Consider the following 57,671-nt stretch of genomic DNA (forward strand, 5'->3'; position numbering starts at 1 on the left):
CCGCCGGGCGCCCCCCCAACGCCCCCCGGGGGGGGGGCGGGCGCGCCCCCCCCGCCCCCCCCACGGTCCCGGCCTGGCAATCCCGCCGCGCCTCCGACAGTGTGCTGGTGGGGGAGGGGAGAGCAGCCGGGCTTCGCCCGTTCTGATGGATTGGAGAAGTGCCGGTGTTCGTGTTCAATCTTGGCGACTGAGCGACTGAGCGACTGAGCGACTGAGCGACTGAGCGACTGAGCGACTGAGCGACTGAGCGACTAAGCGACTGAGCAGTTGATCGACTAAGGGATTGATCGATTGAGCGAAGGTTCGACTGCGCGATGGAGGTTGCGCTCCTGAAGGTGTCTCGATCGCGAGAGCCGGTATTCAGTGCGAAACGTCAGCCAAGCAAAAAATCCGCTTTCACCCACCGCACTTCGCAATCTGTCAATGCGGAGAGGCGCAGCCCATTTCAGGACCGTGGTGCGCCATGGATGGCGCACTACGAGCTACATGGGTGAGGGCGGATGGCTTGCGAGGCACTGCCTCGCATCCGACCGAACGCACAGCCGCCAGCGGCTGGGCCGGGCCGCGGAGCGGGACTTGCGGCGGGCCCAGAAATGGGGTGCGCCTCTCCGCAAACGCAGAGAGAGTGGAAACGCTGCTTTTCGCGTTGTCTGTAAGGCGTCAGAGCGTCAGAGCTTTAGAGCGTCGTTGCGTCAGTGCGTCAGCACGTCAGAGCTTCGGCAGCCGGACAACCCGCGTTCCGCTGGCCCGGTCATGCCAGGTCAACCGCTGCCGATCCAGCAGCGCCCACCAGAACCCCAGGCCGGCCGCCAACACCGACAGCGACCCCACCGCATAGCGCCGCCACAACTGCCCGCGCGTCGGCACCGTGCCGTCCAGCGACACCACCCGCAACCGCCACGGGCGCATCCCCAGCGTCTGCCCGCCGCGGCGCCAACTCATCGTCGCGTACAGGCCCGTCACGACCCAGCAGCAGGCCCACAACGCCCACTGCCACGCACTGAACGGCGCGATGTTCTCGCGCTCCGCATGACCGCTCAACGTGTAGACCGCCACGAACACCGCACCGAGCAGCATCCACAGCGCCAGCGCCGGGAAGACGTCATACAACAGCGACAACCACCGCCACAGCAGCAACGATGCAGGGCGATCAGCAGGGGGGGGCGACAGCGCGGTATCGGTCATGACCCGGAGCATACCCGGCCCGCCGCCCGCGTTCGATGGCCCACGCACGGTCTGCTCCGTATGCTGTCCGCATGTCCGATGCCACCACCCCCGCCCTGCGTCGCCAGCTCATCCAGCACCTGCCCGAGCTGCGCGAGGATGACAACGTCCGCATCCAGCGTTTCCTCGACACCGCCTGGGCCGAGCACGGCCTCGCGCGTGCCAGCCTGGACAGTTACCGGCGCGATCTCGAAGGGCTCGCGCGCTGGCGTGATGGCGCCGCCGGCGGGCTGGCTGGCCTCGATCGCGCCGGGCTGTTCGACTACCTCGCCTGGCGCTCCCGCCATGGCTGGTCGCCGCGCAGCAATGCCCGCCTGCTGTCCGCGCTGCGGGCCTTCTTCGCCGATGCGGTTCGCCGCGGCGAGCGCGGCGATGACCCCAGCGCGTTGCTGGATCCGCCCAAGCTGCCGCGGCTGCTGCCCAAGGCGCTGGCCGAAAGCCAGATCGATGCGCTGTTGGCCAGCCCCGATATCGAGACGCCGCTCGGGCTGCGCGACCGCGCCATGCTGGAACTGATGTATGCCGCCGGCCTGCGCGTCAGCGAACTGGTCAACCTGCCGGCCAATGCCGTGAACCTGCGCCAAGGTGTGCTGCGCGTGACCGGCAAGGGCAGCAAGGAACGGCTGGTTCCGCTGGGGGAAGAATCCCAGCACTGGCTTGAGCGCTACCTGGCTGAATCGCGCCCGCAGCTCACGGGCAAGCGCAACGTGCCGACGCCGCAGGATGGCGCCGTGCCGATGTTCCTGACGCCCTCGCTGCACCCGCTCAGCCGCCAGCAGTTCTGGGGGCTGGTGAAGACGTACGCGGTGCTGGCCGGGATCGACCCCGCCCGGATCAGTCCTCACGGCCTGCGCCACAGCTTTGCCACGCACCTGCTCAACCGGGGCGCGGATCTGCGCGCCCTGCAGATGCTGCTCGGCCACAGTTCGCTGTCCACCACCCAGATCTACACGCTGGTGGCGCGCGAGCACCTGCAGAAGCTGCACGCCAAGCACCACCCGCGCGGCTGAGAGGGTGCCAACCCCGGCCGCGCATCACCGTTCCACTGCGGTCCAGCTGTGTGAGCAGGCAGCTGTGCGAGAATCCAGCCTGACTCCTTACACCGGAATGCTCGATGCTCCGTGTTGCCATTGCGGCGCTCTTCGGCGCGCTCAGCCTGTCTGCCTGCGCGCAGCAACCGTCCGCTCCGGCGGCCAAGACCACTGCCGCCACCCCGGCCGCTGCCGGTGATGCTGACCAGCGCGTGCGTACCGCGCTGCAGCAGCTGGACCCCACCTTCAAGCCTGATTTCATCGGGGCCGCGCCGTTTGCCGGTTTCCGCGAGGTGCTGGTCGGTGGCCAGGTGCTGTATGTCTCCGATGACGGCCGCTACCTGATGCAGTCCCAGCCGTACGACATCCAGAACAAGGCGCCGGTCAGCAGCCAGGGCCTGCTCAGCTACCGCCGCAAGCTGCTCGATGGCGTGCCGCACACCGAGCGCATCGTGTTCGCCGCGCCGAATGCCAAGTACACCGTCAGCGTCTTCACCGACATCGAGTGCGGCTACTGCCGCAAGCTGCACCAGGACATCGCCGAGCTCAACCGCAACGGCATCACCGTGGAATATCTGGCGTTCCCGCGCATGGGTCTGGGCAGTCAGGACTACACCGACATGATCTCGGTCTGGTGCGCGGCCGATCGCAAGCAGGCCCTGACCGCCGCCAAGACCGGCAAGGCCGTCACCCCGAAGAACTGCACCAACCCGGTGGCCATGCAGTACAAGCTCGGCCAGCAGATGGGCGTCAACGGCACCCCGGCCATCTTCGCCGCCGACGGCACCCAGCTCGGTGGCTACCTGCCGCCGGCGCAGCTCAAGGCTGCGCTGGAGCGCGTCTCGGCAGGCGGCAGCCGCTGAAAACAGAACGCCCCGGCCAGGCCGGGGCGTTTTTCTGTCAGCGGAGGAGCGGCCTGCTCGATCAGCGAGGCAGCGTCCCGCGCGACGGTGTCACTTCAAGCCGTCACTGATCGCCTTGGTCAGGGTGCCCTGCGCATCATCGCCGCTGAACTCCCAGAAGAATGCGCCGCCCAGGCCCTGTGCTTTCACATAGCCCATCTTCTCGGTGACCATGGCCGGCGTATCCAGACTCCAGAACGTGGTGCCGTTGGAGATCCACGTGGCCTTGGCGATGTTGTCGGTGTACACCGGCCAGTTGAGGTTCTTGAGCACCTTCCAATCTTCGATACCGGCTTCGTAGGTGCCCGGTGCCGCGCCGCTGGCGCTCTTGTAGAGCCCGTTGTTGCCGCTGGCCACGCCAGTCCAGCCACGCCCGTAGTAGCCGATGCCCAGGTTCAACTTGCTGGCCGGCACCCCGCGGCTGAGGAAGGCTTCCATCGCATCGTTGCTGTTGTAGAGCTTCTGGTCGCCGGTGGAGGGATCAGCCGGTGAATCGAACAGGGCCGAGTGATGGTTGGTCTGCGGATCCCACGCGCCGTGGAAGTCGTAGGTCATCACGTTGATGAAATCCAGGTACGGGTGGTAGCTGGCCGGATCGGTCACGCGCACCTTGTCCACGCCGGCACCGACGGCCACCGTCAGCAGCAGGCCGGGCCGCACTGCATCCAGCTGGCGGCGGAATTCGGCCAGCAGCGCGGTGAAGTTGGCGTTGTCGGCCGGCGTCCCGCAGCTCAGCCCGCAGGCCACCGGATACTCCCAGTCGATGTCGATGCCGTCGAACACGCCCAGCGCCGCACCCGCACCGCCCGCACCGTCGGCCACCGGCAGGTTGCCTTTGATGTAGGCATCGATGCACGAGGCCACGAACGCCTGCCGGTTGGCCGGCTGCGCCGCGCTGGAGAAGCCGCGCGACCAGGTCCAGCCGCCCAGCGAGATCAGCACTTTCACGTTCGGGTGTTTGGCTTTGAGCTGCTTGAGCTGGTTCCAGTTGCCCCGCAGTGGCTGGTCCCAGGTGTCGCCCGTGCCGCTGACGCTATCGCCGGCAGCGAAGGACTTGCCGTAATCGGCGTAGGCATCGCCGCCCACGCCGGTGTTCGAATCGGAGGCCTGGGTCACGCCCACTTCGCAGCGGTTGTTGCGCACGTTGCCGAAGGCGTAATTGATGTGGGTCAGCTTCGCCGCCGAGCCGCTGGTGTCGATGTTCTTGACCTGGTAATTGCGGCCGTAGATGCCCCACTGGGTGAAGTAGCCGATCACCCGCTTGGTGCTACCCCCGCCGCCACCGGCGGCCGTGGTCACGCTGATCGAGCCGCTCTGCGCCGAGGCATTGCCGGCGTTGTCGCGTGCCCGCACCGTGTAGGTATAGGCCGTGCTCGCGGTAAGGCCGCCATCGGTGTACTGGGTGGCGCTGGGCGAACCGACCAGGCTGCCGTTGCGGTACACGTCGTAGCCGGCCACACCGCTGCCGCCGCTGTTGTCGGTGGCCGCGTTCCAGGCCAGGTTCACCGTCGTGGCGGTCCTGGACGGGGAAGCCAGTCCGCCCGGGACGCTGGGGGGCGATGTGTCGTTGCTGGCCGCGGTGACGGTCACATTGACGGTGGCCGAGGAGGTCACCGCGTTGTTGTTGTCGGTCGCCACCGCCTTGAAGGTGTGGCTGCCGGCCGAGGCATTGCTCCAGACCACGCTGTAGGGCGCGCTGGTGTCGATGCCCAGCGAGGTACCGCCGCGGAAGAACTCCACCTTGCTGATGCTGCCGTCGGTATCGCTGGCATTGGCGCTGACCGTGATGCTGCTGCCGGCGGTGAAGCTGGCCCCGGCGGCGGGCGAGGTCAGCGCGACGCTGGGCGGCTGGTTGCTGCCACTGCCATCGCAGGCACCGAGGTTGGTGTAGTAGGGCGCACCGGCCGGGTGGTCGGGGGGGGCGTTCCAGATGTCCTGGTTGGCGCGGTACAGCACGCCGCCTTTCTGCAGGGTCTGGCCGGCCAGATAGATGGCCGCGCCATTCCACTCGGGCGCCCCGGTACAGTTCGCGGCCTGCACCAGTGTGGGCGTGCCGGCGGCAGCGGCCAAGGCCAGCGCCAGCAACCAGCGCCGTCGGCGCGGAAGCAGGGCGGGGGAGGAAAACGATGTCACTGCACGGCGCGCAATCGGGTCTGGCATGGTCGGTCTCCGATCAGGTGGTGTGCGCATGCCGCCGGGATGGCGGCATGCGTGCAGCAGGTCCGGGCGCCGGTGAGAGAGGCCGGCAACGACGTGGGGGACGGACGGCACCTGGCGCTGGGCCAGGTGGTGATAACGTTGTCATGTAATCGACATGCAATCCGTGAACCAGTCGATGGTTCGCGTGTGAACGGTGTCGTCCGCGGCCCCAGGCCGGCCGATCCCCCGGGCCGGGCCGGGGCGGCCGACTTGGGTACAATAGTGGGCCCCGTTCCCAACCACGGTTCCCCGGACATGATGGTCCTCGAGGGCGCATCCGCCCTTTCGCCGTTCCGCCGCGAACGTCTTGAATCCCGCCTGCAGTCCCTGGCCGCCGATCTGCGCATCACCGGTGCCTGGCATGTCTACTTCATCCAGACCGAGGGCGATGCGGCCCCGGACCCGGCGATCCTGAGCCGGATCCTGGAAGCCCAGCCGGCGCTGGCCGGGCGTGAGGACGGGGCGGTATCGCGCTTCGTGGTGCCGCGGTTGGGCACGCTGTCGCCGTGGTCGAGCAAGGCCACCGAGCTGGTCCGCGGTGCCGGGCAGCCGATCCGCCGGGTCGAACGTGGCCTGCGCATCGATCTGGCCGGCTGGCCGGCCGATGCGGCCGCACAGGAAGCGGTGATCCGCGCGCTGCACGACCCGATGACCCAGTCCGTGCTGGCCGAGACAGCCCAGGCGCAGGCGCTGTTCAGCGCCCCGGCGCGTGGTGAGCTGGAACGGATCGCCCTGGAAGATCTGGAGGCAGCCAACAGCCGCCTCGGCCTGGCCATGGCCCAGGACGAGATCGACTACCTGCGCCAGCGCTTCGGCGAACTGGGCCGCAAGCCGTCGGACGTGGAACTGATGATGTTCGCGCAGGCCAACTCCGAGCACTGCCGCCACAAGATCTTCAATGCCAGCTGGACCATCGACGGTGCCGACCAGTCGCACTCGCTGTTCCGGATGATCAAGAACACCCACCAGCAGACCCCGCAGCACACGTTGAGCGCCTACAGCGACAACGCTGCGGTGGTGGCCGGCTTCCCGGCCGCGCGCTATCGCCCGGATCCGGCCACCGGCCAGTACCGCAGCGAGGCCGTGGTCGATTCGGCGTTCTGCATCAAGGTGGAAACACACAACCACCCGACCGCGATCGCCCCGTTCCCAGGTGCGGCCACCGGTGCGGGCGGTGAGATCCGCGATGAAGGCGCGACCGGCCGCGGCGGCAAGCCCAAGGCCGGCCTGACCGGTTTCTCGGTCTCGCACCTGCGCATCCCGACCCTGCCGCAGCCGTGGGAGGCACCGCGCGCGCTGAACCCGCGCATGGCCCCGGCGCTGGACATCATGCTGGACGGTCCGCTCGGCGGCGCTGCGTTCAACAACGAGTTCGGCCGCCCGAACCTGCTCGGCTACTTCCGCAGCTTCGAACTGCCCGAAGGCGAGGGCCTGACCCGCGCCTACGACAAGCCGATCATGCTGGCCGGTGGCCTCGGCGCGATCGACCAGAACCAGGTCGAGAAGCTGCGCCTGCAGCCCGGCGATGCGGTGATCGTGCTGGGTGGCCCGGCGATGCTGATCGGTCTCGGCGGCGGTGCCGCCAGTTCGGTGGCCTCCGGTGAGAGCGCCGAAGACCTCGATTTCGCCAGCGTGCAGCGCGACAACCCGGAAATGGAGCGTCGCTGCCAGGAAGTGATCGACCGCTGCGTCGCGCTCGGTCTGGACAACCCGATCCGCTGGTTCCATGACGTGGGCGCCGGTGGCCTGTCCAACGCGATTCCCGAGCTGCTGCATGACTCCGGCGTGGGCGGTGTGATCGATCTGGGCAAGGTGCCCGCCGATGACCCGTCACTGTCGCCGATGCAGTTGTGGTGCAACGAATCGCAGGAACGCTACGTGCTCGGTGTGCCGCAGGCACGCCTGGCCGAGTTCGCCGCGCTGTGCGCGCGCGAACGTTGCCCGTTCGCCGCCGTTGGTGTCGCCACCGCTGAAGAGCGGCTCGTCGTGGCGTACGGCGCCACCGTGGGCAATACCCCGGCGGATGCCCCGATCGATCTGCCGATGGACGTGCTGTTCGGCAAGGCGCCGAAGATGCATCGCGACACCGTGCACCCGGCGGCACCGCGCTGGCCGGCGCTGAAGACCGCCGGGCTGGACCTGCATGAAGCCGGTCTGCGCGTGCTGGCCCATCCCTCGGTGGCCTCGAAGAACTTCCTGGTCACCATCGGCGACCGCAGCGTCGGTGGCCTGACCGCGCGCGAACAGATGATCGGCCCGTGGCAGCTGCCGCTGGCCAACGTTGCCATCACCCTGGCCGGTTTCGACAGCGTGGCCGGTGAAGCCATGGCGATCGGCGAGCGCACCCCGTTGGCCCTGCTGGACGCGGCCGCGTCGGCGCGCATGGCGGTCGGTGAAGCGATCACGAACCTGTGTGCGGCGCCGGTGGATGCACTGGAAACGGTGAAGCTGTCGGCCAACTGGATGGCCGCGGCTGGCCATCACGGTGAAGACGCGCTGCTGTATGACGCGGTGCGTGCGGTCGGCATGGAGCTGTGCCCGCAGCTGGACCTGAGCATTCCGGTCGGCAAGGACTCACTCTCCATGCAGGCGCAGTGGCAGGCCGACGGCCAGGCGCACAAGTCGGTGTCGCCGGTGTCGCTGGTGATCTCGGCGTTCGCGCCGGTTGCCGATGCGACCGGCCAGCTGACCCCGCTGCTGGACCGTGACGCCGACAGCGAACTGTGGCTGATCGGCCTGGGGGCGGGCAAACAGCGCCTGGGCGGCTCGATCCTGGCCCAGGTGCACGCCGACCATTCCGCACTGCCGGCCTTCGCCGGTGCCGTGCCGGATCTGGACGATGCACAGCGCCTGCGTGCCTTCTTCGAACTGATCCGCGATGCGCGCCAGGCCGGCCTGCTGCTGGCCTACCACGACCGCAGCGATGGCGGTGCGTTTGCCGCGCTGTGCGAAATGGCTTTCGCCTCGCGCCTGGGCCTGGATATCACCCTGGACGCCTGGGGCGATGATCCGTTCCGCAGCCTGTTCAATGAAGAGCTGGGTGCGGTGGTGCAGATCGCCAAGGAAGACCGTGCCGCGTTTGCAGATCTGGTCGAGCGTCATGCACTGACCGAATGCGCGCAGCGCATCGCGCGTCCGACCACCGCCCCGGTGGTGCGTGTCTCGCTGCAGGGCGAAAGCCTGGTCGAGTGGCGCTGGGAAGCGCTGTTCGATGCCTGGTGGTCGGTCACCCACGCCATGCAGAAGCTGCGCGACAACCCGGACAACGCCGACCAGGAGCGTGCGATCGCGCGCAACTTCAACGCGCCGGGCCTGAAGCCCAAGCTGACCTTCGATATCAGCGAAGACGTGGCGATGCCCTTCATCAACACCGGCGCGCGTCCGCGTGTGGCGGTGCTGCGCGAGCAGGGCGTCAACGGCCAGATCGAAATGGCGAACGTCTTCGAACGTGCTGGCTTCAGTTCGTTCGACGTGCACATGAGCGACCTGATCGAAGGCCGTGTCGCACTGTCCGATTTCACCGGTCTGGTGGCCTGTGGCGGCTTCAGCTACGGCGACGTGCTCGGTGCCGGCCGCGGCTGGGCCACCTCGGTGCTGGAGCGCAGCGCGCTGCGGGATGCCTTCGCCGCATTCTTCGCCCGCGAGGACAGCTTCGCCTTGGGCGTGTGCAACGGCTGCCAGATGATGAGCCAGCTGAAGGACATCATCCCCGGTGCCGAGCACTGGCCGCAGTTCCGCCGCAACCGCAGCGAGCAGTTCGAAGCGCGCACCGCGTTGCTGGAAGTGGTGGAATCGCCGTCGATCCTGCTGCGTGGCATGGCCGGCTCGCGCCTGCCGGTGGCGGTGGCGCATGGCGAAGGCCAGGCGGTGTTCGCCAATGCAATCGATCAGGCCGCGGCGCGCGTGTCGCTGCGTTACATCGATGGCGATGGCAACGTGGCCACCCAGTACCCGCTGAATCCGAACGGCTCGCCCGACGGCATCACCGGCCTGACCACCACCGATGGCCGCACCACGATCATGATGCCGCACCCGGAACGTACCGCGCGTGCGATCAACCACAGCTGGCATCCGGATGACTGGAACGGTGATTCACCGTGGCTGCGGATGTTCCGCAACGCAAGAGTATGGTGCGGCTGATACTGCGCACCGCATCAAAATCGATGCAGTGAAAATCGCGTGAAGAAACCGCCGGCCTGTCCGGCGGTTTTCTTTTGTGTGGGGCACAAACTGATCGGGAGCAATGAGTTACACGGCGTTACAGCGTGAAAATCCGTTATATCGTTTGCTCACATGCAGCTAACAAAAATGCGCAATAACGCGGCGTTTTTGTGACGCGTGACACGGTCATATGAAAATCAACGTCAAAGTCTTGACGTTATTGAAACTGTACGTTAACACTGCATCCTCATTTCGACAGCGTTCAGTTCCACAGTAACCGCATGGATGGCGAGCACGCTGTAGGTATCTGCCAGCCATTGCGCACAACGCAGTAAATCAAGCGAAAAACGCCCCCAGGGGACGTTGGACCACGCGGTCCGGCGTTGGCGTCGCTTTGCCTAAAACCAGCCTAATCAGGAGCCGCATCGATGAATCGGATTTATCGCAAGGTCTGGAACAAAGCACTGGGGCAGATGGTCGTCGCCTCGGAATTGGCCAGCAGCCAGTCCTCGGGTGTCGTCATCGATCAACGCCGAACCTCTGGCGGACGCAACACCGCACTGCTCTCGGCCGCCATCGCGTTGACGCTCGGATTGGGCACGGCAGGCGCCACGCTGACAGCGCACGCGCAGTCGGTGGAAGTGGGTGGGAATGCGAACTGCCTGGTGCTCAACAGCGGCATCGTCGACAGCTGCGTGGTCGATGGCAACGCCACGGCATCGGGCACGAATGCGGTCGCGATCGGCAGCAACAGCACCGCCTCCGGGGCGAACAGCGTGGCGCTCGGCGCCGGCTCGAAGACCAACCGTGCCAACACGGTTTCGGTGGGTGACGCAGGCAAGGAACGGCAGGTCACCAACGTGGCCGCAGGGACCACGGCAACGGACGCGGTGAACAAGGCGCAGCTGGACAAGGTTGCGGTCGCTGCCGAAGGCGCGACCCGCTATTTCAAGGCCGATGGTGACGGCAACGACAGCGACGCGGCGAAGATCGATGGCGAGGGTGCACTGGCCGCTGGGGCCAGTGCCAACGCCGATGGCGACGGCGCAACGGCACTGGGCCGCGGCAGCCAGGCCATCGGCAATGCGACCACCGCAGTGGGCGGCGAGGCCTTGGCCGTCGGCCTCGGGGCGAGCTCGTTCGGGCAGGGCAGCATGGCTTTCGGTGATGCCAGCATCGCGCTCGGCCAGAGCGCCGCAGCGTTTGGTCTGGGTGATGTCGCCCTGGGTGCATCGGCGGTGGCCGCCAGCGAGAACGGCGCAGCAACGGCGATCGGTGGCCTGGCCGAAGCCAGCGCCGACGGTGCGACCGCGATCGGTGGCGGCGCACTGGCCATCGGGCCGGGCAGCACCTCGCTCGGCCGCGGTGCGGCCAGCGCAGGCGAAGCCTCGGTGGCGGTGGGGGCGTTCAGCGTCGCGGTCGCGGATTTCAGCGCGACGCTCGGCGCGAATTCGGCGGCGGTTGCGGTGGGTAGCGTGGCACTCGGTGCCGGCTCGTACGCCGATCGGGTCGACACGGTGTCGGTCGGCAATGCGGACAATGGCCTGCGTCGCCAGATCACCAACCTTGCCGATGGCACCGAAGACAGCGATGCGGTGAACAAGGCACAGCTCGATGAGGTCGGTGCGGTCGCCGCCAACACGAACAAGTACTTCCAGGCCACCGGCAGCAGCGACAGCGATGCCGGTGCGCTTGCGGCAGGCGACAACGCGACCGCGATCGGTGAAGCATCCAACGCGCTGGCCGACGGCGCGACCGCGCTCGGCAGCGGCGCCACGGTCACTGCGCAGAACGCGACGGCCGTCGGCTACAACGCCAGCGCCACCGGTCAGAACAGTGCAGCCTTCGGCACCAACGCGCAGGCCAATGGCCCGGGCAGCGTGGCCGTGGGTGGGGCGGCGGTGGATGCCGACGGCAACCCGCTGATCACCAATGGCGGGGTGCCGGTCGATACCGGCGCAACCAGCGCTGGCGTGGGCGGCACCGCAGTCGGCGCGAGTGCGGAAGCCGCAGGCTTCGCATCGTCCTCGTATGGTGTGGGCGCTTACGCCGCCGGTGCACAGGCCTCGGCGTTCGGCGCGGTGGCCAATGCCACCGGCGACTATTCCACGGCGGTCGGTACGCAGAGCGTGGCGACCGGCAACAGCAGTACCGCCATCGGGGGGCCGGCGGATCTGCTGCCGGGCCTGGGCTTCTTCGTGCAGACCCAGGCCAGTGGCGAAGCCGCCACCGCGGTGGGGGCCGGTGCGATCGCCAGCGGCGATTACGCCGTGGCCAACGGTACGTTGAGCGAAGCCTCGGGCACCGAAGCGACGGCCGTGGGCTACTTTGCCTACGCTCCGGGCGAGGGCGCCACCGCACTCGGCGCAGAGACCTGGGCCAGCGGTGAACTGAGCACGGCGGTGGGCTTCTACAGCACTGCGCGCGGCGCGAACAGCGTCGCCCTCGGCGCCAACTCCACCGCCACCCGGGACAACACGGTCTCGGTAGGTGACGTCGGCAACGAACGTCAGATCACCAGCGTCGCGGCCGGTACCGAAGCCACGGATGCGGTCAACAAGGCGCAGCTTGATGCGGTTGCGACCTCGGCCTCGGCAACCTCGGCGCAGTTCAAGGCGAACGGTGCGGCCAGCGGTGCGGTCGGTGCATTCGCCGATGGCGAGGATGCGCTGGCGGCCGGTGAAGCCAGCAATGCGCTGGGGGCCGGGGCAACGGCGGTCGGCGGTGGTGCGACCGCGGTCGGCGATGACACCGTCGCGCTGGGCCGCAACAGCAGCGCTACCGGCAACGGCAGCGTGGCCATTGGTGGCCTGGGCCAGGCGTATGACGAGTACAACCAGCCGCTGGTGGATGACCAGGGCAATGCGATCCTGATCGGTGCCACCGCGGCGCCGGACAGCGTGGCGGTCGGTGCCGGTGCACAGGCTACCGGCACCACCAGCAATGCGTTCGGTAGCGGCGCACAGGCCACTGGCAGCAACAGCCTGGCCAGTGGCTACAAGGCACGCGCCACCGGCGATTACAGTGTGGCGCAGGGCGACAACGCCTTCGCCAGCGGTGAAGAAACCACGGCAACCGGCGCGTACGCGTGGGCCACTGCCGATGGCGCCACCGCCTTCGGTTCCAGTGCGTGGGCCACCGAAGCCAACGCCACGGCAGTGGGTCAGTCGGCGTGGGCAAGCGGTACCGGGTCCACCTCGATCGGCTACAACAGCTGGGCACGCGGCAGCAGTTCCACCGCGCTTGGCCGCGGTGCCTTCGGCTACGGCGACAACAGCGTCGCCGTCGGCTTCCAGGCCTTGGGCAACAGCATCAACAGCATCGCCATCGGCACCAACGTGGTCGCCGGCGGGGAAAGCGCGATCGGTATCGGTGTGGGCAGCAATGCCAGCGCATCCAATACCGTGGCGCTCGGCGCGGGTTCGGTCGCCGACCGTGCCTACACCGTCTCGGTCGGCAACGATGGCCGGCAGCGCCAGATCACCCAGGTTGCCGCCGGTACCGAGGGCAGCGATGCCGTCAATCTGGATCAGCTGACCGCCGCGACGGACCGGTTCCAGGCCAGCGGTGACGGTGTTGCCGTCGCAGGTGGCGAGGAGAGTGTGGCCGCCGGTGCAAACGCGGCGACCGATGGCGACTACGCCACCGCGGTCGGTTCGAGCAGCTTTGCAGCCGGCACCGGTGCATCGGCGATCGGCAGCGGCGCCTTCGCCTTGGCCGACAACGCCAGTGCCGTCGGCTTCAACGCCGTCGCCAGCGCTGCCAATGCAAGCGCAACGGGCGCCAACGCACAGGCGACCGCCGAGTACGCGACGGCGACTGGTGCAGAGAGTCTGGCTTCCGGCGAGCAGAGCACCGCGACGGGTGCGGCCAGCGTCGCCTCCGGCGCCGGCAGCCTGGCCGGTGGTGCACTGTCCGACGCGGCCGGTGAGGAGTCGGTGGCCCTGGGCTACTTCAGCAGCGCCAGCGGTGAGGGTGCGACGGCCGTCGGCGCGGAAAGCGTGGTCAGCGGCACGCTCTCCGCGGGGTACGGGTTCGCTTCCGAAGCGACTGCCAATTACACCACCGCGATCGGCGGTTACGCGGTGGCCTCCGCCTTCAACGCGACAGCGTTGGGCAGCTTCGCGCAGGCGACCGGCTCCAACAGCGTCGCACTCGGTGGCGATGCCGAAGCCTCCGGCGCGTACAGCACCGCGACCGGCCAGGGCAGCCTGGCCAGCGGCACCAACAGCGTGGCCGTCGGTGGCGCGCTGTTCGGCCTGCTGCCCACCGAAGCCTCGGGCAACTACTCCACGGCCGTCGGTGGTGGGGCGTGGTCGTCGGGCGTGAACAGCACCGCACTCGGCAACGCAGCGACTTCCAGTGGCGCCAACAGCGTGGCGCTGGGTGCCGACTCGATCGCCGACCGCGACGACAGCGTCTCGGTGGGCAGTGCCGATGCGCAGCGCCAGATCACCAACGTCGCTGCCGGTACGGACGGCACCGATGCGGTGAACGTGAACCAGTTGAATGCAGTAGCCGATGCGGCGGCGACGACCAGCAAGTATTTCCAGGCCAGTGGCAGCGCCGACAGCGATGCCGGTGCCTATGTGGAAGGTGACAACGCGCTGGCCGCCGGTGAGGCCGCCAACGCCATCGGCAACGGTGCCACCGCGCTTGGCGGTGGCAGCACCGTGATCGCCAACGAATCCACGGCACTGGGCTTCAATGCCACGGTCACCGCAGACAACGCCGTGGCGATCGGCAGCAATGCCAACAGCAGCGCCGCTGGCGCGGTGGCGATCGGCGATCTGAGTGCGGCGTCCGGTGCGGCGTCGGTCGCCATCGGCGGCGGCTCGCTGTCGCAGGGCTTTGGTGCCGTCGCGGTCGGTGCTGGCGCCGAGGCCAGCGGTCTGGCCGCCACGGCGGTGGGGTATGGCGCCTGGGCGCTGGGGCGCGAGTCCACCGCGATCGGCAACTTCGCCACGGCGGACGGCTGGCAGGCCAGTGCGTTCGGTGCCAACGCCAACGCGGGCTTCTTCGGTACCGCACTGGGCAGCAATACGCAGGCCGCCGATGTTGCCACCGCCGTGGGTCAGGGTACGCGTGCGGATATCGCTGGCGCCGCCTTTGGCGTGCAGGCCAACGCCGGGTTGTACGGCGTGGCCGTGGGCAACAACGCCGCCACCGCCGAGGATGGCGTGGCCGTGGGCTTCAATGCGCTGGCCGGTGCGGATGCCGGCAGCGCGACCCAGGGCATCCAGACCACTGCCATTGGCAGTGAAGCCTGGGCGACCGAAGATGGTGCCACCGTGGTGGGCTACAACAGCTACGCGCAGGCGGTGAATTCCACCGTGGTCGGCAGCAACTCCTGGACCACCAAGGACGCCGACAACAGCGTCGCGCTCGGCGCCGGTTCGCTGGCCGATCGTGCCAATGCGGTGTCGGTGGGCGCCGCACAGGCCTGGACCGATGCGGCGGGCGTGGTGCATCAGGCCATCGACCGGCAGATCACCAACGTCGGTGCCGGTACTGACGACACCGATGCGGTCAACGTCGCGCAGCTGAAGGAGGTGGCGGCCACCGCCGAGGCCACCAGCAAGTACTTCCAGGCCAGCGGCAGCGCAGACAGTGATGCCGGTGCGTATGTAGAAGGCGACAACGCGCTGGCTGCCGGTGAGGCCGCCAACGCCATCGGCGATGGCGCCAGCGCGCTCGGCAGTGGCGCCACCGCCATCGCCGACAATGCCACCGCGGTCGGCTTCAACGCATTGGCAAGCGCCGAAGGTGCCGCAGCACTGGGTAGCGACGCGCAGGCCACCGGCGAAGACAGCGTCGCCATCGGTAACGGCGCCAGCGCCAGCGATATCGGCGCCACTGCCACGGGTGCAGGCGCGCAGGCCGCGGGCGCCTACGCCACGGCCACCGGCAGCCAGGCCACCGCAGAGGGCCAGCAGGCGACCGCCAATGGCTTCCGCGCCAGCGCGTCCGAAGCCGGTGCCTCGGCCTTCGGCAGCTACAGCGAAGCAACCGGCCAGCTCTCGTCGGCGCTGGGCTATGGTGCGGTGGCCTCCAATGCCTACGCCGTAGCGGTCGGTGCGGCCTCGACTGCGTCCGGTTCGGGTGCGGTGGCGGTCGGCGAGTACTCCGAAGCCACCGGCGATGAGAGCGTGGCGATCGGTGGCACGACCTTCTTCGGTCTGCTGCCGTCGCGCGCCTCGGGTACGGGGGCATCGGCCTTCGGTGCAGGCGCCTGGGCGACCGATGACTACGCCACCGCGATCGGCTGGACCTCGTGGGCCGATGCAGGCAGTGCCACCGCGTTGGGCGCCAGCGCCAGCGCAGAAGGCGTGAACAGCGTGGCACTGGGTGCCGGGTCCGTCGCCGACCGTGACAATTCCGTCTCCGTCGGCACGGCCACCGCACAACGCCAGATCACCAACGTCGCCGCGGGTACGGAAGGCACCGACGCGGTCAATGTCGATCAGCTCAATGCAGTCGCCGATGTCGCCGAAACCACCAGCCGCTTCTTCCAGGCGTCGGGCAGCGGTAACGGCGACGACGTCGGCAGCTATGTCGACGGTGCGTATGCCACCGCCGCGGGTGAGGCCGCCAACGCGTTCGGCACCGGGGCCTCGGCCTATGGCAGCGGTTCGCTTGCCTCCGGTCGCAATGCCTCGGCATCGGGCTTCAACGCTTCGGCCACGGCGGATTCGGCCACCGCGATCGGCGGGGCGCTGTACTACGAGGATGAGAACGGCAACGTGCTGCTCGACCAGGCCACCAGCGCCAGTGGTGTGGGTGCGACGGCACTGGGCGCCGGCGCACAGGCCGAGGGCAGCTTCAGCACCGCCACCGGCGCCGGCGCGACTGCCGCAGGATTGCAGTCCTCGGCCTTCGGCTACAGCGCCGAGGCTGGCAGTGACTACAGCACCGCCGTCGGTACCTTCAGCGCGGCCAGTGGCGTCCGCACCACGGCGCTGGGCTACGGGGCCGAGGCCAGTGGTGATTACGCCTCCGCACTGGGCTGGGGCAGTGCCGCGTCGGGCAGCTACGCCAATGCGATCGGCTACGCATCGCAGGCCAGTGGCGACAACAGCGTCGCGGCCGGTTCCAACGCCTGGGCCACCGCCGCACGCACCACCGCGGTAGGGCAGTTGGCGTGGGCAACCTCGCAGGGCGCGACGGCCATCGGCCAGGACAGCTACGCCTACAGCGGCCTGAACGCCACGGCGGTCGGTACCAGTTCGTCGGCCAGTGGCGCAGGCAGCGTTGCGCTCGGCGCCGGTGCCCGCACCAGCGAGGCCAATGTGGTCTCGGTCGGCGGCGGCAACGGCACCACCGCCCCGGCCACGCGCCGCATCACCAATGTCGGTGACGCGGTCAATGGCAGTGACGCGGTGACCAAGTCGCAGCTCGATTCGGTCGCTGCCACTGCCGATGCGGTCGGCAAGCACTTCCAGGCCAGCGGCAGCGGTGTCGCCACGGCCAGCGGCAGTGACGCACTTGCCGCCGGCTCCGGTGCCACCGCCAGTGCGACACGCAGCAGTGCGCTGGGGACCGCGGCCGTCGCCTCGGCGACCGGGGCCACGGCGGTCGGTGCCGATGCCTCGGCACGCGGTGCCAACAGCACCGTGCTGGGCCGCCAGGCATCGACCAATGCGACCAACGGTGTGGCGATCGGCAACGGTGCGTTCGCCAGCAACGGGGCCAACAGCATCGCGATCGGTTCGGCGGCAGGTGTCTCCGGTGCCAACGCGGTGGCGCTGGGTGCCGGTTCGCGCGCGGTGGAAGCCAATGTGGTGTCGGTCGGTGGCGGCAACGGCACGGACGGCCCGGCCACGCGCCGCATCGTCAATGTCGGTGCCGGTCGCATCGCCGCGGGCAGCACGGATGCCGTAACCGGCGGCCAGCTCAACACCACCAACCAGCGGGTCGGCGCGGTGGAAACCCAGGTGGGCGACATCGACACTCGCATCGGCTCGGTCGAGAACGTCACCGCCAATGCGCTGACCTATGACGACAGCAGCCGCGACACGCTGACCCTGTCGGGTCTGCAGGGCACCACGCTGGACAACGTCGGCAGCGGCTCGATCGCGTCCGGCAGCCGCCAGGCCATCAACGGTGGGCAGTTGTTCCAATCGCTCACCGATGTCGCCACCTTCCTCGGTGGCGGTGCCAGCGTCGGCATGCAGGGCGTGTTTGTCGCGCCGAACTATGTAATCCAGGGCGCGACGTACAGCAATGTCGGCGATGCACTTGGCGCGCTGGACCGCAAGGTCAGCGATCTCGATCAGCGGGTTGCTGGCGGCAGCAGCAGTGCGCGTGCACGCACGGCGTCGCTGTCGACCGCCAGGGTGGCAGCGGACACCAGCGCAGAGCCGGACACCGGCGCTGCGCCGGAGGCCAGCGTCGTCACTGCCGCCAGCGACACCGCCGTCGCCAGCGTGCAAGGGGCGCCGACCGCTGCGAATGTCGGCAGCAGTCAGCCGATCAACGTGCCGACTGCCGCACCTGCCGCCGTCAATGCGGTGGTGATGGGGGACGGTGCGGTAGCCAGCGGCGCATCGGCCACAGCGATCGGCCAGGGCGCCACCGCGTCAGCCGCCAACTCGGTCGCGCTGGGCCAGGGCTCGGTCGCCGACCGCGCCGACACGGTCTCGGTCGGCAGTGCCGGCAACGAGCGGCAGGTCGCCAACGTCGCCGCCGGTACGCAGGCCACCGATGCGGTCAACAAGGGCCAGCTGGATGGCGGCATCGCGACCGCCAACAGCTACACCGACCAGCGCTTCACCTCGATGGCCGACAGCTTCGACATCTACAAGGGCGAGATCGATCAGCGCCTGCGTCACCAGGACCGTCGCATTGATCGCCAGGGCGCGATGAGCGCGGCCATGCTCAACATGGCCACCAGTGCCGCCGGTGTGCGTACCCAGAACCGCGTCGGTGTCGGCGTCGGCTTCCAGGGCGGCGAATCGGCGCTCTCGCTGGGCTACCAGCGCGCCCTCAGCGAGCGCGCCACGGTGACCCTGGGCGGTGCCTTCAGCAGTGATGACAGCTCGGTCGGCGTGGGCGCCGGCTTTGGCTGGTAAGCCGTTCCAACGCGGGGCCGTGCGCGGCCCCGCTGCAACGCAATGCAAGGCCTGAGGGGGCGGGTCACGGGAACCCTGGCCAGGGCCGGCCAGGGAGCTCGCATGGAGTGTTGGCCTGAACAGTCGTTTGATCCATGACCTTGAAGAGGACGTCAACGTGACCAGTAAGCAGAACCTTCGCATCAATGTGCTGGCAGCCGCCGTGCTGTCGTTGTCCGCAGGCGCCAGCGCCTATGCAGCGGGCCTGCCGGCCAAGGAGCCGGTGCGCCAGCCGGCTGCCGCCCAAGGCGCAGAGCGCATCATCGTCAAGTACCGCGCCGGCACCGCTGCGGCCACGGATCGTTCGGCCAAGCTGACGGCCGTGCAGTCGGCGGTCGCCCGCGCCAGTGTCGGTGGCTCCGCCGCCGGCCGTGCCAGTGCCGTGAACCCGCAGATCGTGCGCAAGCTCGGTGTCGGGGCCGATCTGATCCGCCTGCAGGGCCGCTTGAGCCCGGCCGAACTGCAGAAGGTGCTGGCCGAGATCAAGGCCGATCCCTCGGTGCAGTACGCCGAAGTGGACGTGAAGCTGCAGCGCACCGATGTGCGCCCGCGCGACGCGACCCCGCAGCTCGTGCCGAACGATCCGTACTACGCGCAGTACCAGTGGCATCTGAACAGCGCCACCGGCGGCATCAATGCGCCGGCGGCGTGGGACATCGCCCAGGGCGAAGGCGTGGTGGTGGCGGTGCTCGATACCGGCATCCTGCCGCAGCATCCGGACTTCTCCGGCAATCTGCTGGCCGGTTACGACTTCATCAGCGATGCGGAAACCTCGCGCCGTCCGACCGACGAGCGCGTGCCGGGTGCGCTGGATTACGGTGATTGGGTCGAGAACGACAACGAGTGCTATGCCGGCTCGCTGGCCGATGACAGCTCCTGGCACGGCACCCACGTCGCAGGCACGATCGCCGAGTCGACCAACAACGGTGTGGGCATGGCTGGCGTTGCGTACAAGGCGCGCGTGCTGCCGGTCCGCGTCCTGGGCAAGTGCGGTGGCTACCTGTCCGACATCGCCGATGCGATCACCTGGGCCTCCGGTGGCACGGTGGCCGGCATCCCGGCCAACGCCAATCCGGCCGAAGTCATCAACATGAGCCTGGGCGGCGGCGGCGCGTGTGATGCGCTGTACCAGGATGCGATCAATGGTGCCGTGTCGCGCGGCACCACCGTGGTGGTCGCCGCCGGCAACTCGGCTTCCAACGCGTCCAATTTCCGGCCGGCCAGCTGCGCCAACGTGGTGGCGGTCGGCGCCACCCGCATCACCGGTGGGATCGCCTACTACTCCAACTTCGGCACCGTGGTGGACCTGTCCGGCCCGGGCGGCGGTGGCAGCGTGGACGGCAATCCGGGCGGCTACGTGTGGCAGTCCGGTTACAACGGCCTGACCACGCCGACCTCCGGCGCCTACAGCTACATGGGCATGGCCGGCACCTCGATGGCCTCCCCGCATGTCGCGGCGGTGGCAGCGCTGGTGCAGGGCGCGGTCGCGGCGGCCGGCAAGGATCCACTCACCCCGGCAGCGCTGGAAGCCCTGCTCAAGCAGACCGCACGGGCCTTCCCGGTCACCATCCCGACCGCCACCCCGATCGGCACCGGCATCGTCGATGCCAAGGCCGCCCTGGACAAGGCGCTGGAAGAAGAGTGCACCGAGAACTGCGGCCCGGTGGCCACGCCGCTGACCAACAAAGTGGCCGTGGGCGGCCTGAGCGGCGCCGGTGGCAGCGAAGTGCTGTACAGCTTCGAGGCGCAGGCCGGCAAGGTGTTGAGCCTGCTCACCTACGGTGGCAGCGGCAATGTGTCGGTGTATGTGAGCCAGGGCAAGGAGCCGACCGCGACGGCGTTCGATGCCAAGTCCACGCGTCCGGGCAATAGTGAAACGGTGCGCTTCACTGCACCGGTGGCCGGCACGTATTACATCAAGGTGGTCGGTGAGTCCGCGTTCAGCGGTGTGAGCATCCTCGCCAACCAGTAAGACCGGTAAAACCCCAACGGGAGTCCGTCATGTGACGGGCTCCCGTTTTTACATCTGGACCGCGTGCAATCCCGCGTACGATCGCAGTGAACTGCTAAAGTCGCAGCGGTTGCCAGGAGAATGTTCTTGAACGCGGTTGCCCAGGATCCCACTGCAGAAGCCACCGCAGAATCCCGCATCGTCGGGGTATTGCTGGAGAAAGGTCGGCTCAAGGACAGCGACCTGGCCCGCGCGCGTCCGCTGCACCGTGAGTCCGGCGGCAGCCTGCTCGGTCTGCTGGTGCGGCTGGGGCTGGTCTCCGAACGCGACCATGCACAGACCTGTGCCGAGGTGCTCGGCCTGCCTTTGCTCGATGCCAAGGCTGTGCCGGAGGCACCGCCCGAAACGCTGCTCGATGGCTTGCCGCTGACGCTGCGTTTCCTCAAACAATTCCATGTCTGTCCGCTGGTACTCCAGGACGGCGTGCTCGATCTGTGGCTGTCCGATCCGCAGGACCCGTATGCGGCCGATGCGGTGCAGTTGGCGGTGGGCCTGCCGGTGCGGCTGCACGTGGGCCTGCGCTCGGAGATCGACGATCTGATCGAGCGCTGGTTCGGCCAGGGCCGCAGCGCGATGGGCGCGATCATCGAGACCGCCGACGGGGAGGGCGCTGCGGTCGACGACATCGAACACCTGCGCGATCTGGCCTCCGAAGCGCCGGTGATCCGGCTGGTCAACCTCGTCATCCAGCGGGCGGTGGAACTGCGCGCCTCGGATATCCATATCGAACCGTTCGAGAATCGCCTGAAAGTGCGTTACCGCGTGGATGGCGTGCTGATCGAAGGAGAAAGCCCGCCGGTCAATCTTACCGCCGCGGTGATCAGCCGCATCAAGATCATGGCGCGGCTCAACATCGCCGAACGCCGCCTGCCGCAGGACGGCCGCATCATGCTGCGCGTGCAGGGCAAGGAGCTCGATCTGCGTGTCAGCAGCGTGCCCACCGCGCATGGCGAAAGCGTGGTGATGCGCCTGCTCGACCGCGACACGGTGGTGTTCGATTTCCATCGGCTGGGTTTCACCGAGGCGTTCCTGCCGCAGTTCCGCAAGGTGCTCGAGCAGCCGCATGGCATCCTGCTGGTGACCGGCCCCACGGGCTCGGGCAAGACCACCACGCTGTACACCGCGCTGAGCCAGCTCAATACCGCCGACGTCAAGATCATCACTGTCGAAGACCCGGTCGAGTACCAGATCGAAGGCATCAACCAGATCCAGGCCAAACCGCAGATCGGGCTGGATTTCGCCAATGCGCTGCGCAGCATCGTGCGCCAGGATCCGGACATCATCATGATCGGCGAAATGCGCGATCTGGAAACGGCCCGCATCGCGATCCAGTCCGCGCTCACCGGCCACCTGGTGCTCTCCACGCTGCACACCAACAACGCCGCCGGTGGCATCACCCGCCTGCTGGACATGGGCGTGGAAGATTATCTGCTGACCTCCACCATCAACGGCATCCTCGCCCAGCGTCTGGTGCGCCGGCTGGAGCCGCAGCATGCGCAGCGCTACCGTGCCTCGCCGGAAGAGATCGACAAGTTCGGCTTGCGCCGGCTGCAGCCGGAGGGGGAGATTTTCCTGTACCGCGCACAGCCCTCGGCGATAGCGCCCACCGGGTATCTCGGCCGCACCACCATCGTCGAGTTCCTGGTGATGAACGATGCGCTGCGCAGCGCGGTGATGCGTCGCGCCGGGATGGGCGAGATCGAACAGATCGCGCGCGCGGCCGGCATGCGCACCATGTATGAGGATGGCCTGTCCAAAGCCCTGCAGGGCCACACCACGCTGGAAGAAGTACTGCGCGTGACGGAGGAATCCTGATGCGCGCATGCGGCCGGCACCCGGTGAGCGGCTGAGCATGGCCCAGTACCGCTACAAGGCGCTCAACGCGCATGGCGAACTGTTCGATGGCCAGATGGAAGCGGCCAGCGAAGCCGAGGTTGCCGCGCGCCTGCAGGACCAGGGCCACATGCCGATGGAGGCGCGCCTGGCCAGCGAGGGTGTCGCGGGGGCGTCGTCCTGGGCGGCGCTGCTGCGCCGCAAACCGTTCGACGGCGGCGGGCTGGTGCAGTTCACCCAGCAACTGGCGACGCTGCTCGGTGCCGGGCAGCCATTGGACCGTGCGCTCAGCATCCTGCTGGAACTGCCCGAAGACGAGCGCACGCGCCGGGTGGTCACCGACATCCGCGACATCGTGCGCGGCGGTGCGCCGCTCTCCACCGCGCTGGAACGCCAGCACGGGCTGTTCTCGCGGCTGTACATCAACATGGTGCGCGCCGGTGAGGCCGGTGGCAGCCTGCATGACACCCTGCAGCGGCTGGCGGATTACCTCGAGCGCAGTGCTGAACTGAAAGGCCGCGTCATCAATGCGCTGATCTACCCGGCGATCCTGCTGGCGGTGGTCGGCGGTGCGCTGCTGTTCCTGCTGGGCTACGTGGTGCCCCAGTTCGCGCTGATGTACGAAAGCCTGGATGTCGCGTTGCCGTGGTTCACCCAGTGGGTGCTCACTGCCGGCCTGGTCGTGCGCGAAGGCTGGATCATCATGATCGTGGTGCCTGCGGTGATCGCGCTGGTGGTGGAGCGGCGGCTGCGGCAACCGGCCACGCGCCTGGCCGTGGACGGCTGGCTGCTGCAGCGCAACGGCATCGGCCCGCTGCTGGCCAAGCTGGAAACCGCGCGCCTGGCCCGTACCCTGGGCACGTTGCTGCGCAACGGCGTGCCGCTGCTGTCCGGCCTGGGCATCGCGCGCAACGTGCTGAGCAACCGCGCGCTGGCCGCCGATGTCGATGCCGCCAGTGACGAGGTCAAGAACGGCAACGGCCTGTCGGCGTCGCTGTCGCGTGGCAAGCGTTTCCCGCGCCTGGCGCTGCAGATGATCCAGGTCGGCGAGGAATCCGGCGCGCTGGATACGATGCTGCTCAAGACCGCCGATACGTTCGAACAGGAAAGCGCGCGCGCGATCGACCGGCTGCTGTCGGCGCTGGTGCCGGTGATCACCCTGGTGCTGGCCTCGGTGGTCGGCCTGGTGATCGTGGCCGTGCTGGTGCCGTTGTACGACCTGACCAATGCCATCGGCTGACCGGCCGCTGGTGAATACCCCAACGATTCGATGCAAGGAGCCTGCCATATGCAACGCCGTCGCCTGACCCGCTTTTCTTCCGCGCGCCACCAGTCCGGCATGAGCCTGTTGGAAATCATCATCGTGATCGTGTTGATCGGGGCGGTGCTGACCCTGGTCGGCAGCCGCGTGCTCGGCGGTGCCGATCGTGGCAAGGCCAACATCGCCAAGGCGCAGGTGCAGACCATGGCCGGCAAGATCGACAACTACCAGCTCGATACCGGCAAGCTGCCGGCCAAACTGGATGATCTGGTCACCCAGCCCGGCGGCAGCGCGGGTTGGCTCGGCCCGTACGCCAAGCCGGCCGACCTCAATGACCCGTGGGGTCATGCACTGGAGTACCGCGTGCCGGGCGAGGGCCAGCCGTACGACCTGATCAGCCTGGGCAAGGACGGCAAGGTGGGTGGCAGCAGTTACGACGCGGACATCCGGTACGAGTAATCGGCATTGGGAGCGCCGTGGCCCGTGTCGATCAGACCGCCGCATCGCGTGCCCGCGGGCAGCCGTGCACGCGGTCTGTCGCTGCTGGAGATGCTGCTGGTGGTCGCCCTGATCGCGATCATCGGCGTGGTCACCGCCACCGCGATGAACGGTGGCATCGATGGCCTGCGGCTGCGCAATGCCGGCAAGGAGATCGCCACCCAGCTGCGCTACACCCGCACGCAGGCCATCGCTACCGGCCAGACGCAGCGCTTCGTGATCGACCCACGTGCGCGGACGTGGCAGGCGGCCAATGGTCGTCACGGCCAGATTCCCGCCGCGCTGGACGTCCGCTTCCGCGGGGCGAGCCAGCTCAGCACCGCGCCGGGGCAGGGCAGCATCGCCTTCTTCGCCGACGGCGCGGCCAGTGGCGGCAGCATCGACCTCAGCACGCGCGGCGCGGTGTGGGAGATCCACGTCGGCTGGATCACCGGCGAAGTCCGTGCCGGCCCGCGCCGGGAGGGCGGATGAAGCGTCAGCGCGGCTATTCACTGCTGGAGGTGATCATCGCCTTTGCGCTGCTGGCGTTGGCGTTGACCCTGCTGCTGGGCAGCCTGTCCGGTGCGGCCCGTCAGGTCGGTCAGGCCGACGTGCGCAGCAGGGCCACGCTGTATGCGCAGTCGCTGCTGGCCAGCACGGGCGTGGAGACGCCGCTTCAGGAAGGCAGCACGCAGGGCGAGTGGGAGCAGGGCAGGTACCGCTGGCGATTGCAGGTGGAACCGTACGCGGAGCCGCGCACGACCACCGCGCCGGTGACCACCGATGTCGGCGGCCCGACCCTGGCGCAGATCACCCTGCAGGTGCGCTGGGGCGAAGGCAACGGCGAGCAGTTGCAATGGCGCAGCCTGCGCTTGTTGCCGCCGGTAACGGGCGCACCGCGATGACGCTGCGCGCGCGCCGCGCCCGCGGCTTCACCCTTATCGAAATCCTGCTGGCGACCGCGCTGCTGGTCGGCGGCCTGGCGCTGGCCTTCGCCACCGTGCGCTCGGCCATGGCAATCAGCCAGCGCGGCGAGCGCATGGCCGCCCAGAACGAGCGCATGCGCGCGGTCGAAGGCTTTCTGCGGCGTCGCCTGTCCACCGCGCTGGTCATCGCGACCTCGCCCCCGGATCCCACCCGTGACCCGGTGTACTTCATTGGCGAGCCGCAGCGGATGCTGTTCGTCTCCGATCTGCCCGGCTACCTCGGCCGGGGCGGGCCGTATGCGTATGAGCTGCAGGTCCGTCGTGCGGGTGGGCAGGACCATCTGGAGATCGGGCTGACCCTGCTGCAGAACGGCGAGGCGATCGAAGAAGACCCGCCGCGCCCGCCGGAGATGCTGGCCGATCAATTGCGCGAGGTGCGCTTCCGCTATCGCGGCACCGATCCACGCACCGGCCAGCTCACGCCGTGGCTGGACCGCTGGGACGATACCCGGCGGCTGCCGCTGCTGGTGTCGATCGAGATCGCACCGCTGCAGGGGCCGGCGTGGCCACCGATGATCGCAGCGCTCCCGCCGCCGCGCGGGGATCGCCGATGAGGCCGGCGCGCGGTGCCGCGCTGGTGCTGGTGCTGTGGTTGATCGCGCTGCTCACGGCGGTGATCGGCGCATTCGCGCTGAGCGCGCGCGTGGAGCACATGCAGCAGCGCGTGATCGGCGACGACGCCATCGGCCAGGAGTACGCGCGCGCGGGGCTCGAATATGCCCTGCATCGTCTGCAGCCCCGCGCCAGTCAGCCGGCGTGGGTGGCTGACGGTCGCCGCTACCGCTGGACCTTCGACGACCGCCGGATCGACCTGGCGATCCTCGATGAGAACGGCAAGGTGAACCTGAATCTGGCCGATGCCAGCTTCCTCGCTGCTTTCCTGCGTGCGATGGGAGAGGCGCCGGGGAGGGCCCAGCAGCTGGCCGGCGCCATCGTCGACTGGCGCGATGCCGACAGCCTCAAACAGCCCGGTGGCGGCGCGGAGACGCCGGACTACGTCGCGGCCGGCCTGCCCTATGGCGCACGCAACGCGCGCTTCGAGACCGTGGGCGAGCTGCAGCGCGTGCTGGGGATGGATGCGGACCTGTATGCGCGGATCGAGCCGATGCTGACCCTGTACAGCCGCCAGGCGCGGCCCGACCCGCGTTTTGCAGCCGGCCCGGTATTGACCGCGCTGGGGCTGGATGCCGAACGCCTGCTGGCCGAGCGGGAACGTGCGGCGACGGGCGATCAGGCCGGATTGCCTGCCGCACCGCTTGCAGGTGGCAGCGGCACCTATAGTATCGAGAGTCGCGCCACGGACGAACGCGGCCGGATATCGGTACTGCGCGCCGTGGTGAGGACGGGGTCGGCAGGCACGCCGGGAACGGCATACACAGTACTTCGCTGGGAACAGGGAATGGCAGCAAGATGACGGCATGGCGTGACAGTCTGGTGCGGGCCCGCGGGCGCTTGTCGCCTGGCGTGGGCAGCAGCCTGCGCTGGTGGCGGCAGTCCTTGCTGGCCTGGCTGCCGGTGCGGTGGCAATGGGCGATGGGCTGGTCGCGCTCGCGGCTGCTGTTGCAGCGCGATGGTGAGGTGTTGCGCCTGCAACGCCAGACGGGCGAGCAGATCGAGGCGATCGCCGAGCTGCCTTGGCCGGTATCGCCGGCCACCCTGGATACCGTGCTGGATGCGCGCCTGCGCAGCTTGCCGCGGCATTGGTTGCTGCCTGCCGGCAGCGTGTTGCGGCGCCCGCTGCGGCTGCCCGCCGCGGCCGCGGAGCGGCTGCGCGATGTGGTCGGTTTTGAAATTGATCGGCAGACCCCCTTCGATGCCAGCCAGGTCAGCTACGACGTGCGCGAGCTGGGGGCGCTGCCGGATGGCCAGTTGCAGGTGGAGCTGGTGGTGATCCCGCGCGTGCAGCTGGAGCAGTGGGCGCAGCAGGCCGGGCCGTGGGCGCAGGCCGTGGCCGGCATCGATGCGGTGGATGCCACTGGCCAGCCGCTGGATGTCAATCTGCTGCCGGTCGCGCAGCGGCAGCCGTATCGCGACCCGATGGCGCGCTGGAACGGGCTCCTGGCCGTGGGCGCGATCGTGCTGCTTGCGCTGGCCGGCCATCAGCTGATCGACAATCGCCAGGCCGCGGCGGACCAGTTGCGTGAGCAGGTCGATGCCGCCGCGCGTGATGCGCGTCGGGTTGCCGCCGAACGGCAGCAACTGCAGCGTCTGGTCGAAGGCGCCGCGTTCCTGGAGGGCAAGCGTGCCGAGCATGCGAGCACGGTGGAGATCTGGAATGAGCTTACCCGCCTGCTGCCCGATGGCACGTATCTGGAAAAGATGTCGATCGAAGGCAGCACGCTGCAGTTGATCGGGCTCAGCCGCGAAGCCTCGCAACTGGTGCCGCTGCTGCAGGACTCGCCGCTATGGCGCAAGGTCAACCTGACCGGCGTGCTGCAGGCCGATGGGGCGACCAGCGGCCGCGACCGTTTCACGCTGACTGCCGAGCTGCAGCCGCTGCCTGGTGCGACACCGCCTGCCAAGGAGGTTGCCGATGGCAGCACACCCGACGCGCCGTGATCGCTGGCTGGCACTGGGGCTGCTGTTGGCGGTGATCGCCGTGGCCTACCTGCTGCTGGTGCATCCGTGGTTGACCCGCCCGTTGCTGGCGATCAACGCCGACATCACTGCCGTGCAGGAGCGCCAGCAGCGCGTGGAGGCGCAGTTGGCCCAGCGCGGCCAGATCGCCACCCAGCTGGGCGAGGTGCAGGCGGCGCTCGAAGGCCGCCCCGGCTTCCTGCGCGAGGCCACGGCCGAATCGGCCGCTGCCGCGCTTTCCAGCCGCCTGCAGGATGCGGTGGCCTCCGCCAGCCCGGGCAATCGCAGCTGCACGATCAGCAATCGCACGCCACTGCCTGATGCCAGTCGCGAACCGGCCTTCCCGCGCGTGGCCCTGCAGGTGCGCCTGCGGTGCGGCGTGCCGGAGATGGCCGCCGTGCTGCACACGCTGGAGACGGGGACACCGCGCCTGTTCGTGGACAACCTCAATCTGCTGGCGCAGCGCTTCCAGCAATCGCCAAGTGAAACCGGCACCGGCCTGGACGTGTCGTTCGAACTGGTCGGCTATCTGCGCCCGGGCGCCGCACTGGAGCCCGGTGCGCCTGCGCCGGCACCCCTTCCGCTGCCGGCGGGACAGGACGCTGGGCAGAACGCTGACCCAGGTGCGGCCCTGCCCAGCGATGCGGCCGAACCCGCGCCGGTATCGGACGCTGCGGAGGAGGTTGAGCATGAAGCTTGAGGCAGCCGGCCTGCGCACTTGGTGGCTGGGGGGCATCGCGCTGTGGGCACTGGCGATCTGGATCGCCACGCTGTTCGGGCTGGGCAGCCGTATCGCGCCGGCCACGGATGGCGATATCGGCCCCGCGCCGTTGCCGCAGCTGGCACCGGCCGCGCCGGAGCGCATGGCCTCGGCCAGCACCTATGCGCAGATCGGTACGCGGCCGCTGTTCGCCGAAGACCGGCAGCCGCGCCCGTATCTGCTCGGCGGCACCGAGCAGGGCACCGCCAGCAGCGTCTCGTTGACCGGCGTACTGCTCACGCCTGACTTCGCCATGGCCATCCTGACCACCGATCAGCGCCAGTCGCTGCGGTTGCGCTTGAACGGTGAGGCGGTGAACGGCTGGCAGCTGCTGGCGCTGGAACCACGCCGGGCCACGGTCAGCGGGCCGGGTGGCACCCAGACGCTGGAACTGCCGGTGTTCAACGGCCAGGGCGGCGAACCGCCGACGGTACTGGGCAGCCCACAGCTCACCACGGTTCCACCGGCCGGTACCGGGGCCCGCCCGATCAATGGCGCAGCCGCCCCGGTGCCCGCACCACCGCCGGCTGCACCCCCTGCGCCGCAGGCAGGAACGCCCTCGAATGCGGCGGCCCCCGCGCAGAACGCGCAGGGCCCCAGCGAAGACCAGATGAAGGCGATCCGCGAGCGCATCCAGGCGCGCCGCCAGCAATTGCAGCAACAACAGCAACAGCAGTCGCAGCAACCGCCCGCGGGCGGCTCCGGCCACAACCCTTAGAGTGACAGCATGACCCTGCGCCTTTTCCCCGTGTCTTTCCTTGTCGCCCTGCTGGTGGGCTGCACCACCGTGCCCGCGCCGGAGGTGCGCCGCGATGCGGTCCTCGACAGCCACCAGGTGGTCGCCGGCGATGGATCCCACGCAGGCGTCGATGCCGAGCCACTGGGAACCAGCAGTGCACCGCAGGCGGTGATCCGCCGCGGCACCGGCACGATGATCAACCGCAGCGCCGCCGCCGCGCCGCAGCCATCGCTGGGCAATGCCTCCACCGGCAATGCGACCTTCAACTTCGAAGGCGAATCGGTGCACGCCGTGGTCAAGGCGATCCTCGGCGACTTCCTCGGCCAGAACTACGTGATCGCGCCGGGCGTGCAAGGGACCGTGACCCTGGCCACGCCCAAGCCGGTGTCCTCGGCGCAGGCCTTGAACCTGCTGGAAATGGTGCTGGGCTGGAACAACGCACGCATGGTCTATAGCGCAGGCCGCTACAACATCGTGGCCGCCGATCAGGCGCTGGCGGGCACTGTGTCACCCAGCACCGCCTCGCCGGCCAATGCGCGTGGCTTCGAAGTGCGCGTGGTGCCGCTGCAGTACATCTCCGCCACCGAGATGAAGAAAGTGCTGGAGCCGTACGCGCGCCCGAACGCGATCGTCAACGTCGACAACGGCCGCAACGTGATCACCCTCGGTGGCACCCGCAGCGAGCTGGAAAACTACCTGCGCACGGTGGAGATCTTCGACGTGGACTGGCTCTCGGGCATGTCCGTGGGCGTGTTCCCGATCCAGTCCGGCAAGGCCGAGCAGGTGGCCGCCGATCTGGAGAAGGTGTTCGGCGAGGAAAGCAAGACTCCCAGCGCCGGCATGTTCCGCTTCCTGCCGCTGGAGAATGCCAACGCGGTACTGGTGATCACCCCGCAGGCGCGCTATCTCGATCAGATCCAGCAATGGCTGGACCGCATCGATACCGCCGGTGGCAGCGCGCGGCTGTTCTCCTACGAGCTGCGTTACGTCAAGGCCAAGGACCTGGCCGAGCGCCTGGCCGAGGCCTTCGCCAACGAGAACGGCCGCAGCGGCCGTGGCAGCAGTTCGCTGGCGCCGGGCGCGTCGCCGATGGACCTCGGCAGCCGCGATGGCAACAGCAACAGCAATTTCTCCAACACCGGCAGCAGCAACGGCGGCAGCCGCGGCGGGTTGGGCGATGGCACGATGAACCTGCCGCAGCGTCAGTCCGGCAACGCCAGCTTCAGCCTGGAAGTGCAGGGCGATACGGTCGGCGTGTCGGCGGTGGAGGAAACCAACACCTTGCTGGTGCGCTCCACCCCGCAGGCCTGGCGCTCGATCCGCGAAGTGATCGAAAAGCTCGACGTGATGCCGATGCAGGTCCACATCGAAGCGCAGGTGGCCGAGGTCGCGCTGACCGGTGACCTCAGCTATGGCGTGAACTGGTTCTTCGAGCAGGCCGTGGCCACCGGCAAGACCGAGAGCGGCATCGACCTGCCCAGCGCGCTTGGCCGTTCGATCTGGGGCAGCATCTCCGGCTCGGTTGGCAGTGATGGGGTCGGCTGGACCTTCCTCGGCAAGAACGCCGCCGCGGTGGTCAGCGCGCTGGATAAGGTCAGCAACCTGCGCCTGCTGCAGACCCCCTCGCTGTTCGTGCGCAACAACGCCGAAGCCACCCTCAACGTGGGCACCCAGATTCCGATCAACTCGGTATCGGTCAATACCGGCGTGGGCGGCGACAACACCTACAGCCAGGTCCAGTACCTGGATACCGGCGTGATCCTCAAAGTGCGCCCGCGGATCACCCGCGATGGCGTGGTGTTCCTGGACATCGTGCAGGAGGTCAGCTCGGCCGGCGCGATCCCCAGTGGCTGCGACCCGGCCCGCACCACCTGCAACCCGCCGATCAATACCCGCAAGATTTCCACCGAAGCGGCGGTGCAGAGCGGTGACACCATCATGCTCGCCGGCCTGATCACCGATTCCGGCGAAGACGGTTCCAGCGGCGTACCGGGCCTGAGCAAGCTGCCGGTGATCGGTGCGCTGTTTGGCCGGAAGACGTTGAAGTCCGAACGCTCCGAAGTGATCGTGCTGCTGACTCCGACCATCGTGCGCAACGCGCAGGAGTCGCGGAACCTGACCGACGAGTACAGCAGCCGCTTCCGTGCGATGGAGCCGTTCCCCGAGCGCAAGGGCAAGCGCTAGCGATGCCAGGCCCCTGCTGTCATCGCAGGGGCCGATCTTGTTACGCTGGCCGCGCCCAAGGGAGCCTGCGATGACACAGCGACACGGCGAAGACGGCAGCACGCAGAGGTCGGCATGAGCACGGTCATCCTGTTGCCGATCGGGGTCGACGATGCCGCGCTGGACCGCTGCCTGGCCGCGCTCGATGCTGGCACCGCGCCAGGCACCGCGATCTGGCTGGCCGACGATGGCCAGGCCGGCCCGCGGGCCCAGGCCGTGATCGAACATTGGCTTGCACAGACGCCGCTGCAGGCCGAGTACACCCGCCGCGCCCGCGCGATCGGCGAAGTCGCCCATCTGGATGAAATGCTCGCAGCGTGTACCGGCGCCGATGTGGTGGTGCTCGCCCCGGATGCGATCCCGGCACCGGGTTGGTTGCAGCAGTTGGAAGCCTGCCTGGCCCGCGATGCCTCGATCGGCTCGACCACGCCGTGGTGCAACGCCGGTGAGACGGCCGCCTGGCCGCGTCTGGGCGAGATCAATCCGCTGCCGGACGATCTGGATCTGGCCCCGCTGGCCCAGGCCTGCGCGGCGATGCCGCCGCTGCATCCCGAGCTTCCCTCGGCGGTGACGCACGCCGTGTTGTTGCGCGGCAACGCCCGGCGCAAGGCCGGCGGGCTGGACATGCACAGCTACGCGTCGTGGAATGCGGCGCTGATCGACCTCAGCCTGCGCATGGCCGGGCTCGGCTGGCGCAACGCGCTGTGCGAGACCGCCTTCGTCGCCCGCGTGGCTGAGGGCGTGACCGGCGAGGGCGACATGGAGGCGTTGGCGACGCGCTGGCCGGCCTGGTCGCCGCGGCTGGCCGGCTTTCTGATGGCTGATCCACTGCAGCAGGCACGCCACGACCTGCAGCAGCAGCACCGGCAGGCGATAATGCCCAAGGCGCAGGGCGATCTGTTCGCGCCGCCTGTCATTGCCGCCCCGGAGTCGCCCGTTTGAGCCCTGCCATCGCCGCCATCATCGTCAGCTACCAGAGCGCCAGCACGCTGGACGCCTGCCTGCTGCGCCTGCGCGAGGCGCGCGACATCGCCGAAATCCGCGTGGTCGACAACGATTCCACCGACGGCACCCTGGAGATCGTGCAGCGCCATGCCAGCGCCGATCCGCGGGTGCGCTTCATCGCCAATCCGGACAACCCCGGCTTTGCCGCCGCCAACAACCAGGGCGTGGCCGACAGCCAGGCACCCTGGCTGGCCTTCATCAACCCGGATCTGATGGTCGGCCCGGAGACCCTGGCCCAACTGCGCGCACGCGCGCTGCCGCTGGGTGACTGTCTGCTGGGGGTCGAGCAGGTGGACGAGGAGGGCCTGCCGGACGCTGCGGTGCGCCGCCGTGATCCGGATTTCGCCGCGATGCTGCGCAACCCCGGGCAGGGCGGCAAGCTGGCGATCCCGGTCGACCGCAGCCAGCCGCTGCAGGTGGTGCCGGCCCTGTCCGGCGCATTGCTGCTGATGCCGCGCGCCCTGTTCGAGCGGATCGGCGGCTGGGATGCGGGCTACCGCCTGCACGCCGAGGACCTGGACCTGTGCCGGCGCGCACGCGACGCCGGCGCGGTGATCGCGATCGCCAACGACCTGCAGGTCACCCATGTGCGCGGTGTCTCCAGCCGCTCACGGCCGTTCTTCGTGGAATGGCACAAGCACCGCGGGCTGTGGCGGTACTTCCGGAAATTCGAGGCGCCGCAACGTGCCTGGCCGGTGCGCTGCGCGGTGTGGGGCGCGATCTGGGCGCATGCGCTGGTGCAGGTCCCGCGACTGCTCCGCCGCCGGTGAGCATCCGCGCACCCACTTCGGCACCGGGGCGATACGTGCCGTGAACGCATTCCACGCTGAGGGCACTGGCCGTTGGTCGGGCACGGTGGCAGGCGCATAATCTCCAGCATGATCATCCAGTCCCTGCTCGACACCGACCTGTACAAGTTCACCATGATGCAGGCGGTGCTGCATCAGTACCCCGGCGCGCAGGTGCAGTACCGGTTCAAGTGCCGGACCCCGGGCATCGACCTGGCGCAGTTCATCGACCAGATCAACGCCGAGATCGACCACCTGTGCAGCCTGCGCTTCAGCGCCGAAGAGCTGGACTACGTGCGCGGCCTGCGCTTCGTCAAACCGGATTTCGCCGATTTCCTCGGCCTGTTCCACCTGGACCGCAAGTACATCGCGCTGCGCCCCTCGACCACCGTGCCCGGTGAGATCGATCTGGACATCACCGGGCCCTGGCTGCACACCATCCTGTTCGAAGTCCCGCTGCTGGCGATCATCAACGAGGTCTGGTTCCGCAACACCACCGACTCGGATTTCAGCGAGGGCGAGCGCCGCCTGCAGGCCAAGACCGCGCTGCTGCGCGATACCCCCGGCTTCGAGCTGTGCCGGATCGCCGATTACGGCAGCCGCCGCCGTTACTCGCGTGAGTGGCACGGGCGGATGCTGCCGATGCTGCGCGACGCGCTCGGTGCGCAGTTCGTGGGCACCAGCAACGTGCATTTCGCCCGGCTCTACGGCATGACCCCGCACGGCACGATGGCCCATGAGTACCTGCAGGCCTTCCAGGCACTCGGCCCGCGCCTGCGTGACTCGCAGGTGGCCGCGCTGGAATCCTGGGCACGCGAGTACCGCGGCGATCTGGGTATCGCGCTGTCGGACGTGGTCGGGCTGGAGGCCTTCCTGCGCGACTTCGATATGTACTTCTGCAAGCTGTTCGACGGCGTCCGCCACGATTCCGGGGATCCCTTCACCTGGGGCGACCGCATGCTGGCCCACTTTGAAAGCCGCCGGGTGGATCCACGCAGCAAGGTGCTGGTCTTCAGCGACGGGCTGAACATCGAAAAGGTGATGCAGCTGTTTGATTACTTCCGCGGCCGCTGCCAGGTGGCCTTCGGGGTCGGCACGCACCTGACCAACGACCTGGGCCCGACCCCGCTCAACATCGTCATCAAGATGGTCCGCTGCAACGGCCAGCCGGTCGCCAAGCTGAGCGATTCGCCGGGCAAGAGCATGTGTGATGACCCGGGGTATCTGGCGTATCTGCGCCAGGTGTTCGAGTTGCCGGCCGAGGGCTGAGTGCTCCGGCTCGGCGGTCGCCCCGCCGTGGTGTCACACTTTTCGGGAGGGTCGGCCGGGGGCATCCCAGACCTGTGATTGCCCTCACGGCCGCCCGGCGCGTCGGGTATCCCACGTTTCCGTTCAGCCCGGCCGCCGCGGGTGACGCGGCGCGTCAGGAAACGACGCAGCGCGCTTGCTATGCAGGAAAGCCAGATGTGCCACAATATTGTGAGGCGTAGTTCACACTTTTGACCGACATCGATGCCGGTAATTGCCCGTATACCGCCTCTGCATCGTGGTTCGTCTAGGCTTTTCAGATGAATTCATCAGCATTGCTTGATTACTACCGTGCCCATGCGTGCTCTACTCAGTGGCGCGGCTTCCTGCTCGCGCTCTGTGAAGAGTTCGACAGCGCGTTGCCCGATGCCGAACTGGCCCGGCTGATGGCGCGTATCGGTGAGCGCTTCGGCCGTGACCACGCACTGCCGGCGGTCGCCACGCTGGACGAACTGCAGCATGCGGCCAACGCCGTGTGGTCGTCGACGGAGTGGGGACAGGTCGTGTTCGAGGAAGCGCCCGAACAGGTGCGCATCCATCACGCGGCGTCGCCGTTGTCGGCGGTGCTCGGCACCCGCGCCGGGTGGGAGACCGGGTTTCTCGAAGGTGTGTACCGGCAGTGGTTCCGCGCCGCCGGGATGATGTCGGTGCTGGATGTGCGCTATCTGCAGAGCGACCATCCCGATGTAGCCACGTACACGCTGTCGCGTGTGTTCTGAATCTCTCCCCCTTTCGATGGTGCCATGAGCAAGCTTCAGCAACCTGCCGATTCAGAGAGCCACGACGACGTGGCCGGTCTCTTCAACCGCCTGGGGGACCGCGATGACACGCGTGCTTACCGGGATTTCTCTCATAGCCAGTCCCGCGTCAGCACGGTAGCCAAGCCGCGCGACGAGGTGCCGCCGCCGATTCCGGCCGTGGTCCTGCCGCCGGTGCCCAATGCCGCAGCGGTGATCGCGCCTGCCCAGACTGCTCCGGTGGAGACGCCGGCCAGTGCCGCACCGGCACAGAAAACACCGCTGGAACAGCTGTTCCAGCGACTGGCCGGTGCGCGTAGCGCGACGCCGGGGCACAGCCCGCTGAGCCGGCTGCGCGGGGCGTGAAACGTAGCCGGTGATCGCTCGCCGCGCCCTTCGGGGTGGGGCGGGAGTGCCGGCTGATGCAAGGGGATGCCGCTGCGTGCGGCCGTGTTGGGGAACATCATGAGCAAAACTTCCACCCCGAGAGGGGATGCCGTTCTGGCCCGCTTGGCGCTGCTTGCGCTGGTGGTCGGCGGCGCCATGCTGCTGGCCTTCGTGATCACCGTGCCCATGGAGATCGGTCAGCAGTTCCTGTTCTCGGCCGTGGTGTTCCTGATCGCCCTGTGCCTGCGCAATCGCGAGAGCCGGTTGATTCCGCTGGTGTTGATGGGCCTGTCGCTGGTGATGTCCACGCGCTACATGTACTGGCGCCTGACCGACACGATGGGCATGAGCAGCTTCGTCGATCTCACTCTGGGCCTGGGCCTGGTGGCCGCCGAGGTGTACTCGTTCATCGTGCTGGTGCTGGGCTACTTCCAGGTGGCCTGGCCGCTGCATCGCAAGCCGATGCCGTTGCCCGAAGACCAGTCGCTGTGGCCCACCGTGGATGTGCTCATCCCGACCTACAACGAGCCGCTGTCGGTGGTACGCACCACCGTGCTGGCGGCCACCGTGCTGGACTGGCCGGCGGACAAGCTCAACATCTACCTGCTCGATGATGGCCGCCGCGAGGAATTCCGTGAATTCTGCGAGGAGGTCGGGGTGCAGTACATCACCCGGACCAACAACAGCCACGCCAAGGCCGGCAACATCAATGCGGCGCTGAAGAAGACCACGGGCGAATACGTGGCCATCTTCGATTGCGACCACATGCCGACCCGCTCGTTCCTGCAGATGTCGATGGGCTGGTTCCTGTTCGACGAGAAGATGGCCGTGGTGCAGACGCCCCACTACTTCTTCTCGGCCGATCCGTTCGAGCGCAACCTGGGCAACTTCGGGCGCGTGCCCAACGAAGGCGAGCTGTTCTACGGCTTGCTGCAGGATGGCAACGACCAGTGGAACGCGACCTTCTTCTGTGGCTCCTGCGCAGTGATCAAGCGCGGCCCGCTGGAGGAAGTGGGTGGCGTGGCCATCGAAACCGTCACCGAGGATGCGCACACCGCGATCCGTCTGCACCGTGCCGGATACCGCAGTGCCTACATCCCGGTGCCGCAGGCGGCCGGCCTGGCTACCGAGAGCCTGTCGGCACACGTCGGCCAGCGCATCCGCTGGGCCCGTGGCATGGCGCAGATCCTGCGGGTGGACAACCCCATGTTCGCCAAGGGGTTGAGCCTGATGCAGCGCATCTGCTACACCAACGCGATGCTGCACTTCTTCTATGGTCTGCCACGGATCATCTTCCTGACCGCGCCGCTGGCCTTCCTGTTCTTCGGCGCCCACGTCATCCACGCCTCGGCGCTGATGATCCTGGCCTACGCGCTGCCGCACATCGTGATGGCCAACCTGACCAACCTGCGCGTGCAGGGCAAGCATCGCCATCTGCTGTGGAACGAGGTGTACGAGACCACGCTGGCCTGGTACATCCTGCGCCCGACCCTGATGGCGGTGATCAATCCCAAGCTGGGCAAGTTCAACGTCACCGCCAAGGGCGGCTTGGTCCAGCGCAGCTACTTCGATGCGCAGATCGCCCGCCCGTACCTGTTGCTGCTGTTGTTGAACCTGCTGGGCGTGGTGGCCGGCATCGTGCGGATGGTGATGGCCGATACCAGCGGCGAGGTCAACACGATCTGGTTGAACCTGGGCTGGACCGTCTACAACATGATCATGCTGGGCGCGGTCATCGCCACCTCCAGCGAACAGCGTCAGATCCGACGCTCGCACCGCGTGCCGCTGAACATGCGGGCAGTCCTGCACCTGCCCGATGGCCAGGCATTGCCGTGCCGCACGCTGAACTTCTCCACCGGTGGCATGGCGCTGCGGCTGGACCAGTCCCAGCCCGTGCAGCCGGGTACGTACGTGGAGGTTGAACTGGCCCATCGCCAGCGCAGCGAGCGCCTGCCGGCCGAAGTGCGGCACGATCGCGACGACCAGGGCATCAGCATCCAGTTCGGCGAGCTGACCTTGGAGCAGGAACGCTGGCTGGTCACCTCCACCTTCGCCCGTGCCGACATCTGGGTGAAGCTGTGGGGTCGTCATGACCGCGATACGTTCCTGCGTTCCACCACCGACGTCCTCAAGGCCAGCATGCGCGGCTTCCACCGCCTGGGCAGTTTCGTTCTTGCGGGAGGCCGCAAGGATGGCCCCACCCCGCCGCGCACCGGAGATTCCGCATGACCCGTCGTGACCGTTCCCTGTTCCGCCCGGTGCGCGTGCCGCGTCCGTCCGCCGCAGCGGTGGCGTTCACCCTGACCCTGCTGTGTGGCGCGGTCTACGCGCAGGATCCTGCGGTTCCCGCAACGGCCACGCCCGTCGTTGCACCCGCCGATGCCGCCCCGGCAGTGCCCGTGCCGCCTGCCGCGCCAGCGGCTGGTTCGCGGCAGAGCCGCTCCACGCTCAAGCAGCTCGGCATCGATTACGAGATCACCCTGCGCGGCATCCAGGGCACCGCTGGCGTGCCGTTCTCGGTGCGCAACGACCAGGTGGTCGATCGCGCCTCGCTGCATCTGAAATACAGCTATTCACCGGCGCTGTTGCCGGATCTGTCGCACCTGAAGGTCACCGTCAACGACGTCACCGTGGCGACGTTGCCCACGCCGGTCGAGCAGGCCGGGCGGATGATCGAGCGCGACATCGATATCGATCCGCGCATGATCATCGATTACAACCGCATCAACCTGCAGTTGATCGGCCACTACACCCGCGAATGCGAGGATCCGGACCACACCAGCCTGTGGGCCAACATCGACGCCGGCAGCTATCTGGAACTGGGCTGGGCGCCACTGCAGCTGACCAATGATCTGTCGCTGCTGCCGGTGCCGTTCTTCGATGCCCGTGACACCAACCGGCTTGAACTGCCGTTCGTGTTCACCGGTCAGCCGGGGCAGGGGCTGCTGCAGTCGGCCGGTATCGTCTCTTCGTGGTTCGGCGCGCTGGCCGGCTATCGCGGTGCGCTGTTCCCGGCCTCGATCGATACCGTGCCGCTGGAAGGCAATGCGGTGGTCGTGGCCACCCCGCGCAACCCGCCGGCCGGCCTGGTGCTGCCCGACATCAGCGGGCCGACCCTGGCCGTGATCGCCAATCCGAACGATGCCAACGGCAAGTTGTTGCTGGTGCTCGGCCGCGATGACGGTGAGCTGCGCATCGCGGCCACCGCGCTGACCCTGGGCACGCCGTTGTCCGGACCGACCGCCAGCATCGGCGATTTCAAGGAGATCGCGCCGCGCAAGCCGTACGACGCGCCAAAGTGGGTGCCCAGCGATCGCCCGGTGCGAGTCTCCGAACTGGTCCAGCAGACCAGCGAGTTGAATGTGGTCGGTTACCACCCGGACCTGATCCGGATCGGCCTGCAGCTGCCGCCGGATCTGTTCACGTGGCGCCGTGATGGCATCCCGCTGGATCTGCGCTACCGCTACACGCTGCCGGAAGGCGCGAACAAGTCGGCGCTTAACATCAGCATCAACGATGCTTTCGTCACCACGCTGCCCTTGAACGGCCGCCCCGCACCGCGCTCAGTGTCGGAGATGCTGTGGAACAAGATGAAGGCACCGGGCGTGATGCCGATCCAGCAGAAGGTGATGCTGCCGACCGGCCCGTTCTCGTCCAACAGCCAGCTGCGCTTCCACTTCTTCTTTGATCGCCCGCAGGCGGCCGAATGCAAGAACACCTTCCCGGATGTGTCCGCGGCGATCGACGGCGACACCAGCATCGATCTGAGCGGCTTCGACCATTACATGGCGATGCCCAACCTGGCCGCATTCGGAAATGCCGGTTATCCGTTCACGCGTCTGGCCGATCTTTCCGAGACCGTGCTGGTGCTGCCCAACAACCCCAACGCCGATGACGTCGGCAATGTGCTGACCCTGCTCGGCCGCATGGGTGCCTCGACCGGTTACCCGGCGCTGCGCAACCGCATCATCGCTGCCGGCCAGGTAGGCGAGCACGCCGGCCAGGATCTGGTGGTGCTGGGGTCGCGTCGCAGCCAGCCGCTGTTCGGCGAGTGGGCCGCGCACCTGCCGATCGGCGAGGCGGGGCAGTCGCGCCGTTTCCAGCTGTCGGACTGGGTGTTCGAGCGGATGCCCTCGTTCCTGTCGCCGGATGCGCGCCGCACCGATCTGCCGACCACCGCCGAAGTGTCGGTGCGTCCGGACGCTGGCGATGTCGTGCTGATGGGCTTCGAGTCGCCCCTGCGCAAGGGGCGCAGCGTGATCGCGGTGATGGCCGATGATCCGGCGCAGGTCAACCGCCTGTTCGAGGCGTGGTTCGACCCGGACCGTCTGCGTGACTTCCAGGGCAGCGTGGTGCTGCTGCAGAAGGACAAAGTGCGCAGCCTGGCCGGCAACCAGACGTATTACGTCGGCCACCTGCCGCCGCTGACCTGGCTGCGCTGGTACTTCTCGCAGAGTCCGCTGCTGTTGGCTGGCTTCGTCGGTCTGGCCTGCCTGCTGTTGGCCCTGATCGCGCGCTGGCTGCTCAAGCGCAACGCCAAGTCCCGCATCGGGCTGTCAGGCTGAGCATGCGCGACACGTCCGTCCCCGCGCCGGCGCTCGCGCGCCGCCGCTTTCTGCAGGCACTCGCGGCAGCCGGTGCTGCCGCCGCGTTGCCGCTGAACGCATGGGCGCAGGCCTGTGGCACGCCGTGGCGTGAGTGGCGCACGTTCGTGGATCGGCACATCGAGCCCGACGGGCGCGTGGTCGATCACCTCAACACGGACCTGCGCAGCACCTCCGAATCGCAGTCCTACGGGTTGTTCTTCGCGCTGGTCGACAACGATCCGGTGCTGTTCGACCGCATTCTGGCCTGGACCCGCCGCCACCTCTGCCGCGGCCGCGCCGATCTCAATCTGCCGGCGTGGCTGTGGGGCCGGGCCGCCGACGGCCAGTTCCGCGTGCTCGACCCCAACACCGCCTCCGATGGCGAGTTGTGGATCGCTTATGCGCTGCTTGAAGCCGGCCGCCTGTGGAAGCGCCCGGGCCTGGTCGAGGCCGGGCGCCAGACGCTCGCGCTGATGCGCACGGCCGAAATCGTCGAGCTGCCCGGATTCGGGCCGATGCTGCTGCCCGGCAACCGCGGCTTCGTGCAGGCCGACCGCTGGACGCTCAACCCCAGTTACCTGCCGCTGTTCGTGCTGCGCCGCTTCGCCGCCGTCGATGCACGCGGCCCGTGGGCGCGGCTGGCCGAGCGCAGCGTGGCGATGACCCGCGCCAGCGCCCCGGTCGGGTTCGCGCCGGACTGGATTGCCTGGAACGGCAAGGCCTTCGTGGTCGACGCCGGCAAGGGCGCGCTCGGCAGCTACGATGCCATCCGCTGCTATCTCTGGGCCGGGATGACCGACCCGGCCGATCCGCTGCGGCGCAGCTTGCTTGATGGCCTGTCCGGCCCGCTGTCGATGCTGCGCGCGCAGACCGGCTTTGCCGAGAAGATCGACACGCGTCTGGGGGTCGGCACCGGCGCACCCTCGCCGGGCTTTGCCGCCGCACTGCTGCCGTATCTCAGTGCGCTTGGCCAGCCTGCACTGGCCAAGGCACAGCTGGCGCGGATCCCGACCGGCACCCTCAACTATTACGATCGTGCCCTGGTGCTGTTCGGCAAGGGCTGGATGGATCGCCGCTACCGTTTTTCTGCCGATGGGCGACTGCTGCCCGCGTGGAGTTCGCCATGTTCCGCAAGACCCTGACCCCCCTTTGCCTGGTTGGCCTGTGCGTGTTGACCGTGCCGGCCTTCGCGCAGAACGCGTCCTCGACGCAGCAGCTGGTCAGCCAGGGCAATTACTGGCAGGACCAGGGCCGTGAAGATCTGGCGGCCGATGCCTGGCGCAAGTTGCTGGCGACCGATCCCAACCAGGCCGACGCACTGCTCGGCCTGGGCCTGATCGACCTCAACCAGGGCCGCCGTGCCGAGGCACAGAAGCGGCTGCAGCAGCTGCAGGCACGCCACCCGTCCTCGGCGCAGACCACGCGCCTGCGCATGGCGCTTGGTGGCGGCGGCGGTGGCAACCAGCTGCAGACCGCGCGCCGTGCGGCGGCGGCCGGTCGATACGTCGAGGCGGTACGCGCCTATGACGAGGCCTTCGGTGCGGGCGGCCCGCCCAACGATCTGGCGCTGGAGTACTACCAGGTGCTGGCCGGTACGCCGGAAGGCTGGACGCGCGCGCGCGATGGCCTGCGCCGTATCGCCACCGGCAGCAACAACCCGGCCAAGCTCGCACTGGCCCAGGTGCTGACCTACCGCGAGCCGACCCGCCGCGAGGGCATCGCCCAGCTGCGTACGCTCAGCCAGGCCACCGACACCGCCGGCCCCGCGCGTGCGGCCTGGCGCCAGGCACTGCTGTGGCTCAACGCCACCACCGCCGATGCCGGGCTGTACCAGGCCTTCCTGGACGTGGTGCCGAATGATCGTGAAGTGGCGGCCAAGCAGGCGCAGCTGCGCGAGCAGGCCGTGGCCAACCGTCCCGTACCGCAGGATCCGAACCAGCGCCTGCTCGGCGAGGGCTTCCGCGCGCTGGACGGCAACAATCTGGCGCAGGCCGAAGCGCGCTTTGCGCAGGTACTGCGCGCGCGGCCGCGCGATGCCGAGGCACTCGGCGGTCTGGGTTCGGTACGTCTGCGCCAGGAACGTTTCGGCGAAGCCAATGAACTGCTGCGCCCGGCGGCTGCGATCAACGGCAAGTGGCGCAGCGCGGCCGATGCCGCGCGCTACTGGCTGACCCTGCAGGAGGTGCGTCGCCAGCCCAGCGGCGATGCCATCGCCCGTGTGCAGCAGGTCATCGCGCTGCAGCCCAAGGAGCCCGCCGGCTACGTCGCGCTGGCCGACCTGCAGAGCGGCAGCGATCCGGCCGCGGCAGAACGCAGCTACCGCAAGGCACTGGAACTGGATGCCGGCAACGCCGGTGCGCTGCAGGGCCTGGTCGGCCTGCTCGGCCGTCTCGGCCGCGCCGATGAAGCGGCCGCGTTGTTCGACCGGCTGACCCCGGCCCAGCAGGAAAGCGCCGGTGGCCAGTCCGTGCTGCGTGCCAACCTCGCCCGCGCCCGCGCGCAGCAGGCGCTGGCCGAGGGCAGCATCGAGATGGCGCAGATCGAATTGGAAGACGCGCTGCTGGTGCAGCCGCGCGATCCGTGGCTGCGGCTGGAATTGGCGCGGCTGTATACGCGCGCGGGCCGTCCGGATCAGGCCAACGGTGTGATCGAAGGGCTGCGCGCGCTGGACGACAGCTCGGCAACGTCGCTGTATGCGCAGGCCCTGTTCGCCCAGGAAAGCAGTGATTGGCCGCGGGCCTATGCGCTGCTCGAACGCATTCCCACCGCCTCGCGGGATTCTGAAATGACTGCGCTGCATGACACCGCGTGGGTGCAGGTGCAGGCCGCCCAGGCGCGCTCGCTCATGCAGCGCCAGCGCAGTGGCGAAGCGCAGCTGTTGCTGGCCCGCGCCGAAGCCGCACTCGGCGACCGGGTCAAGAATCCGTCCATCGTGGCCGCGTTGGCCGGTGCCTACGCCGACATCGGCAGCCAGCAGCGCGCCCTCGTGCTCGCGCAGCGCCTGATCGAAGGCGGTTCGCCCAGCGTCGACAATCGCCTGGAATATGCCTCGGTGCTGTTGCGCGCCGGTCGCGATGGCGAAGTCGCCGCGATCCTGCGCCAGCTCGCCGACGTGCCGCTCTCGGCGAGCCAGCAGACCCGCTTGAACGATCTGCGCAGCGGTTACGTGCTGCGCCAGGTCGATGCGCTGCGTGAGCTGGGCAATCTGGAAGGTGCATATGCGGTGCTGGCCCCGGCCTTGGCCGAGCGCCCGCAGGATCCGCGCAACATCGCTGCGCTGGCACGGCTGTACGCCGCCGCGGGCGACAACGGCCAGGCGCTGGCGCTGTATCAGCAGCAGCTGCAGTTGGCGCCGGGCGATCTGGATGCGATGGTCGCCGCTGCCGGCAGTGCCGCGGCGATGCGCGACATGGACCTGGCCGAACAGTATCTGGAGCGCGCGCTGAAGCAGGCGCCGGAATCGCCGGATGTGTTGGCGGCCGCCGGCCGTGTGTACCGCGCGGCCGGCAAGAACCGCCGTGCTGAAAGCTACTTCCGCGCGTCGCTGGCGGCTGCCGCGAAGGGCAGTGGCCAGCTCGACAACGGCTACCCGCAGGCCAGCACCGCGATGCTGGCAGGCGGTGGCAGCTTCAATCCCTTCGCTGGCCTCAACCGTGGCGGTGGCACCCGTACCGCAGCGCTGCGCGACGGGGGGCTGCCATTGCCGGCCGCGACTGCCCGTCTGGCTGCCGAACCGCTGCCGATGGACGCCGGTCCGGCGATGGGCATGAGTCTGGGCCCGGCAAGCGTCACCCCGGTGATCGATGCCGATGGCCTGCCGGAGCCGGTCATGGCCACGGCCGCGGCCAGCGGCGGTGTCGGCCTGCCGTTGCCGGTGCCCGGCTCGCGCCAGGTGCCCGGCCAGGCGAGTGCGCCGCGCGCCTCGCGCAACACCGCGCTTGGCCCGCTGCCGCCGGCCACCACCGGCAACGGCGTGCTCGACGAACTGCGCGCGCTCAAGGCCGAGAACAGCAGCAGCCTGGCCGTGGGCGCGGCGTATCGCACCCGCGCCGGCGAAGCCGGCATGGGCCAGCTCGATGACCTGCAGGTGCCGCTGGAAGGGCAGTTCGCGGTCGGCGACGGCAAGCTCAAGGTGGCCATCACCCCGACCGTACTCGATGCCGGTCGCCCGGATCCCGAGTACACCAGTGCCAGCCGTTTCGGCGGTGGCCCGCAGGCGGCTCTGGCCGGCGCACTGGCGGCTGATCGCACGCCGGTCGATGATCTGGTCGGCTCGTCGCTCTACCAGACCCTGCTGACCCGTGGCGAGAGCAACGCGACCCGCAATCTGATCTACGACCGCGCACTGGACAACGGCCGTTACCAGGAACTGTTCAACCAGACCGATGGCTCGCTGACGCAGGCCGAACGTGCGGCTGCCGCGCGTGCGCTGCTGTTCGCCGATCCGCTGCCCAGCTACATCCTCAGCCGCGATCTGGCCAATACGCCGATCAGCGAGATCGCCACGCAGGTGTTGGGCAATGCCGGCCTGGTGCGCGGGCTGAGCGCGGCCGAGCAGGCCCAGCTCAAGACCCTGTCCCAGGGCGGCGGCGGTTCGCAGACCCCGCAGGCCTTCCAGGACACGCTCTATGCGATGGTGGCCAATGCCGCCGGTGCGCGCCGCATGAGCTCCCAGGATGCCAGCGGTGCCGGCGTCTCGGTCGGCTACGAGCGCGGTGGCTTCCGCGCCGATGTCGGCAGCACCCCGCTCGGCTTCGATGACACCCAGATCGTCGGTGGCATCGGCTACCGCGGCCAGATCGGCGATGCGCTGACCTGGTCCGGCGAAGCCTCGCGCCGCGCCGTGACCGACAGCCTGCTGTCCTTCGCCGGGGTGGAAGACGGGCGCAACGGGCTGCGCTGGGGCGGGGTGACCGCCAGCGGCGCCAAGCTCGCCGCGACCGTCGACAACGGTCAGTTGGGCGGCTACGCCAGTGCGTCGTGGCACCGCCTGGAAGGCGAGAACGTGGCCGACAACGATCGCCAGGAAGTCGGCGTGGGCGTGTACGTACACGCGCTGGAAACCGACAACCAATCGCTGACCGCCGGCCTGAACCTGACCGCGATGCAGTACGACCGCAACCTCAGCGGCTTCACCTACGGCCACGGCGGCTACTTCAGCCCGCAGCGTTATGTGGATGTCGGCTTCCCGGTGCACTGGAACGGCCGCACCGCCAGCGGCCGCGTGGCCTGGCAGCTGGATACCAGCGTCGGCGTGCAGCACTTCAAGGAAGAGGCGGCGCCGTACTTCCCGACCGATCCGGCGATGCAGCAGGCCGCCTACGATGCCGCCTCGATGGCCGCGCTGCTGGGCCTGACCACCGAGTATGTCGATCCGGTCTACACCGGCCAGACCAAGACCGGTGTGTCCTACAACCTCAGCGCTGCGGCCGAATGGCAGCTGTCCTCGCAGCTGTTCCTGGGCGGGCGCATGGAGTTCAACAACGCGCGTGACTACCGGCAGTTCGGCACCAGCCTGTACCTGCGCTTCCTGCTCGACCGCCTCGGCGCCGGGCTGGGCAAGCAGCCGCAGCCGCTGCGTTCGCCGTACGCGTCGGGTGAATGATCGCCGTCATGCGCTGATGACCGGCCCGCTGCCAGGCTTTACCTGGCCGCGGGTGTCCCGCAGGCTTGGCTGGTTCCTGCTGCGAAGAGGCTGATGTCCCGTGACTGATTCCCCATCGTTCCACCCGATGCGCCGCCGCCTGCTGCAGGCGCTGGCCGTGACCCCGTTGTTGGCCTGTTCGGCCAACGGTCCAGCGCGTGGCCCCGGCCCATGGACGGCGTGGCAGGTGATGCGCGCCTCCAGCGTGACCCCGGACGGCCGCATGGTCGACCACAACAACGCCGACCAGCGCTCGACCTCCGAAGGCCAGTCCTATGCGCTGTTCTTCGCGCTGGTGGACAACGATCAGCCGCTGTTCGACCGCATCCTGCGCTGGACCGAGGACAACCTGGCCGGCGGCAGCATGGCCCAGCGCCTGCCGGCCTGGCTGTGGGGGCGCGATGCCGCCGCCAGCGCCTGGAAGGTGCTGGACGACAACCCGGCCAGCGACTCGGACGTGTGGCTGGCCTACACCCTGCACGAAGCGGCCCGGTTGTGGAAACGGCCCGCACTGCGGCAGACCGCCGAGGCGATGTTGGCCGCGATCCTGGCCCAGGAAGTAGTGAATGTGCCGGGCCTGGGCACGATGCTGATGCCAGGGCCGAACGGGTTTGCGACCGAAGATACCTGGCGCTTCAATCCCAGCTACGTACCGTTGCCGCTGCTGCGCCGGTTCGCCGCACTGGACCCGACCGGGCCGTGGACCACCGTGATCGGCAACAGCATGCGTCTGTTGCGCGACACCGCACCGCACGGCTTCGCCCCGGACTGGACCGCATGGCGCGACGGCGGTTTCATCGCCGATCCGGACAAGGGCCCGCTCGGCAGTTATGACGCGATCCGCTGTTACCTGTGGGCGGGCATGACCGCAGTCAACGATCCCAGCTTCCGCCCGGTGCTGGAGGCGCTGCATGGCCCGCTGACGGTGTTGCGCGACGGCCAGCCGGTACCCGAGAAGGTCAACACGCTCACCGGCGCGCGCGAAGGCACCGGCAACTACGGCTTCGAGGCGGCATTGGTGCCGTACCTGCAGGCGCAGGGCGAAGCGGACCGGGCAAAGGCGATGGTGGCTGGCCTGCCCACGCCGGAGCAGCAGCGTGCCGCACCGCCGCGCTATTACGAGCAGGTGCTCAGCCTGTTTGCGCTGGGCTGGTACGAAGGTCGTTACCGCTTCGCCGCCGACGGCCAACTGCGCCCGGCCTGGGCCTGATCCGCCGCCTACCGGCTACCGGTCGGTAGGCGCACCTTCATTCCAGCGCGTAACGCAGCACGAACAACCCGGCCACCAGCCAGACCGCCGGGTGCACCTCGCGCCAGCGCCCGGTGCCGGCTTTGAGCACCGCGTACGCGATGAAGCCGAAGGCCAGGCCATTGGCGATGGAGTAGGTGAACGGCATCGCCAACGCGCACAGCGCGGCCGGCACCGATTCGGTCAGGTCGCCCCAGTCCACATCCACCAGCTCACGCAGCATCAGCCCGGCCACGAACAGCAGGGCAGGGGCGGTGGCATAGCCGGGCACCATCGCCGCCAACGGCGAGAACAACAGGGCGGCCAGGAACAGCGCGGCCACCACCAACGCAGTCAACCCGGTGCGGCCACCGGCCTGCACGCCCGACGCGCTTTCAGCGAAGGCGGTGGTGCTGCTGGTCCCGAGCAGCGAGCCGGCCACGATCGCGGTGCTGTCGGCCAGCAGCGCGCGGCCGAACCGCTTCTGTGCGCCCGGTAGTTTCAGCAGCCCCGCACGACCGACCACGCCGTACAGCGTGCCGGTGGCATCGAACACTTCCACCAGCACGAACACCAGCACTACCTGCAGCAACACTGCGATCGGCGCACCGCCGTCGTGGTGCAGCAGGCCGGGCAGGTCCAGCTGCAGGAAGGTCGGGGCCAGACTCGGTGGCAGCGAGATCAGGCCGTGGAACTGCACATCACCAAGCAGCCACGCCGCACCGGTGACGGCCAGGATCCCGATCAGGATCGCGCCACGCACCTTGCGCGCCTCCAGGATGGCGATCAGCAGGAAGCCGGCCAGCGCCAACAGCGGCGGCGCCGTATTGAGCGGACCGAGTGCGACCAGCGTGTCGGTGTTGGCGATGATCACCCCGGATTTCTGCAGCGCGATGATCGCCAGGAACAGCCCGATGCCGGCCACGATCGCCGCACGCAGCGAGGGCGGGATGCCCGCCACCAGCCACGCGCGTACGCCGGTGAGCGACAGCACCAGGAACACCAGACCGGAGATGAAGACGGCGGCCAACGCCTGCTGCCAGGGCAGGCCGGCGGCACCGACCACGGTGAAGGCGAAAAACGCATTCAAGCCCATGCCCGGGGCCATGCCGACCGGGAAGTTGGCGGCGAACGCCATCACCATCGAGCCCAGTGCAGCGGCCAGGCAGGTGGCGACGAATACCGCACCCGGGTCCATGCCGGTGGTGCCCAGGATGTCCGGGTTGACGAACACGATGTAGGACATCGTCAGGAAGGTGGTCAGGCCGGCCAGCAGTTCGGTGCGCACGGAGGTGCCGTGCTGCTGCAGCTGGAACAGGCGCTCGGGAAGGGACATGGTGGTTATCTCGCGACGATAAGGCGTCACGACCAACGGTCGTGACCTACCGGAATGCAAACGGCCGCGCAGTGCGCGGCCGTTTTTCCTTTCTTATTTCAGCGCCTTGAAGCGCAGGCGCTTCGGCGCGGCGTCGTCGCCCATGCGGCGGCGCTTGTCTTCTTCGTACTCGCGGTAGTTGCCCTGGAAGAACTCCACGTGCGAATCGCCTTCGAACGCCAGGATGTGGGTCGCGATGCGATCCAGGAACCAGCGGTCATGCGAAATCACGAAGGTGTTGCCCGGGAACTCCAGCAGCGCATCTTCCAGCGCACGCAGGGTTTCGATGTCCAGATCGTTGGACGGTTCATCGAGCAGCAGCACGTTGCCACCCTGCAGCAGGGTCTTGGCCATGTGCAGGCGGCCACGCTCACCACCGGACAGCGAGCCGACCAGCTTCTGCTGATCCTGGCCCTTGAAGTTGAAGCGGCCGATGTAAGCGCGCGACTGGATCTCCACACCGTTGATGTTGAGGATGTCCAGGCCGCCGGCGATTTCCTGGAAGACGTTGTGGTTGCCTTCCAGCGCGTCGCGGCTCTGATCCACGTAGGACAGCTTGACGGTCGGGCCGACCACGATCTCGCCGGTATCCGGCTTTTCCTGGCCGGTGATCATCTTGAACAGGGTCGACTTACCGGCACCGTTGGGGCCGATGATGCCGACGATCGCGCCACCCGGAACCAGGAAGTTGAGGTTGTCGAACAGCAGGCGGTCACCGAACTTCTTGGAGACGTTCTTGAACTCCATCACCGCATTGCCCAGGCGCTCGCCCGGCGGGATGAAGATTTCATTGGTCTCGTTGCGCTTCTGGTAATCCACCGACTGCAGCTCTTCCAGGCGGGCCAGACGGGCCTTGCCCTTGGTGCGGCCGCCCTTGGCGTTCTGGCGCGACCACTCCAGTTCCTTCTGGATCGCCTTCTGGCGGGACTTCTCCTGGTTGTCTTCCTGACGCAGGCGGTCGTCCTTCTGGGTCAGCCAGTCGGTGTAGTTGCCCTTCCACGGAATGCCGCGGCCGCGATCCAGTTCCAGGATCCACTCGGCGGCGTTGTCCAGGAAGTAGCGATCATGGGTGACGGCCACGACGGTGCCGGTGTAGCGGGCCAGGAACTGCTCCAGCCATTCCACGGACTCGGCGTCCAGATGGTTGGTCGGTTCATCGAGCAGCAGCATGTCCGGCTTCTGCAACAGCAGGCGGCACAGCGCCACACGGCGCTTTTCACCACCGGACAGGGTACCCACGATGGCTTCCCACGGCGGCAGGCGCAGCGCATCGGCGGCCACGTCCAGCTGGTTTTCCAGGGTGTGTGCATCGCCGGCGGCCAGGATCGCCTCCAGGCGCTCCTGCTCCTTGGCCAGCTTGTCGAAGTCCGCGCCTTCCTCGGCATAGGCCAGGTAGACGGCGTCCAGCTGGGCCTGGGCCTGCAGCACTTCGCCCACGCCTTCCTCGACCGATTCACGCACGGTCTTGGTCGGGTCCAGTTCCGGTTCCTGGGCCAGGTAGCCGACCTTGATGCCGGCCTGCGGGCGGGCTTCGCCCTCGAAATCGGTGTCCACGCCGGCCATGATCTTGAGCACCGTCGACTTGCCGGAGCCGTTCAGGCCCAGCAGGCCGATCTTGGCACCCGGGAAGAACGACAGCGAGATGTCCTTGATGATCTGCCGCTTGGGCGGGACCACCTTGCTGACGCGGTTCATGGTGTAGATGTATTGCGAGGACATGAGGTCTCCGAAGGCGCAACCCTGCGCCCGTTCCGGACGGAACAGGAACAGATGGAAGAAAAGGATGCCCCGATTATAGCCGGAAGCGATCAGTGCCGCCGGGAGCCACGAGCCCCGGGGCTTGCCGCCGCCTGAATGCGGGGTCAAAGCCCTTGAATTGGAAACCGTTTCCAGCCGGAGACCGTTCAGACGGCGTGCGCATGATGGAGCCATCAATCCACCAAGCGAGGCCAATCATGCGCATGAATCGATTTGTGGTCGGGGCCGTTGCCTCGCTGCTGGCCTTGGGCACCGTGGCCCCGGCCTTCGCCGATGACCATCGTGGCCGCGGTCACGACCGCCGGGAGTGGCGTGATGACCGCCGTGACAACCGCCACGATCGCCATGACCGGCACGATCGTCATGACCGTCGCGAGGTCCGCCACGACCGCCGTTACGACCATCGCTTCGACAATCGTGGTTACTACCGTCCGGGCCCGCCGCCGCCGCGTGTGGTCTATCGCCCGGCGCCGGGGTATGGCTCCTACGGCTGGGCGCGTGGCCACCGCTACCGTGAGTACTACGGCGGGCCGGTCTACGTGGTCAACGATTACAGCCGCTATTCGGTGCGCCGCCCGCCGCGCGACCATCACTGGATCCGCGACGACCGCGGCAACCTGCTGCTGGTCGCCATCGCCACCGGGATCATTGCGGACTACGTGATCAACCGGTAAGCAGGATGACAAGAAGGCGCATCCGGTGGATGCGCCTTCTTGCTATCGCACGCCGGCGATCATTCCGGCGGCTGGCGCAGGCAACCTCCGCGCAGGGACGTGCAGCGATCCTCGACGGGACGGATGGCCGCTTCGCTCAGGCGGTACAGCGGCGGGGTGGATGGCTCTGCCAATGGGATCACCGCGAGCGCAGGTAGATTGGCCGCGACCTCGCGCGCCACCTGCCGTGCCTGTTCTGGCCACACTCCGACGATGTCCAGCGTACCGGGGCGGTAGCGGATGTCGTAGTTGCCCAAGCGGGCACCCTGCGCATCGCCGGCGTGGATCGCATAGCGGCCGGGGCGCGCACCGGCATCATCCCCCTCGATGCGCAACACAACACTGTCGATGGCATCGCCGGTGAGCAGCCCTTCGGCGGTATGGCCATTCAGTACAGCGATCTGGCCGATGTTGCTGCGGGCATCGTTGGCGGTGATGGTCAATCCGGCCTTGCCGATGGACAGCACGCCGTTGACGTAGGTGATGTCGTAGTTGGACAAGCCGTTGCCGTCGGCGTTGCTGGCGGTGATGGTGTAGTTGCCGACGTTGGCACTAGCGCTGGCTCCGGAGCTCGCCAGATCGACCTTGCCCACCGTATCACCATGGAGCAGACCATCGACGTTGTAACCGGCCAGGCCGCCGGTTTGCCCATACGTCCTGCTGCCATCATTGGCGGTGATGGTCAATCCGGCCTTGCCGATGCTCAGGACGCCGTCGACATAGGTGATGTCGTAGTTGGACAGACCGGTGCCGTCGGCGTTGCTGACGGTGATGGCGTAGCCGCCGACGTTGGCTGTCGCCGACGCGCCATTGCTGCCCAGTGCGACCGAAGAAACGGCATCGCTATTGAGCAGGCCATCTACGCTGTAGCCGGCCAGGACGAGGCTCTGGCCATAGGTCTTGCTGCCACTATCGGCGGTGATGGTCAGCCCGGCTTTGCCGATGCTCAGGATCCCGTCGACATAGGTGATGTCGTAGTTCGACAGCCCCGTGCCATCCGCGTTGCTGGCGGCGATCAGGTAGTTGCCGACGTTGGCCGTCGCCACCATGCCGGTGGATACCAGATCTACTGAAGACACGGTGTCGCCGTTGACCAGACCATGGCTGCCAAAGCCGTCGAGGCCACCGGACTGGCCATAGGTCTTGCCGCCGTTGTTGGCGGTGATCGTCAGTGCCCGTGGATCCACCTGCAGGGTGCCATCGATGAAGCGCAGTGCATAGCCGGCCTGCGAGCTGTCGAGTGATCCCTTTCCGACCCACAGCGCATAGGGTGTGGTGGACACATTGGCCATCGCAGTGGAGCCGGCTGAGGTGATCAACGGAGCGCCACCCAATACGCCGCCGATCCGATCCGCTTCATAAGCGCCGGCTACGCCCTGCATCGCCCCGCTCACGATGTAAGCCTGGCTCAGATCGACGGTATCGCCATAGATCTTGCTCAGGTTTGCACCGGTGACGGTCAAAAGAGGCTGGTAAGCGAACAGGTAGCGGTTGCCGCCGGCCGTTGGCGTTGCGAATGCCGGGGTGTTCCAGAGTGCGGTATTGCCGCTGTCGAGGCCATTGAACTGGTGGTTCAGCATTGGGTTGTCGAGGAAGATGCGCCACTGGCCATTGCCGCCGCTGACATCGAGTGCGGTAGAGCCAACGTCATTGACGAAGCGACCGGCTGTTGCGAGGTCGATTGTGTCGGCACGGATCATGCCGGTGAGGCGCAGCTCGCCATCGCTGCTGGCGCGCAGTGCACCCGTCGTGACGGAGCCCAATCTCAGCGCGTTGGCGGCGTTGATAGCGATATCGCGGCCAGACAGATCGACTGCTCCAGTGAAATGGTTGCCGGCATCTTTCAACGCGATATCCGCGCCATTGGCATTGAACGAAGACGCGCCGCCTACCCGGAATGCATCGGCTTGGGTAATGCCGCCGGTATCCACGTCGACCGATAGATTTCCGGTAACGTGGAGGCTCGAGCCCAGCGCGGTGAGGTTGGCATCGATGTTCAGATGACTCAACGCGCCAGCCCCCCCGACCGCGCCTGCGATACCCACCTGCCCGCCGGCGTTGATGTCCAACGCGTGCGTCCCGTCGACCGTGCCACCGAACGCGACGCTGCGACCGGCGGCGAGCGCCACATCACGATCCAGCCGCACCGCGCCGGCGTACTCCTGATCCTCGTCGGTGGTGACGTCGCCGCGCAGGGCGATCGTGTCCGCCGTTGCACGCAGGTTGCGTGCATCGACAGCGCCCAGCGGCAGGGTGTTGGCAGCGCGGATCGTGATGTCACGACCGGCAAGTGCGACTGAGCCGGCGAACTGGTTGCCAGCGTGGGTCAGCGTGATGTCGCCGATGCCTGCAGCGAGCGTGCTGGCGCCGCCGACCATCAACACGCCCGTCTGCGTGATCGCGCCCCCATTCGAGCGCGCATCCAACGCACCGGCAAGCGTCATGGCGCCGAGGTTGAGCGCACCGTGGCTGGTCGCGGCCAACGAGGACGCAGACACGCCGCCGAACGCCAGCGCATTGCGATCCGTGATCGCCACCGCGCCGGCACCGACGAGGTCGATCTCGCCTCCGAAATCGTTGTCGGTTCGCGTCAGGGTGATCGCGCCGCCGCTCGTCGCCAGGCGCGTGTCGCCCGTGACCTGGAACGCAGCCGACTGGGTGATGCCATCCCTGTCGCTCGCGAGCGACAGGGTGCCACCGCCGTTGCCGTCGTCGATGGTCAGCGCACCGCCGATCACGATCCGCGCTGCATCGGCATCCAGCCCGGCGAGCGCATGGCTGCCGCCGACCGCGCCCCCGAAGCGTATGTCGCCGTCGCCGGCGCGCGCGGTCAGGGTATGCCGGCCACTGGCGGTCGAGTCGACTGTGCCGGTGAACGCAATGTCGCCCGACGCGCTGTCCAGCGCGGTGTCGGCATCGAGCACAACGCTGCCCCGATAGGTCTGGTCACCCGAGGTGGTCATGGCGGGCGCCAGGTGGATCGTCGTCGCCTGCGCATCGAGGCTGGCCGCGTCCACCTGGCCGAGCACCAGGGTATTGCTGTCGCGGAGCGCGACGTTGCGACCGCGCATGTGGACCCGACCACTGAAGTCGTTGCCGGCGCCGCGCAGATCCATGTCGCGACCCGCATCGAGGGTCGTTGTGCCGCCTGCATCGATGCGGCCACCGGTCTGCACGATGTCCACGCCGCTCGACAGCGCGAGCGCGCCGGCCGCGGAGACATCGGCTCCGAGCACCAGACCGTTCGCGCCATACAGGGACACGGCACCGCCGCCGAGTGTGTGGCCCAGGGCCAATGCGCCGGTCTCCGAGCGCAGGGTCAAGCGCCCCATGCCCGTGTTGACAGCGGTGGCGAGTTCCAGAGTGCCGCCTGCGAGATCGACATTGCTTCCAGCGCCGCTGGCGAGGTCGACGACCCGCAGGGTGTCCTGGCTGCGCAGGACCACGCCTGCACCGGCGCGCGCGCCCACATCGCCACCGAAGCGGTTGCCGGCATGTGCCACTGCGATCGCGCCGACGGCATCGAAGGATGCGACCGCTGCGACGACGAGTGCGCCGGCCTGGCCGATCGCCGCGCCGCTGTCCGCGGTGAGGCTGCCGCCGACGCGGCCGGCACCGAACACGAGGCCGCCGGTGCCTGCATGCGCGCCCAGGTCGCCGTCGATGTCGAAGGTCCCCAGGGAAAGCGCGCTGCCGGTCAGCGTGGCATCACCCGCGACCCTCGCGTCGGCCAGCGTCAGTCCGGCCACGCTGGTCGCGCGCAGGCTGTCCACGTCGATCCCTTCAAGCGTCAGCGCCGAGGCGGCATCGACGATCGCAGCGCCGCCATCGAGCGACAGCACGCCGCCGAAGCGGTTGGATGCATTGGCCAGGGTGATGTTGCCATTCGCCACGAAGCGGGCGTTGCCTCCGATGTCGTAGGCGCCCTGCTGGGTGTACGCGCTGCCACTGTCCACGGTCAGCGTATTGGCCACGCGGATGCCGCGGGCGGACACCGTCGCGCCCTTGAGCGCCAGCGACTGCAGACGACGGGACGCACCGGCATCGGCGCCCAGCAAGACCCCGTTGAGGGCGGCGAGTGTCAGCTGGCCGCGGGCGTCGGTTTCCGCGTCGAGGGCACCGGTCACGGCGATCGAGCCGCCCGTGCTGCGCACCGTGTAGTTTCCGCTGCGCACCCCGGTCACGCCGAATGCGATGTTGCCCGCGGTGGTGAGGTTGCCACCGATCGTCGTCAGGTCGCGGACACCACGTGCATCGAACGACGACAGCGCAGTCGCGCCGCCGATGTTGCCCGCGAATGTCGACCAGCGGCCGGTGACGCCGAGTGCGTACGCGCCATCCACGCGACCGCCGAAGTCGACGGCGCCGACGGTACTGGTCAACTGCGTGTCGCGCTCGAGCAGCAGATCGCCACCGTAGAACTGGTAGCCCGCCGTGGTGACCGGTCCGGACAGCCGCAGTTGCGGCGCCCTCGCAAACAGGGCGCCGACGTTCAACGTGCCGAAGCGCAGCATCGCGGCGTCGCTGATGTACGCGTTGTTTCCGCCCAGCGACACGATGCCGCCGAAGGCATTGCCGGGGTTGTCGAATCGGATGTCGCCGTTGGCCTGCAGCGTTGTCGCGCCTGCCACACGCAGCGCGCCCGTCTGGAAGATGGCGCCAGTCGACGTCGCCGACAGCGCGCCACGGACGCTGCCGCCGCCGAAGCTGAGTGCGCTGGACACCGCCGGGCCTGAGGTGGTCGCGTCGAGGCTGCCTACATCCAGCTGCCCCAGTGTGAGAGCACCGGTATTGCGGATGCGGGCATCGCCACCCGAGGTGAGGCTGACCGCGCCCCCGAACCCGTTGTTCGGGTTGGTCAGGGTGATCGCATTGCCGCCGGTGTTGATCGTGCTGGTGCCGCCCACGTTGAGCGGTGCGACCTGCTCCAGCGCGATGCTGTTGCCCACCACCAGATTGCCCTGCACGGTGCCGCCAAGGTTACCGATGCGGTTGCTGGGTGACCCCAGCGTCACGTTCCGCAGGGGGCCGGCAAACTGCAGGGTCCCGGCCGACAGGGTTCCGGAGTTCTGGGTGACATCACCTTCGGCGTACAGCGTGGTGACACCGGCACTGACGTTGCCGGTCTGCACGATGCCCCCGCCGTGGGCCTGTACCACCAGGCTGCCATCGTTGCCCAAGACACTGCTGGCGGTGACCACGCCGCCCAGGTTGATCAGGGACGGCAGCAGGCCCGGCGCTACCGCCGCCTGCAGGTTGATCGCCCCGGCCTGCAGGGTGCCGGTGTTGTTGATGGCGCTGTTGCCGAACGCAGTGGCGGGGGAATTGCTGATGCTGGCCAAGTAGACGCTGATGCCGGTGCCGGGCTCGTAGAGCTGCAGCCGTACCGGGTTGCCCGCCATCAGGTTGATCTGCGCGGCCTGGATGCTGCCGCCATTGGTGACCGCCGCGCCCAGCAGCGATATCGATCCGTTGGTCGCGGTCAGGTTGCCCAGGCTGATGATCTGCGCACCGGTCTGGGCACTGCCCTGGAAATCGTAGACGTCATTGGCCACGCCTCCGTCCAGCGCCATCGTGCTGGCCACCAGGCCGCCGACGTTGACGCTGGATCCTGAGCTGAACATGATCCCGGCCGGATTGATCAGGAACACCTGGCCGTTGCCGTTGAGCAGGCCGGCGATGGTGCTCGGCGTACCAGAATTGATCTTGTTGACGGTGACCGCGCTGCTACCGGGCACCACGAAGTTCACGGTACCGGTACTGCTGATGTCGAAGCTGTTCCAGTCAATCAGCGCCTTGGTCGATGTCTGGTTGACGGTGAGCGCATCGACACCGGAGGGGGTGATGTTGCCAGCCCCTGTGGTCCAGATGCCGCCGGTGGGCAGGGTCGCGGCAAGCCCGGCCGGCGCCCATAGCGCCAGCAGCAGCGGCAGCCAGAGTGGGCGCAGTGCCGGCTGCCGCTGCGAGGACAGGGCAGCACCGGAACCGGCCACGCTGCCACTGGCCAGCTCCGAAGCAACCTGGACGCGGCCCAACGCACGATTGAAGACAAGGCGATAGATACGATTCATGGTCTGTGTTCCTCAGAACGTCAGGCTGATGCCGGCCCAGACGCGCATATCGTCTTGATCGGCAGGTTGGGTGCGGCCGGTCGGGGTGGCAGCGGTCAGGTTGAACTGCAGGCCCTGCGGCAGCCGCAGCTGCAGGCCCAGCCCCGCGCCTTCAAGCGTGAGGGGCTGCAGCCCGAGCCGGCGGTTCTGCGCCACGGGCGAGGTCCTGCCCCAGTCGTAGAACAGCTGGAGCGACAACACGTCTCCCCAGTTGCGGCCTTGGAACGGTGAGGGCAGGGTGGCGAAGCCGGGCGCATCGACCTGGTACTCGAAGGTGGCCTGCACGCCACGATCGCCCAGCGCGGCCGAGAGCGGGAAGGCGCGCACGCTGTTGGGGCCGCCGATGCTGAACTGCTCCATCGGTGTGAGCGCGTTGTCGGTGAACTGGCCAGTGCCACGCAGGTAGAGGCGCTGGTTGCCGGGCAGGGCCTGCAGGCGAGCCGCCGACAGTCGCGTCACCCAGTAGTAGCTGTCGTGGTTGGGATACAGCCAATCGAACGGCGCTGACTCGTCGTTGATCGACTTGCGCGTGCTCAGC

General features: G+C 68.2%; 33 protein-coding genes (1 of these 33 running past the window's edge). 27 read left to right on the plus strand and 6 right to left on the minus strand.

Annotation, left to right across the window (positions count from 1 at the left end):
• Nucleotides 1-708 precede the first annotated feature (708 nt).
• Nucleotides 709-1,185, minus strand: coding sequence for an RDD family protein (locus tag QMX81_RS02285; RefSeq protein WP_259462191.1), 477 nt, complete (start codon nt 1,183-1,185; stop codon nt 709-711).
• A gap of 71 nt (nt 1,186-1,256) precedes the next feature.
• On the opposite strand from QMX81_RS02285, the gene xerD reads away from it, so the two are divergent.
• Together xerD and QMX81_RS02295 are read left to right on the plus strand one after the other, a co-directional pair.
• Complete coding sequence (xerD, locus tag QMX81_RS02290; RefSeq protein WP_282258060.1) at nt 1,257-2,234, plus strand: site-specific tyrosine recombinase XerD; 978 nt, start codon at nt 1,257-1,259, stop codon at nt 2,232-2,234.
• A 104-nt stretch (nt 2,235-2,338) separates the two neighbouring features.
• The gene (locus tag QMX81_RS02295) at nt 2,339-3,118 is read left to right on the plus strand and encodes a thioredoxin fold domain-containing protein (RefSeq protein ID WP_152152435.1); all 780 of its coding nucleotides are present in this window, start codon (nt 2,339-2,341) and stop codon (nt 3,116-3,118) included.
• A 90-nt stretch (nt 3,119-3,208) separates the two neighbouring features.
• On the opposite strand, the gene QMX81_RS02300 is transcribed toward QMX81_RS02295, so the two are convergent.
• Complete coding sequence (locus QMX81_RS02300) at nt 3,209-5,317, minus strand: glycosyl hydrolase family 18 protein (RefSeq protein WP_282258068.1); 2,109 nt, start codon at nt 5,315-5,317, stop codon at nt 3,209-3,211.
• A gap of 294 nt (nt 5,318-5,611) precedes the next feature.
• Between QMX81_RS02300 and purL the strand changes: the two genes are divergently transcribed.
• The 24 genes from purL to bcsZ (QMX81_RS02420) all read left to right on the plus strand — a co-directional run bounded on the left by purL (nt 5,612) and on the right by bcsZ (QMX81_RS02420) (nt 47,159).
• Nucleotides 5,612-9,496, plus strand: a complete 3,885-nt coding sequence (purL, locus tag QMX81_RS02305; protein WP_282258070.1) for a phosphoribosylformylglycinamidine synthase — start codon at nt 5,612-5,614, stop codon at nt 9,494-9,496.
• A 449-nt stretch (nt 9,497-9,945) separates the two neighbouring features.
• A complete protein-coding gene (locus QMX81_RS02310) occupies nt 9,946-18,588 on the plus strand; it encodes an ESPR-type extended signal peptide-containing protein (RefSeq protein WP_282258072.1) in 8,643 nt (2,880 codons plus the stop codon).
• 157 nt (nt 18,589-18,745) lie between these two features.
• Nucleotides 18,746-20,599, plus strand: coding sequence for a S8 family peptidase (locus tag QMX81_RS02315; RefSeq protein WP_121042855.1), 1,854 nt, complete (start codon nt 18,746-18,748; stop codon nt 20,597-20,599).
• 126 nt (nt 20,600-20,725) lie between these two features.
• Entirely contained in the window at nt 20,726-22,453 is a 1,728-nt protein-coding gene (gspE, locus tag QMX81_RS02320; protein WP_282258083.1) for a type II secretion system ATPase GspE, read from the plus strand.
• 37 nt (nt 22,454-22,490) lie between these two features.
• Complete coding sequence (locus QMX81_RS02325; protein WP_282258220.1) at nt 22,491-23,711, plus strand: type II secretion system F family protein; 1,221 nt, start codon at nt 22,491-22,493, stop codon at nt 23,709-23,711.
• Between the two features lie 48 nt (nt 23,712-23,759).
• Nucleotides 23,760-24,191, plus strand: a complete 432-nt coding sequence (gene gspG, locus QMX81_RS02330) for a type II secretion system major pseudopilin GspG (protein ID WP_121042627.1) — start codon at nt 23,760-23,762, stop codon at nt 24,189-24,191.
• 90 nt (nt 24,192-24,281) lie between these two features.
• Nucleotides 24,282-24,701 carry a GspH/FimT family pseudopilin gene (locus tag QMX81_RS02335; RefSeq protein ID WP_226956624.1) on the plus strand — a complete coding sequence of 140 codons (420 nt, stop codon included), beginning with the start codon at nt 24,282-24,284 and terminating at the stop codon, nt 24,699-24,701.
• Nucleotides 24,698-25,114 (plus strand): prepilin-type N-terminal cleavage/methylation domain-containing protein, encoded by a 417-nt coding sequence (locus QMX81_RS02340; RefSeq protein WP_282258088.1) that lies wholly within the window; start codon nt 24,698-24,700, stop codon nt 25,112-25,114. Before QMX81_RS02335 ends, QMX81_RS02340 begins: the two co-directional genes overlap by 4 nt.
• Nucleotides 25,111-25,749, plus strand: a complete 639-nt coding sequence (locus tag QMX81_RS02345; RefSeq protein ID WP_282258223.1) for a type II secretion system protein J — start codon at nt 25,111-25,113, stop codon at nt 25,747-25,749. The genes QMX81_RS02340 and QMX81_RS02345 overlap by 4 nt, the downstream gene beginning before the upstream one ends.
• Nucleotides 25,746-26,609 carry a type II secretion system protein GspK gene (locus QMX81_RS02350; protein ID WP_282258090.1) on the plus strand — a complete coding sequence of 288 codons (864 nt, stop codon included), beginning with the start codon at nt 25,746-25,748 and terminating at the stop codon, nt 26,607-26,609. Before QMX81_RS02345 ends, QMX81_RS02350 begins: the two co-directional genes overlap by 4 nt.
• Complete coding sequence (locus QMX81_RS02355; protein WP_121042636.1) at nt 26,606-27,754, plus strand: PilN domain-containing protein; 1,149 nt, start codon at nt 26,606-26,608, stop codon at nt 27,752-27,754. Before QMX81_RS02350 ends, QMX81_RS02355 begins: the two co-directional genes overlap by 4 nt.
• Nucleotides 27,723-28,472, plus strand: a complete 750-nt coding sequence (gene gspM / locus QMX81_RS02360) for a type II secretion system protein GspM (protein ID WP_152152466.1) — start codon at nt 27,723-27,725, stop codon at nt 28,470-28,472. The genes QMX81_RS02355 and gspM overlap by 32 nt, the downstream gene beginning before the upstream one ends.
• Entirely contained in the window at nt 28,462-29,250 is a 789-nt protein-coding gene (locus tag QMX81_RS02365; protein WP_121042640.1) for a general secretion pathway protein GspN, read from the plus strand. The genes gspM and QMX81_RS02365 overlap by 11 nt, the downstream gene beginning before the upstream one ends.
• 9 nt (nt 29,251-29,259) lie before the next feature.
• Nucleotides 29,260-31,455 carry a type II secretion system secretin GspD gene (gene gspD, locus QMX81_RS02370; RefSeq protein ID WP_282258101.1) on the plus strand — a complete coding sequence of 732 codons (2,196 nt, stop codon included), beginning with the start codon at nt 29,260-29,262 and terminating at the stop codon, nt 31,453-31,455.
• Between the two features lie 114 nt (nt 31,456-31,569).
• The gene (locus QMX81_RS02375) at nt 31,570-32,436 is read left to right on the plus strand and encodes a glycosyltransferase (RefSeq protein ID WP_282258103.1); all 867 of its coding nucleotides are present in this window, start codon (nt 31,570-31,572) and stop codon (nt 32,434-32,436) included.
• Nucleotides 32,433-33,269, plus strand: coding sequence for a glycosyltransferase family 2 protein (locus QMX81_RS02380; protein ID WP_152152412.1), 837 nt, complete (start codon nt 32,433-32,435; stop codon nt 33,267-33,269). The genes QMX81_RS02375 and QMX81_RS02380 overlap by 4 nt, the downstream gene beginning before the upstream one ends.
• Before the next feature lie 108 nt (nt 33,270-33,377).
• Complete coding sequence (gene pncB, locus QMX81_RS02385; RefSeq protein ID WP_121042648.1) at nt 33,378-34,556, plus strand: nicotinate phosphoribosyltransferase; 1,179 nt, start codon at nt 33,378-33,380, stop codon at nt 34,554-34,556.
• A gap of 299 nt (nt 34,557-34,855) precedes the next feature.
• A complete protein-coding gene (bcsD, locus tag QMX81_RS02390; protein WP_226956620.1) occupies nt 34,856-35,314 on the plus strand; it encodes a cellulose biosynthesis protein BcsD in 459 nt (152 codons plus the stop codon).
• Between the two features lie 24 nt (nt 35,315-35,338).
• A complete protein-coding gene (locus QMX81_RS02395; RefSeq protein ID WP_121042652.1) occupies nt 35,339-35,698 on the plus strand; it encodes a hypothetical protein in 360 nt (119 codons plus the stop codon).
• A gap of 99 nt (nt 35,699-35,797) precedes the next feature.
• On the plus strand, nt 35,798-37,948 hold the full coding sequence (bcsA, locus tag QMX81_RS02400; RefSeq protein WP_152152410.1) for a UDP-forming cellulose synthase catalytic subunit: 2,151 nt from the start codon (nt 35,798-35,800) through the stop codon (nt 37,946-37,948).
• Complete coding sequence (gene bcsB / locus QMX81_RS02405; RefSeq protein WP_193222790.1) at nt 37,945-40,284, plus strand: cellulose biosynthesis cyclic di-GMP-binding regulatory protein BcsB; 2,340 nt, start codon at nt 37,945-37,947, stop codon at nt 40,282-40,284. The genes bcsA and bcsB overlap by 4 nt, the downstream gene beginning before the upstream one ends.
• A gap of 2 nt (nt 40,285-40,286) precedes the next feature.
• Nucleotides 40,287-41,447 (plus strand): cellulose synthase complex periplasmic endoglucanase BcsZ, encoded by a 1,161-nt coding sequence (gene bcsZ / locus QMX81_RS02410; protein ID WP_282258116.1) that lies wholly within the window; start codon nt 40,287-40,289, stop codon nt 41,445-41,447.
• Nucleotides 41,429-45,910, plus strand: a complete 4,482-nt coding sequence (locus tag QMX81_RS02415; protein ID WP_282258118.1) for a cellulose biosynthesis protein BcsC — start codon at nt 41,429-41,431, stop codon at nt 45,908-45,910. The genes bcsZ (QMX81_RS02410) and QMX81_RS02415 overlap by 19 nt, the downstream gene beginning before the upstream one ends.
• Before the next feature lie 100 nt (nt 45,911-46,010).
• On the plus strand, nt 46,011-47,159 hold the full coding sequence (gene bcsZ / locus QMX81_RS02420) for a cellulose synthase complex periplasmic endoglucanase BcsZ (protein WP_282258120.1): 1,149 nt from the start codon (nt 46,011-46,013) through the stop codon (nt 47,157-47,159).
• A gap of 37 nt (nt 47,160-47,196) precedes the next feature.
• On the opposite strand, the gene QMX81_RS02425 is transcribed toward bcsZ (QMX81_RS02420), so the two are convergent.
• Both QMX81_RS02425 and ettA read right to left on the minus strand, forming a co-directional pair.
• The gene (locus tag QMX81_RS02425; RefSeq protein WP_152152404.1) at nt 47,197-48,513 is read right to left on the minus strand and encodes an NCS2 family permease; all 1,317 of its coding nucleotides are present in this window, start codon (nt 48,511-48,513) and stop codon (nt 47,197-47,199) included.
• 93 nt (nt 48,514-48,606) lie between these two features.
• A complete protein-coding gene (gene ettA / locus QMX81_RS02430; protein WP_121042662.1) occupies nt 48,607-50,271 on the minus strand; it encodes an energy-dependent translational throttle protein EttA in 1,665 nt (554 codons plus the stop codon).
• Between the two features lie 236 nt (nt 50,272-50,507).
• On the opposite strand from ettA, the gene QMX81_RS02435 reads away from it, so the two are divergent.
• On the plus strand, nt 50,508-50,984 hold the full coding sequence (locus QMX81_RS02435) for an RcnB family protein (protein WP_282258129.1): 477 nt from the start codon (nt 50,508-50,510) through the stop codon (nt 50,982-50,984).
• Nucleotides 50,985-51,043: 59 nt separating this feature from the next.
• Here QMX81_RS02435 and QMX81_RS02440 read toward each other — a convergent pair whose 3' ends face one another.
• Both QMX81_RS02440 and QMX81_RS02445 read right to left on the minus strand, forming a co-directional pair.
• Nucleotides 51,044-57,094, minus strand: coding sequence for an MBG domain-containing protein (locus QMX81_RS02440; RefSeq protein WP_282258132.1), 6,051 nt, complete (start codon nt 57,092-57,094; stop codon nt 51,044-51,046).
• 12 nt (nt 57,095-57,106) lie between these two features.
• Nucleotides 57,107-57,671, minus strand: partial view of a ShlB/FhaC/HecB family hemolysin secretion/activation protein gene (locus tag QMX81_RS02445; protein ID WP_282258134.1) — the end only. 1,121 nt of this gene lie beyond the right edge of the window; 565 of the gene's 1,686 nt are visible here — the last part of the coding sequence; its start codon lies off the right edge, out of view; the stop codon is at nt 57,107-57,109.

This window comes from Stenotrophomonas sp. PS02301, from assembly GCF_029959485.1.
Lineage (GTDB): Bacteria > Pseudomonadota > Gammaproteobacteria > Xanthomonadales > Xanthomonadaceae > Stenotrophomonas > Stenotrophomonas maltophilia_Z.

Excerpts from the sequence above, each read along its gene's own strand:
- QMX81_RS02285 (WP_259462191.1), bottom strand. The coding sequence starts at position 1,185 with ATGACCGATACCGCGCTGTCGCCCCCCCCTGCTGATCGCCCTGCATCG.
- xerD (WP_282258060.1), top strand. The coding sequence starts at position 1,257 with ATGTCCGATGCCACCACCCCCGCCCTGCGTCGCCAGCTCATCCAGCAC.
- QMX81_RS02295 (WP_152152435.1), top strand. The coding sequence starts at position 2,339 with ATGCTCCGTGTTGCCATTGCGGCGCTCTTCGGCGCGCTCAGCCTGTCT.
- QMX81_RS02300 (WP_282258068.1), bottom strand. The coding sequence starts at position 5,317 with ATGCCAGACCCGATTGCGCGCCGTGCAGTGACATCGTTTTCCTCCCCC.
- purL (WP_282258070.1), top strand. The coding sequence starts at position 5,612 with ATGATGGTCCTCGAGGGCGCATCCGCCCTTTCGCCGTTCCGCCGCGAA.
- QMX81_RS02310 (WP_282258072.1), top strand. The coding sequence starts at position 9,946 with ATGAATCGGATTTATCGCAAGGTCTGGAACAAAGCACTGGGGCAGATG.
- QMX81_RS02325 (WP_282258220.1), top strand. The coding sequence starts at position 22,491 with ATGGCCCAGTACCGCTACAAGGCGCTCAACGCGCATGGCGAACTGTTC.
- gspG (WP_121042627.1), top strand. The coding sequence starts at position 23,760 with ATGCAACGCCGTCGCCTGACCCGCTTTTCTTCCGCGCGCCACCAGTCC.
- QMX81_RS02335 (WP_226956624.1), top strand. The coding sequence starts at position 24,282 with ATGCTGCTGGTGGTCGCCCTGATCGCGATCATCGGCGTGGTCACCGCC.
- QMX81_RS02340 (WP_282258088.1), top strand. The coding sequence starts at position 24,698 with ATGAAGCGTCAGCGCGGCTATTCACTGCTGGAGGTGATCATCGCCTTT.
- QMX81_RS02345 (WP_282258223.1), top strand. The coding sequence starts at position 25,111 with ATGACGCTGCGCGCGCGCCGCGCCCGCGGCTTCACCCTTATCGAAATC.
- QMX81_RS02350 (WP_282258090.1), top strand. The coding sequence starts at position 25,746 with ATGAGGCCGGCGCGCGGTGCCGCGCTGGTGCTGGTGCTGTGGTTGATC.
- QMX81_RS02355 (WP_121042636.1), top strand. The coding sequence starts at position 26,606 with ATGACGGCATGGCGTGACAGTCTGGTGCGGGCCCGCGGGCGCTTGTCG.
- QMX81_RS02365 (WP_121042640.1), top strand. The coding sequence starts at position 28,462 with ATGAAGCTTGAGGCAGCCGGCCTGCGCACTTGGTGGCTGGGGGGCATC.
- gspD (WP_282258101.1), top strand. The coding sequence starts at position 29,260 with ATGACCCTGCGCCTTTTCCCCGTGTCTTTCCTTGTCGCCCTGCTGGTG.
- QMX81_RS02375 (WP_282258103.1), top strand. The coding sequence starts at position 31,570 with ATGAGCACGGTCATCCTGTTGCCGATCGGGGTCGACGATGCCGCGCTG.
- pncB (WP_121042648.1), top strand. The coding sequence starts at position 33,378 with ATGATCATCCAGTCCCTGCTCGACACCGACCTGTACAAGTTCACCATG.
- bcsD (WP_226956620.1), top strand. The coding sequence starts at position 34,856 with ATGAATTCATCAGCATTGCTTGATTACTACCGTGCCCATGCGTGCTCT.
- QMX81_RS02395 (WP_121042652.1), top strand. The coding sequence starts at position 35,339 with ATGAGCAAGCTTCAGCAACCTGCCGATTCAGAGAGCCACGACGACGTG.
- bcsA (WP_152152410.1), top strand. The coding sequence starts at position 35,798 with ATGAGCAAAACTTCCACCCCGAGAGGGGATGCCGTTCTGGCCCGCTTG.
- bcsB (WP_193222790.1), top strand. The coding sequence starts at position 37,945 with ATGACCCGTCGTGACCGTTCCCTGTTCCGCCCGGTGCGCGTGCCGCGT.
- bcsZ (WP_282258116.1), top strand. The coding sequence starts at position 40,287 with ATGCGCGACACGTCCGTCCCCGCGCCGGCGCTCGCGCGCCGCCGCTTT.
- QMX81_RS02415 (WP_282258118.1), top strand. The coding sequence starts at position 41,429 with ATGTTCCGCAAGACCCTGACCCCCCTTTGCCTGGTTGGCCTGTGCGTG.
- QMX81_RS02425 (WP_152152404.1), bottom strand. The coding sequence starts at position 48,513 with ATGTCCCTTCCCGAGCGCCTGTTCCAGCTGCAGCAGCACGGCACCTCC.
- ettA (WP_121042662.1), bottom strand. The coding sequence starts at position 50,271 with ATGTCCTCGCAATACATCTACACCATGAACCGCGTCAGCAAGGTGGTC.
- QMX81_RS02435 (WP_282258129.1), top strand. The coding sequence starts at position 50,508 with ATGCGCATGAATCGATTTGTGGTCGGGGCCGTTGCCTCGCTGCTGGCC.
- QMX81_RS02440 (WP_282258132.1), bottom strand. The coding sequence starts at position 57,094 with ATGAATCGTATCTATCGCCTTGTCTTCAATCGTGCGTTGGGCCGCGTC.